The organism is Nostoc sp. FACHB-110 (assembly GCF_014697425.1).
Taxonomy (GTDB): domain Bacteria; phylum Cyanobacteriota; class Cyanobacteriia; order Cyanobacteriales; family Nostocaceae; genus Nostoc_B.
Genome location: NZ_JACJRU010000025.1, coordinates 1 through 57,671, shown reverse-complemented (window position 1 = coordinate 57,671; position 57,671 = coordinate 1). Strand labels below are relative to the sequence as shown.

General features: G+C 41.9%; 41 protein-coding genes and 1 pseudogene (1 of these 42 running past the window's edge). 17 read left to right on the top strand and 25 right to left on the bottom strand.

Features of this window, described 5'->3' with window-relative positions:
• Nucleotides 1-788, top strand: the 3' portion of a protein-coding gene (locus H6G69_RS21075) for an SDR family oxidoreductase (RefSeq protein ID WP_190691070.1). It extends 4 nt beyond the left edge of the window; only the last 788 of its 792 coding nucleotides appear in the window; its start codon lies beyond the left edge, outside the window; its stop codon occupies nucleotides 786-788.
• Nucleotides 789-1,431: 643 nt separating this feature from the next.
• Here H6G69_RS21075 and H6G69_RS21070 read toward each other — a convergent pair.
• The gene (locus H6G69_RS21070; protein WP_190691069.1) at nucleotides 1,432-3,018 is read right to left on the bottom strand and encodes a hypothetical protein; all 1,587 of its coding nucleotides are present in this window, start codon (nucleotides 3,016-3,018) and stop codon (nucleotides 1,432-1,434) included.
• Between the two features lie 153 nt (nucleotides 3,019-3,171).
• Nucleotides 3,172-3,386: pseudogene (locus H6G69_RS21065) on the bottom strand (transposase); the annotation flags it as partial.
• 122 nt (nucleotides 3,387-3,508) lie between these two features.
• On the opposite strand from H6G69_RS21065, the gene H6G69_RS21060 reads away from it, so the two are divergent.
• Nucleotides 3,509-4,618: a precorrin-8X methylmutase gene (locus H6G69_RS21060; protein ID WP_190691068.1), complete on the top strand. Its 1,110-nt coding sequence runs from the start codon at nucleotides 3,509-3,511 to the stop codon at nucleotides 4,616-4,618.
• A gap of 591 nt (nucleotides 4,619-5,209) precedes the next feature.
• Here H6G69_RS21060 and H6G69_RS21055 read toward each other — a convergent pair.
• Both H6G69_RS21055 and H6G69_RS21050 read right to left on the bottom strand, forming a co-directional pair.
• Nucleotides 5,210-5,923 (bottom strand): hypothetical protein, encoded by a 714-nt coding sequence (locus H6G69_RS21055; RefSeq protein ID WP_242072130.1) that lies wholly within the window; start codon nucleotides 5,921-5,923, stop codon nucleotides 5,210-5,212.
• 69 nt (nucleotides 5,924-5,992) lie between these two features.
• Nucleotides 5,993-9,412: a pentapeptide repeat-containing protein gene (locus tag H6G69_RS21050; protein ID WP_199336202.1), complete on the bottom strand. Its 3,420-nt coding sequence runs from the start codon at nucleotides 9,410-9,412 to the stop codon at nucleotides 5,993-5,995.
• A gap of 703 nt (nucleotides 9,413-10,115) precedes the next feature.
• Between H6G69_RS21050 and H6G69_RS34015 the strand changes: the two genes are divergently transcribed.
• Nucleotides 10,116-13,454 (top strand): DUF4912 domain-containing protein, encoded by a 3,339-nt coding sequence (locus tag H6G69_RS34015; protein ID WP_242072129.1) that lies wholly within the window; start codon nucleotides 10,116-10,118, stop codon nucleotides 13,452-13,454.
• Between the two features lie 133 nt (nucleotides 13,455-13,587).
• On the opposite strand, the gene H6G69_RS21025 is transcribed toward H6G69_RS34015, so the two are convergent.
• The 4 genes from H6G69_RS21025 to H6G69_RS21010 form a co-directional block, all read right to left on the bottom strand.
• Nucleotides 13,588-13,881, bottom strand: a complete 294-nt coding sequence (locus H6G69_RS21025) for a hypothetical protein (protein WP_190691067.1) — start codon at nucleotides 13,879-13,881, stop codon at nucleotides 13,588-13,590.
• Between the two features lie 66 nt (nucleotides 13,882-13,947).
• Nucleotides 13,948-14,841, bottom strand: a complete 894-nt coding sequence (locus H6G69_RS21020; RefSeq protein ID WP_190691066.1) for an ABC transporter ATP-binding protein — start codon at nucleotides 14,839-14,841, stop codon at nucleotides 13,948-13,950.
• 3 nt (nucleotides 14,842-14,844) lie between these two features.
• Entirely contained in the window at nucleotides 14,845-15,618 is a 774-nt protein-coding gene (locus tag H6G69_RS21015; protein ID WP_190691065.1) for an ABC transporter permease, read from the bottom strand.
• A 143-nt stretch (nucleotides 15,619-15,761) separates the two neighbouring features.
• On the bottom strand, nucleotides 15,762-16,538 hold the full coding sequence (locus H6G69_RS21010) for an ABC transporter permease (RefSeq protein ID WP_190691064.1): 777 nt from the start codon (nucleotides 16,536-16,538) through the stop codon (nucleotides 15,762-15,764).
• Nucleotides 16,539-16,919: 381 nt separating this feature from the next.
• On the opposite strand from H6G69_RS21010, the gene H6G69_RS21005 reads away from it, so the two are divergent.
• A complete protein-coding gene (locus tag H6G69_RS21005) occupies nucleotides 16,920-18,068 on the top strand; it encodes a DegT/DnrJ/EryC1/StrS aminotransferase family protein (protein WP_190691063.1) in 1,149 nt (382 codons plus the stop codon).
• A gap of 75 nt (nucleotides 18,069-18,143) precedes the next feature.
• Here the strand turns inward: H6G69_RS21005 and H6G69_RS21000 are convergent, their stop codons facing one another.
• The 3 genes from H6G69_RS21000 to H6G69_RS20990 all read right to left on the bottom strand — a co-directional run bounded on the left by H6G69_RS21000 (nucleotide 18,144) and on the right by H6G69_RS20990 (nucleotide 19,877).
• A complete protein-coding gene (locus H6G69_RS21000; protein ID WP_190691062.1) occupies nucleotides 18,144-18,890 on the bottom strand; it encodes a DUF561 domain-containing protein in 747 nt (248 codons plus the stop codon).
• A gap of 109 nt (nucleotides 18,891-18,999) precedes the next feature.
• Nucleotides 19,000-19,323, bottom strand: a complete 324-nt coding sequence (locus H6G69_RS20995; RefSeq protein ID WP_190691120.1) for a XisI protein — start codon at nucleotides 19,321-19,323, stop codon at nucleotides 19,000-19,002.
• An 11-nt stretch (nucleotides 19,324-19,334) separates the two neighbouring features.
• Nucleotides 19,335-19,877 carry a Uma2 family endonuclease gene (locus H6G69_RS20990; RefSeq protein ID WP_190691061.1) on the bottom strand — a complete coding sequence of 181 codons (543 nt, stop codon included), beginning with the start codon at nucleotides 19,875-19,877 and terminating at the stop codon, nucleotides 19,335-19,337.
• A gap of 259 nt (nucleotides 19,878-20,136) precedes the next feature.
• Between H6G69_RS20990 and H6G69_RS20985 the strand changes: the two genes are divergently transcribed.
• From H6G69_RS20985 to H6G69_RS20975, 3 genes are all read left to right on the top strand, one after another.
• Complete coding sequence (locus tag H6G69_RS20985) at nucleotides 20,137-21,000, top strand: Tab2/Atab2 family RNA-binding protein (protein WP_190691060.1); 864 nt, start codon at nucleotides 20,137-20,139, stop codon at nucleotides 20,998-21,000.
• A gap of 256 nt (nucleotides 21,001-21,256) precedes the next feature.
• The gene (locus H6G69_RS20980; RefSeq protein ID WP_190691059.1) at nucleotides 21,257-22,570 is read left to right on the top strand and encodes a TldD/PmbA family protein; all 1,314 of its coding nucleotides are present in this window, start codon (nucleotides 21,257-21,259) and stop codon (nucleotides 22,568-22,570) included.
• A gap of 122 nt (nucleotides 22,571-22,692) precedes the next feature.
• Nucleotides 22,693-23,409 (top strand): class I SAM-dependent methyltransferase, encoded by a 717-nt coding sequence (locus tag H6G69_RS20975; protein ID WP_242072128.1) that lies wholly within the window; start codon nucleotides 22,693-22,695, stop codon nucleotides 23,407-23,409.
• 64 nt (nucleotides 23,410-23,473) lie between these two features.
• Here the strand turns inward: H6G69_RS20975 and H6G69_RS20970 are convergent, their stop codons facing one another.
• The 3 genes from H6G69_RS20970 to petH form a co-directional block, all read right to left on the bottom strand.
• Nucleotides 23,474-24,508, bottom strand: coding sequence for an S-layer homology domain-containing protein (locus H6G69_RS20970; protein WP_190691058.1), 1,035 nt, complete (start codon nucleotides 24,506-24,508; stop codon nucleotides 23,474-23,476).
• A 364-nt stretch (nucleotides 24,509-24,872) separates the two neighbouring features.
• Complete coding sequence (locus H6G69_RS20965; RefSeq protein WP_190691118.1) at nucleotides 24,873-26,162, bottom strand: homoserine dehydrogenase; 1,290 nt, start codon at nucleotides 26,160-26,162, stop codon at nucleotides 24,873-24,875.
• Nucleotides 26,163-26,367: 205 nt separating this feature from the next.
• Nucleotides 26,368-27,693, bottom strand: coding sequence for a ferredoxin--NADP reductase (gene petH / locus H6G69_RS20960; RefSeq protein ID WP_190691057.1), 1,326 nt, complete (start codon nucleotides 27,691-27,693; stop codon nucleotides 26,368-26,370).
• Between the two features lie 1,393 nt (nucleotides 27,694-29,086).
• Here petH and H6G69_RS20955 point away from each other — a divergent pair.
• Nucleotides 29,087-30,091: a phosphoribulokinase gene (locus H6G69_RS20955; protein WP_190691056.1), complete on the top strand. Its 1,005-nt coding sequence runs from the start codon at nucleotides 29,087-29,089 to the stop codon at nucleotides 30,089-30,091.
• 203 nt (nucleotides 30,092-30,294) lie between these two features.
• On the opposite strand, the gene H6G69_RS20950 is transcribed toward H6G69_RS20955, so the two are convergent.
• The 3 genes from H6G69_RS20950 to H6G69_RS20940 form a co-directional block, all read right to left on the bottom strand.
• Nucleotides 30,295-30,732 (bottom strand): CAAD domain-containing protein, encoded by a 438-nt coding sequence (locus H6G69_RS20950; protein ID WP_190691055.1) that lies wholly within the window; start codon nucleotides 30,730-30,732, stop codon nucleotides 30,295-30,297.
• Nucleotides 30,733-31,424: 692 nt separating this feature from the next.
• Nucleotides 31,425-31,883 (bottom strand): pentapeptide repeat-containing protein, encoded by a 459-nt coding sequence (locus tag H6G69_RS20945; protein WP_190691054.1) that lies wholly within the window; start codon nucleotides 31,881-31,883, stop codon nucleotides 31,425-31,427.
• 309 nt (nucleotides 31,884-32,192) lie between these two features.
• Nucleotides 32,193-33,053, bottom strand: coding sequence for an alpha/beta fold hydrolase (locus tag H6G69_RS20940; protein WP_190691053.1), 861 nt, complete (start codon nucleotides 33,051-33,053; stop codon nucleotides 32,193-32,195).
• A gap of 242 nt (nucleotides 33,054-33,295) precedes the next feature.
• Between H6G69_RS20940 and H6G69_RS20935 the strand changes: the two genes are divergently transcribed.
• Genes H6G69_RS20935 through H6G69_RS20925 form a run of 3 tightly spaced genes read left to right on the top strand, consistent with a single transcriptional unit; the run spans nucleotide 33,296 to nucleotide 35,777 of the window.
• Nucleotides 33,296-34,453 (top strand): glycoside hydrolase family 10 protein, encoded by a 1,158-nt coding sequence (locus tag H6G69_RS20935; RefSeq protein WP_190691052.1) that lies wholly within the window; start codon nucleotides 33,296-33,298, stop codon nucleotides 34,451-34,453.
• Nucleotides 34,450-34,875 (top strand): DUF2358 domain-containing protein, encoded by a 426-nt coding sequence (locus H6G69_RS20930; RefSeq protein WP_190691051.1) that lies wholly within the window; start codon nucleotides 34,450-34,452, stop codon nucleotides 34,873-34,875. Before H6G69_RS20935 ends, H6G69_RS20930 begins: the two co-directional genes overlap by 4 nt.
• Nucleotides 34,875-35,777, top strand: a complete 903-nt coding sequence (locus H6G69_RS20925) for a M48 family metallopeptidase (RefSeq protein WP_190691050.1) — start codon at nucleotides 34,875-34,877, stop codon at nucleotides 35,775-35,777. The genes H6G69_RS20930 and H6G69_RS20925 overlap by 1 nt, the downstream gene beginning before the upstream one ends.
• 269 nt (nucleotides 35,778-36,046) lie before the next feature.
• On the opposite strand, the gene H6G69_RS20920 is transcribed toward H6G69_RS20925, so the two are convergent.
• Both H6G69_RS20920 and H6G69_RS20915 read right to left on the bottom strand, forming a co-directional pair.
• Nucleotides 36,047-36,241, bottom strand: coding sequence for a hypothetical protein (locus tag H6G69_RS20920; protein WP_199336196.1), 195 nt, complete (start codon nucleotides 36,239-36,241; stop codon nucleotides 36,047-36,049).
• A gap of 29 nt (nucleotides 36,242-36,270) precedes the next feature.
• Nucleotides 36,271-36,894 (bottom strand): TetR/AcrR family transcriptional regulator, encoded by a 624-nt coding sequence (locus H6G69_RS20915; RefSeq protein WP_190691049.1) that lies wholly within the window; start codon nucleotides 36,892-36,894, stop codon nucleotides 36,271-36,273.
• A 92-nt stretch (nucleotides 36,895-36,986) separates the two neighbouring features.
• Between H6G69_RS20915 and H6G69_RS20910 the strand changes: the two genes are divergently transcribed.
• The 4 genes from H6G69_RS20910 to H6G69_RS20895 all read left to right on the top strand — a co-directional run bounded on the left by H6G69_RS20910 (nucleotide 36,987) and on the right by H6G69_RS20895 (nucleotide 42,897).
• Nucleotides 36,987-38,360, top strand: a complete 1,374-nt coding sequence (locus tag H6G69_RS20910) for an HlyD family secretion protein (RefSeq protein ID WP_190691048.1) — start codon at nucleotides 36,987-36,989, stop codon at nucleotides 38,358-38,360.
• A gap of 168 nt (nucleotides 38,361-38,528) precedes the next feature.
• On the top strand, nucleotides 38,529-40,556 hold the full coding sequence (locus H6G69_RS20905) for an ATP-binding cassette domain-containing protein (RefSeq protein ID WP_190691047.1): 2,028 nt from the start codon (nucleotides 38,529-38,531) through the stop codon (nucleotides 40,554-40,556).
• Nucleotides 40,557-40,585: 29 nt separating this feature from the next.
• Complete coding sequence (locus H6G69_RS20900) at nucleotides 40,586-41,692, top strand: ABC transporter permease (RefSeq protein WP_190691046.1); 1,107 nt, start codon at nucleotides 40,586-40,588, stop codon at nucleotides 41,690-41,692.
• An 83-nt stretch (nucleotides 41,693-41,775) separates the two neighbouring features.
• A complete protein-coding gene (locus H6G69_RS20895; RefSeq protein WP_190691117.1) occupies nucleotides 41,776-42,897 on the top strand; it encodes an ABC transporter permease in 1,122 nt (373 codons plus the stop codon).
• Here H6G69_RS20895 and H6G69_RS20890 read toward each other — a convergent pair.
• Complete coding sequence (locus H6G69_RS20890; protein WP_190691045.1) at nucleotides 42,889-44,190, bottom strand: ATP-binding protein; 1,302 nt, start codon at nucleotides 44,188-44,190, stop codon at nucleotides 42,889-42,891. The two genes, H6G69_RS20895 and H6G69_RS20890, sit on opposite strands and share 9 nt — an antisense overlap.
• Before the next feature lie 583 nt (nucleotides 44,191-44,773).
• Here H6G69_RS20890 and H6G69_RS20885 point away from each other — a divergent pair.
• Together H6G69_RS20885 and H6G69_RS20880 are read left to right on the top strand one after the other, a co-directional pair.
• The gene (locus H6G69_RS20885; RefSeq protein ID WP_190691116.1) at nucleotides 44,774-49,069 is read left to right on the top strand and encodes an ATP-binding protein; all 4,296 of its coding nucleotides are present in this window, start codon (nucleotides 44,774-44,776) and stop codon (nucleotides 49,067-49,069) included.
• Nucleotides 49,070-49,479: 410 nt separating this feature from the next.
• The gene (locus tag H6G69_RS20880; RefSeq protein WP_190691044.1) at nucleotides 49,480-51,558 is read left to right on the top strand and encodes a hypothetical protein; all 2,079 of its coding nucleotides are present in this window, start codon (nucleotides 49,480-49,482) and stop codon (nucleotides 51,556-51,558) included.
• A gap of 211 nt (nucleotides 51,559-51,769) precedes the next feature.
• On the opposite strand, the gene H6G69_RS20875 is transcribed toward H6G69_RS20880, so the two are convergent.
• From H6G69_RS20875 to H6G69_RS34440, 5 genes are all read right to left on the bottom strand, one after another.
• Nucleotides 51,770-52,321: a PEP-CTERM sorting domain-containing protein gene (locus H6G69_RS20875; protein ID WP_190691043.1), complete on the bottom strand. Its 552-nt coding sequence runs from the start codon at nucleotides 52,319-52,321 to the stop codon at nucleotides 51,770-51,772.
• 577 nt (nucleotides 52,322-52,898) lie between these two features.
• Nucleotides 52,899-53,906, bottom strand: a complete 1,008-nt coding sequence (locus tag H6G69_RS20870; protein WP_190691042.1) for a hypothetical protein — start codon at nucleotides 53,904-53,906, stop codon at nucleotides 52,899-52,901.
• 256 nt (nucleotides 53,907-54,162) lie between these two features.
• Complete coding sequence (locus H6G69_RS20865) at nucleotides 54,163-55,383, bottom strand: MFS transporter (protein WP_190691041.1); 1,221 nt, start codon at nucleotides 55,381-55,383, stop codon at nucleotides 54,163-54,165.
• A 494-nt stretch (nucleotides 55,384-55,877) separates the two neighbouring features.
• Entirely contained in the window at nucleotides 55,878-56,690 is an 813-nt protein-coding gene (locus H6G69_RS20860) for a hypothetical protein (RefSeq protein ID WP_199336192.1), read from the bottom strand.
• A gap of 354 nt (nucleotides 56,691-57,044) precedes the next feature.
• On the bottom strand, nucleotides 57,045-57,671 hold a 627-nt coding region (locus H6G69_RS34440), incomplete at its 5' end, for a calcium-binding protein (RefSeq protein WP_397326959.1).

The following is a 57,671-nucleotide window of genomic DNA, read 5'->3' as shown; positions in this document are numbered from 1 at the left end:
AAAATAATCGCAAACAAACTGCACTAATTACAGGTGCATCTGGCGGGATTGGCTATGAATTTGTCAAGTTATTTGCTCAAGATAAATACAATTTAGTATTAGTAGCGAGAAATGAGCAAAAACTGAATCAAATTGCGAAGGAATTAAGCAGCAAATTTGGTATTGATGTTAAAGTGATTGCCAAAGATTTAGCTAATCCATCTGCACCAGAAGAAATTTTTGCCGAGTTACAACAAGCATCAATAAAAGTTGACATTCTAATCAACAATGCGGGGTTTGCTAGCTACGGTTTATTTAACGAAACAGATTTGACTGCTGAATTGCAAATGCTACAAGTAAATGTGGTGTGTCTCACCCATTTAACTAAGTTGTTCCTCAAAGATATGGTGAAGCAAGGTTACGGCAAAATCTTAAACTTGGCTTCCACCGCAGCCTTTCAACCTGGCCCGTTGATGGCAGTTTATTTTGCTAGTAAAGCTTATGTCTTATCATTGTCAGAAGCTCTCGCTAACGAATTAGAAGGTACAGGTGTTTCTGTAACCGCACTGTGTCCAGGGCCTACAGAATCAAACTTCCAAAAACGCGCCGCAATGGAAGACTCAAAACTGGTTAGCGGTCAAAAAATTATGGATGCCGAAACTGTCGCCAAAATTGGTTACGACGCTTTATTTGATAACAAAACTGTAGTTGTTCCTGGCTTGAAAAATAAACTCATGACTGAATCTGTCAGATTCACGCCTAGAAAGCTTGTGACCAAAATTGTCAGAAGTATGCAAGAAAGTAAATAAGTAAGTCGATGCAATAAAACCAAACTATGTGAAGAAAAGTAGGCATTGCTGATTAGTGGGATGTTTTTTGTTTCGCGCAAAGGCAAGGCAGCGCGTTGGGCGGCTCTGCCGACTTGAAGCGACTGCCGCGCAAAGGCGCGAAGAATCAATATTTTATTTTTGTTAAACATCTCAATTCATCCCGCATTTATGCAACGCCGAAAAGTAAATAAGGCTCAAACGCTTTTTCCCCCTGCTCCCTGCCCCCTGCTCCCTGCCCCCTGCCCCCTGCCTTATTCCAACAATAATTATTTACACCGACTTACTTAGTTAGATTATTTTCATCTACCTATTTTCTATTCTCCGTAAACAACAAAATCCTCGACTTATCTAACAAGTCGGGGATTTTTGCATAACTATCATACTTTAAAGCCACTTATTACTCTATTCTACAAAACAATACCTTAGCCAATTTACGAGGGTTCAATGCAGGGCAAACGCATCTAAATATAGTACGAGTATACTAAAAAGCCAGAAGAGTAGCGATCGCGGCGCTGCATAAATGCACAATGAATCAGTATCTTCAGTCAATTCATTCTACGCATCAGCAACACAGCGATCGCCACTTCAACTATTTAGAGTCGATACTTCACCTGCTTGAGCATCAAGCAGGAGGGGCGCTCAATCGCCAATATTGATGAAAAGTTGGCTTACCCCAAGTGCGACCGGTAATTATATGCGCGCCGTCCTTACAAAAACTTTCTAGAAGACTCAGGGCGTAGTCGGGGAATGCCTTTGATTGGATGGCATACGTGTTGGGATCACCACTGACCGGAATCAAAACCCAAGACTGCGAATCAACGTTTTTGCGCCGTTGGAGCCTTGGGTATTGGTCTTGTCTGTTAGTGGTTGCTGCTGCTTCAAGATACAACTCCTCTTTGAGGCTAGGATTTTGCTGCCAGGTGCGGATGAGGTAACTTCCATCAGTCTGCTTAATCAGAGTCCAGAGGTGTCCTTGATTCCATGTCGTATTTACAAGCGGATCTTGTCGCCAGATATGAACGTGGTAGTTTACAGTAGCCTGGTAGCCAGCCGATATCATATAAACACCAGTTACTTGGTGAATCAACATCCAGTTACCGGAAGCATCTTCTGGGTGTGGCATAGAATTTTCGTCCTCGGGAAAAATTGGGGGTAGTGGTGGAAAAGAAAGTGGTACAGTAATCTTGACTGGTTTGCCGCCTACGACTTGTCCATCAGCGATCACATCGAGAGAACCATTAAATATCTGGGGGAAAGGTTGGCCAGCTACGGCTCCCACCCAGGAAACGGTAAAGGCTATCTCATGATCTTCGTCTCTGCTGAGTGGCCCGTAACCAGTTGCAGGTGCGATCGCCGTGACAAACTGTGCTATGTCGCCGCTTGGTACAAGGCGTACATTGGCGATCGAAGTAATCTGTGCTGCCAATTCAGCATTGATCGTCTCGATAATTGTACTCGGACTAATACCTGGCAACAGCTTGCCACCAGTCGCATTGGCAATTCTTGTGCCTTGTCCACGAGTTCCACCAGGCTCTCCGCAATAAGGCTGATAACCAATTGCCGTGGTTTTTGGATCGTCGTCCAGCCCTGCTGGGGAACGAGGATCGGTATTCATGCTCATTGCCAGGATGGTAATCTTCTCGGCTACTAGTTTAGCTGTTACCGATTCTTCGGTGATGTCGTAGGGCAGGTTGCTGATTGCTTGGCAGACTGCATCGTGACCGGCTGCATCACCAATCCAGACAATGATTCGCTGGGAATCCGCACGCCAGCCAATTTTGCCACTTGGTGGTTCAGCTACCTGATCGAGTGCATAGAACTGAGCCTCTGGAATGTCTTTCCCACCAGTAGTTGTCCAGGTATTAACCGCCGCTTGAATGTCTGCAAGGTTGCTACTCAAACTATGCTGGTGAGCGAAAGCATAAGGGTGTTCGCCAGTAACAGGAGCCGGAAAGTCCTTGTATTCGCCAATCCCGACTTTAACATCAGATCCTAGCTTCCCAATTTCCGTCAAAACAATCGAGATGTCTCTCTTGACGACATCGATCGCTGGCTTCATACTAGCGGTCGTGTCAACCAGAAAATAGACATCGACTTTCGGAACCACCCCAGACTTTGGGATGGTAACTTTCACCACTTCGTCGAGCGTCTGGTTCTGCGACAGAACCAGATCGTTCGTCGGTGGTGAAACTTGGATGGTAAAACTCATAACCCTGGGTTAAAAAAAGGGGAAATCGGATGTCGAAGATAATGCCAAAATTTCCCTACATTGAGCAAAAATCATGACAATATCAAGCTAATCCGATGATTCATAAGCTTATCATGAAGAAGCTCAAATTTGCTTAGTTAAATAAATCAATAACAGCCAAAACAATGTTGCCCACGGTGTCACTGTCCTTGAAAAATCTCCCCATTGTCCGATAGCTACCGCGTTCCCCTGTCCAACGGGCAATTTCCAACATGGTGACTCGCCCGCTCCGAAGCTAACATTGCAATGATTATCTGGTTCAACTGACGCATTGTCGTAGCGTTTATCTGCGTCAGGAGGCATTGCAGGAGTGATAAGATATCGGGCATGGGTTGATTGTGGGTTTTAAGTTGTCGTTTGGGAAGACAATAACTCTACTAAATCAGCCCTCTCTCTTCACCCTCTGATTTTGGCTAAGGTATTGACAAAAGAAAGGTTGCATGGGACTCTCATGAAAACTGGTGGCTTAACAATTAAAGAACTGACTCAAGTTGTCGGCGGCGGCATTACACCCCGGATGGTCAGACATTATCATCAATTGGGATTGTTGCCACAACCAGGGCGATCGCCTAGCAACTATCGTCTGTATACTGAACAAGATGTCATTCGGTTGCAAAGAATTGTCGCTTTGAAGCATCAGGGATTTCAACTCAATCATATCCGCAACATTCTCGAACTAGAACCAGAAACTCAAACCCTCACAGCACAATTACAACAGCAATATCGCGCAGTCATGCAGCAAATTGCCCAACTGCGACAAACCGCCTCAGCATTAGAAGGATTATTAGGACGCGATCGCCATTGTCAAATTATGCAGGCAGAAGTCCTCGCGCAACTCAAATTATTAGAAGTAGAAACTCAAGTTAGTTTAGGTGGGCTAGAACAATTGTGGAGTGGTTTAGATGCAGAGGTGCATACTCATTTTGAAAGTTTTGCCGAATCGTTGCAATGCTTATTACCCGATTTATCAAACCGCTCCGAAATTGAACAACATCTAATCGCTCAATTAGTGTTAGCTTGTGGTGATGTGAGTTTAACATCCTTTGTGAGGGTAAGTGCTGGAGCGATCGCCGCTAGTCGTCACGCACTCAAATCTAGTTGTCACATTTTTGTAGATATTCCCACCATCGCCGCAGCTTTAGACCAAACTAGATTAGCTCACTTAGGTTGCCAAGTCAGAACTTTCATTGCCAATCCCCACATTACCACCGCTCCAGAAGCCGAACAAGAGTTTTGGCAACATCAACAATGGCGCGAAAAATTATTCCAAGTTCCTCAAGGTAGCATTTTAGTTATTGGTTATGCACCTTCTGTTTTATTAGCAACTTGCACCGCTATTCAAGCCCAAAAAATTCAACCCGCCCTCATTATTGGAATGCCCATTGGTTTTAGCCACTCTCCCGCAGCCAAACGCCAACTGATGCAGCAAGATATTCCGCATATTACAGTTGAAGGCACTTTAGGCGGTGGTTTATTGGCGGCCACGGCTTTGAACGCTTTAGTAGAGTCATTAATTAGCAAGCCAGATTGTCATTGTTATTTACGTGATAGGAAAAAATAGCCAACTATTATAGCAAAAAATATTTATGCAAGAGTTCTAAGCTGAAGATTTGAGTCTTTAAATGGTTTGACAACTGTGTCTGCATTCCACGAAATAGCCCAGTTGTGTAATTCTGCAAGAATTATGAGCCTTGACAATCAGCTAATTCAAGATTTTCTTCATTAATTTCGTAATTTAGCACAAAAACCATGTGGTAATCATAAAATATGATACCGCGCTTAAGAGGCAATAGATGGAGCCATTAACTGCTGGTGCGATCTCTATCGGTGGGCGTTCCGTGCCATTGCCTAAACTGATATCTCCGAACAGGAAGGATCACCAAAAGTTGCCAAAACCTAAATTATCACATATCTTGCACCAAGCGACTGAAGTCGCGGCTACACAGACAAAACCCGCCTGCGCGGGTTCCAAACCCTTGATATTGCGTTAGTCCGCGTAGGCGGACTTCGTTTGTATAGCCGAGCCAGTGCGTTGGGCGGGCAATGCCCGACTTGAAGCATCTGGCGTGCGAATTCTATTCGCTGGGGCTAGGTGCAAGATGTGAATTATGATTCAAAGGACACTTGCTCCCGTCGCGGCTCAACTATTTGCTTAATACAATCTTTCGTACTCTAAATTAAAACACTGCTTGAGCCATTGCTTAATTTCATTATGAGATGGACTGACTCTTGAGTTTAATGTATCAATAGGTAATATCTTTCGTAACTGTTCCATCTGCGATGAAAGGTCATGTTCTTCTATAAGTTTCCCATTATCAAAGATTAGCTCATAGACAGTTCTGAACTCGTATGCAGGGGGAAATTTCATCCCATAATACATCTGGCAGATGGAGTCGTTTCCCAGCAACAAACCACCAGTAAAGGGAATCAACTTCCGTATAGCATCTATTTTACAGTCCGATGACTCCCAATCCCAAGACTTTGTATATTCAGTAGTTGTTTTACCAAACAGCTTCAATAATCGCTTCAAATGATCTGCTTCACTTAGCCCAATATTAAGTTTTGTAAGAAACAGAGATGTATCAGTGACCTCATAAGTGCAGTAATAACCTCGCCAGCAAGCAGTAGAAAATAGAGCTAGCTCGATACCATACTTTACTGGATTAAATAACCTATAACCATTGATACTAGCAAGGGTAAAAGACTTTTTATGATATAAGACTGTATCGTAAATTTGTTCAGTCATTGACTTAATTTTTGGTTGCAGTTTAGTTCTAAATGCTAGTGTAAAGAATAGCTTTGCTCCATCCGCAATTTTATTTAAAGATTGGTAGGAGACTTTTGTTGAAATACTTTTAAATGTCAAAAATTTAGTTTGCGGCTCATCAATTCCAAGCGCGTAAGTTTTTGTTCGATTGCTCTTTTACCTCCAATCTTAAGTGAGAGGTTCTCCAACAAAGATTGCACCTCGTTGAATTAGGTCTTCTTTTATCTCTTTTGAAATTCCTTGATTGTTTCCAAATCGGGCTTTTTCTACATTTGCACCACTCAGATTGGCAGCAATCAGATTGGCAGCAATCAGATTGGCATCCTTTAGGTTGCTACCAATTAGATTGGCATTTGTCAAGTTAGCATTTCTCAAGTTAGTACCACTCAGGTTGGACTGAACCAGCCTTGTATTGCTCAAATCAGCATGGTTTAGGAAAGCACGACTCAGGTTGGCTTTATTCAAGTTTGCTCCTTTCAAATTGCCATACCTCAAGTCGGATTGATTGAGCTTGGCTTCAGTCAAGATTGAATGATTGAGATTTGCACAATTTGCACTACCATTGCTCAGGCTAGGATTATGTAATGACATTTTCTCTGCTAAGGCAATCAGAGCATCGGCGCGATTTGACTCAGACTGAATTTCCCTGATGGCGGCGAGTGCTTCACTTAACAAATTAGGTGGCAGTTTCTGTGCTAACGCGCTCAGGGTAGAGGCGCGATATGACTCAGGCCGAATTACCGTGGCGGCGGCGAGTGCTTCTGGTAACACAGACGGCAGTTTCTGTGCTAACGCAATCAGGGCAGGGGCGCGATAATACTCATCATGAATTTCCCTGATAGCGGTGAGTGCTTCACTTAACAAATCAGGTGGCAGTTTCTCGACTAACTCTGTCAGGGCATGGGCGCGATTTGACTCAGACTGAATTTCCCTGGCGGCGGCGAGTGCTTCACTTAACACAGACGGCAGTTTCTCTGCTAACTCTATCAGGGCATAGGTGCGATTTGACTTAGACCGAATTACTGTGGCGGCGGCGAGTGCTTCACTTAACACAGATGGCAGTTTCTGTGCTAAGGCAATTAGGGCATCGGCGCGACAATACTCATCCTGAATTTCCCTGGCGGCGGCGAGTGCTTCACTTAACAAATCAGGTGGCAGTTTCTCGACTAACTCTGTCAGGGCATGGACGCGATTTGACTCAGACTGAATTTCCCTGGCGGCGGCGAGTGCTTCACTTAACACAGACGGCAGTTTCTGTGCTAACGCTATCAGAGCATGGACGCGACAATACTCAGACTGAATTTCCCTGGCGGCGGCGAGTGCTTCACTTAACACAGATGGCAGTTTCTGTGCTAACGCTATCAGAGCATGGACGCGACAATACTCAGACTGAATTTCCCTGGCGGCGGCGAGTGCTTCACTTAACAAATCAGGTGGCAATTTCTCTACTAACTCTCTCAGGGCAGAGGTGCGACGATACTCAGACCGAATTACCGTGGCGGCGGCGAGTGCTTCACTTAACACAGACGGCAGTTTCTGTGCTAACGCAATCAGGGCATCGGCGCGACAATACTCATCCTGAATTTTCCTGGCGGCGGTGAGTGCTTCACTTAACAAATCAGGTGGCAGTTTCTCTACTAACGCTATCAGAGCATGGACACGATTTGACTCAGACTGAATTTTTCTGGCGGCGGCGAGTGCTTCACTTAACAAATCAGGTGGCAATTTCTCTACTAACTCTCTCAGGGCAGAGGTGCGACGATACTCAGACCGAATTACCGTGGCGGCGGCGAGTGCTTCACTTAACACAGACGGCAGTTTCTGTGCTAACGCAATCAGGGCATCGGCGCGACAATACTCATCCTGAATTTTCCTGGCGGCGGTGAGTGCTTCACTTAACAAATCAGGTGGCAGTTTCTCTACTAACTTTCTCAGAGCATAGGCGCGATTTGACTCATCCTGAATTCCCCTGATGGTGGCAAGTGCTTCTGGTAACACAGAAGGCAGTTTCCCCGCTAAGGCAATTAGGACATCGGCGCGACAATACTCATCCTGAATTCCCCTGATGGCGGCGAGTGCTTCACTTAACAAATCAGGTGGCAGTTTCTCTACTAACTCTCTCAGCTCACGGGCGCGATTTGACTCAGGCTGAATTCCCCTGATGGCGGCAAGTGCTTCTGGTAAGACAGATGGCAGTTTCCCCGCTAAGGCAATTAGGGCATGAAAGCGATTTGACTCAGGCTGAATTCCCCTGATGGCGGCAAGTGCTTCTGGTAAGACAGATGGCAGTTTCCCCGCTAAGGCAATCAGGGCATGAAAGCGATTTGACTCAGGCTGAATTCCCCTGATGGCGGCAAGTGCTTCACTTAACAAATCAGATGGCAGTTTCTCTACTAACTCTCTCAGGGCATGGACGCGAAGATACTCAGGCTGAATTTCCGTGGCGGCGGCGAGTGCTTCACTTAACAAATCAGGTGGCAGTTTCTCTGCTAACGCTTTCAGGGCATCGGCGCATTTTGACTCAGGCTGAATTTCCCTGATGGTGGCGAGTGCTTCACTTAACAAATCAGGTGGTAGTTTCTCTGCTAACGCTTTCAGGACAGAGGCGCGAAGATACTCAGGCTGAATTTCCATAGCGGCGGCGAGTGCTTTTGGTAACACAGAAGGCAGTTTCTCTGCTAACGCTTTCAGGGCATTGGCGCATTTTGACTCAGGCTGAATTCCCCTGATGGCGGCAAGTGCTTCTGGTAAGACAGATGGCAGTTTCTCTGCTAATTCTCTCAGAGCATCGGCACGAAGATACTGATCCTGAATTTCCCTGGTGGCGGCGAGTGCTTCTGGTAACACAAAAGGCAGTTTCTCCACTAAGGCAATCAGGGCATCGGCACGAAGATACTCAGGCTGAATTTCCCTGATGGCGGCGAGTGCTTCACTTAACAAATCAGGTGGCAGTTTCTGTGCTAACTCTCTCAGGACATCGGCGCAAAGATACTGATCCTGAATTTCTCTGGCGGCGGCGAGTGCTTCTGGTAACACAAAAGGCAGTTTCTCTGCTAACGCAATCAGGGTAGAGGCGCGAAAATACCCATCCTCAATTTCCCTGGCGGCGGTGAGTGCTTCTGGTAACACAGAAGGCAGTTTCTCTGCTAACGCTTTCAGGGTAGAGGCGCGAAAATACTCATCCTGAATTTCCCTGGCGGCGGTGAGTGCTTCTCTTAACAAATCAGGTGGCAGTTTCTCTGCTAACGCAATCAGGGCATCGGCGCAAAGATACTCATCCTGAATTTCCCTGGCGGTGGTGAGTGCTTCACTTAACAAATCAGGTGGCAGTTTCTCTGCTAACGCTCTCAGGGCATCGGCGCGATAATACTCATCCTGCATTTCCCTGATGGTGGTGAGTGCTTCTTTTAAATTAATCCAGTCTGTGTTGCTCAGAATGGTGCTTTTTAAATCAGCACCACTCAAATTAGCACCACTCAGATTAATGCCAGATAAGTCAACTTCGCTTAGGATTGCGCCACTAAGATCGACACCTGAAAAATTATTTTCACCTGCATCTAAACGACTCAAAAACTCTTCAACATCCATACTGAATTTTGTACTGGAGGGCTGGAGTTAGTGTTCCCAAAAAAGATTGAGCCATTGATACGCAATAGAAATGCGAGACAGTTGCTTTTAAACCATTGCTACTCCCTTACCCTGAAATGAAGGATCGATACACAGATGAGTGATAATAAACCAATCCCGTGAATGTCGATAAATTCATCATCTTATGAATGCGGTAAACTGCCTGTACTATGCAGTCTGGTAAGCTTGCGTTCAATCCAGGCGAAACGCACCTTATTTCCTAACAAAAAATATATACTTAAACTCTCAGCCAAGACAAAATTTTGGCTGTGCATATTAATTTTCGTAAAGATTACAGGTGAACGAGCCAATAAAATTTTGCACTGCTGTACAAGCCAAAATTTAAGTATTATTACGTATTTATCAGCAGTTTTAACTATCAGTAAATCAACCTAAAAACAGCAATCAAAACAGTAGAGATACTGACAAAAGTCGAATTTAAGTAAGACTAAGCATAATATAGATATGCGTATATTCCTTGATTTAACTAATCAGTGGGGAAGTAAAGATCAGGAAAATTCAGGAGGGATTTTCAACTGTTTGGGCTAAATGGAGAAGAAGATACTTGACAGCAGATGTATAATAAGCGCGTCTCCTCCTGGATAATAAAATCACATTGAGGATGGGCCGGTTTGCTGTTTTCTGTACCTTGGATTAGGAGCATATGTGGCAACAACAAAAAAAAGATAGTGCGATCGCCAACTTGGCATTATCGCTCGCCTTAGCTACCACGCCGATGGCATTGAATTTTATGGTGTCAACACCAGTGTTGGCCCAATCTGCCACGGATAATCCCACTTTTCCCCTGCCGCAAACAGTGGAAAATGGGGCAACAGTGCGTGTTGATGGTTCAAGTACCTTGGCTCTCATCAACCAAAACCTCAAGCAAGGTTTTGAGCAACAATTTGCTGGTACAAAGGTAGAAGTTGCTAACAATGGTACAGATGCAGCGATTAAAGCAGTAGTAGACGGACAAATTGATATAGCTGCGATCGGCCGTGGTTTGACTCCTGAAGAAAAAGCCCAAGGTTTAGAGCAAGTCCGGTTGCACCGCGAGAAAATTGCGATTATTGTGGGTGCAGACAATCCTTTTAATGGCAGCTTAACCGATAGACAGTTTGCCAGAATTTTTCGGGGTAAAAGTGTAACTGACTGGTCGCAGTTAGGCGGGTCGCCAGGCAAAATTCGGGTAATCGATCGCCCAGATTATAGTGATACCCGCCAAGCCCTCAACAACTACCCAGTTTTTAAAGCGGCAAAATTCGCTACAGGCTCGACTGCTACCCAATTAACTGAAGACAGTACCGCCGAAATCGTCAAACAACTAGGCAAAGATGGCATCAGCTATGCCAGAGTCAATCAAATATCCAAGTTACCTGGGGTGAAGGTTCTCCAGTTACATCAAGCCTTACCAGACGACCCCAAATATCCCTTTTCGCAGCCTTTGGTTTACGTTTATAAAAAAAATCCTAGCCCAGCTGTAGCAGGTTTTCTTGGTTTTGCTTTGGCAGCACCAGGACAACAAGCCATAGAAAATGCCAGAACCGCAGAAGCCGATGCGATCGCCAAAGGAGATTCACCTACTATCCAGCTAGTTGCTAATCCCACATCGACAATAGAAGCAACACCAGCAGCAACCGTCAGCCCCAATACAGAAACTGTAGTAGCTGCCACCCCCAGCCCGGCGGCGACCACCTTAGCACCGATTATCAACCCTGCCCCTACTCCTGAGGCAACTGCCACCACCGCAGCTACACCCACTCAACAACCTGCTACTGCTACCTCAGGCAATAATTCCATCGCTCAAGGACAAATCCCTCTGTGGTGGTTAGTTTTACCATTAGGTGTCATTGCCGGGTTGTTATTGTGGATAGTCAGAACTAGCCCATCGGAGGCGGAAGTTACAGAAAATCAACCACCGACTAATCCCTTACCCCCAGCATCAGAAGCAGCAGTAGTCAATAATACTAACGCTGTTGTCAGTGAAGCACAAATTCCCTTAACGAGTGCAACTAACGGTAGCAATCCGCAAAATAATGGCGCAAATTATCTAGAAGGCACTACCCCAGCCACAACAGCAGATACAGGTTTAGCCGTTGGTGCAGGTGCTGTCATTGGCTCAATGATTGTGGGCAAAGAATCAGATCATCAAAAAGCCGAAGATAACGGTTACGATCTGGGCATTTCCCCGTGGGATATGGAAGCACCAGCGGCCGTGGTCAGCACGACATATCCCCCAATCTTAGATGTATCAAAATCCACATCAAATCCAGAATATTCTCCGATTGAAACTACCCAAAATACACAGCCACCAGCAGCAGAAATTGAAACAGTTCAGCCAGTGACCCCAACACAGGCACAAGCGGATATTGACTTACCTGGAATTAGTCAAGAATCGATTAACGATAACGAAGAAGATTGGGGTTTTGAGCTTGTAGATGATGTCACACCAACAGATTCTCAAGCAGAGATCACTTCCGATTTAGATCCAGAAATAGAAAAATTAAATTATGTGGCAGATGCAGCAGAACCAGAGCCAGAGGAAACAGAAGATTTACTGCATAATGCTGGTGTTGGTGCGGTAGTCGCTGGAGTTGCTGGAGTCGCAGCCGCATCTAGTATTAATGCTATGAACCAACCAGAAGTTAACGAGCCAGTATCAGCTAATACCAGTGACGAAATTTTAGCGATCGCTGACCCCCAAAGCAAAGTTGTCCTCACACCTAGCAGTGACCATTCGGCTGATGTGAGTTGGGAAATTTCTCCTACTGGTCAACAAATCCTGCAAAATTCGGGTATATCTCAATTAGGTCTGCGGGTTTATGATGTCACAAATATTGACCTGAGTTATCAGCAACCTCAGTTAGTGCAGCAGTACGAATCCGAACTCAGCACTTCACAAACTACCATAGAAATTCCCCAAACCGAGCGTGATTACATAGCCACCATTGGTTATACGATAGGCGATCGCTGGATCACAATTGGACGTTCTGAAGTGGTGCGTGTATTTGGCAATCTGCAAACTAATCATACAGTAGCCAATGTTGTGTTAGTAGACGAGACTAGCCGGATTGTCTTGACAGCCCGCACTCACCAATTGGCGGATATTTATTGGGAAATGTCAGACACTAGCAAACAAATGCTGAGAAATGCTGGTCTGTTCCAATTAGGTTTGCGGTTGTATGATGTGACACATATCGACTTAAGTTATCAGCAGCCACAATTAGTCCAGGAGTATCAACTAGATTTAGAGACATCCGATAGCACTGTAGGGATACCAGAAGCAGATCATGATTACATTGCCGAAATTGGCTATCCCATTGTAGGCGATCGCTGGGTAAGCATTGCTCGTTCGGAAATTGTGCGCGTCTTTAGTCCGTTGTATGTAGAAGATGAAAATGTTCCCACACCAGCAGCAGAAGCATCTTTGCCATCACCCGAAGATGGTAGCAGCATTACTTTGACACCACGCACTCCTAAATGGGCTTACGCGGCTTGGAATCTTTCACAAACCCGTAAACAAGCACTACATCAAGCTGGAGTTACTCAATTAGCTTTGCGGCTTTATGATGCTACTGATATCGATCTCAGTTATCAGCCGCCCCAATTTGTCCAGCAATATGAATGCGAAGAAATCACCCATGACCGCTACGTAGCAATTCCCACAAGCGATCGCGATTATATGATTGAACTTGGCTATAGCACCGAAGGCGATGGTTGGGTAGCAATTGTCCGTTCTAGTGCGGTTCGCATTTTCAGCCGTCCCCAACCAGATTTTTGGTTTGTAGCAGATGCAGAGTTAATTATCCACGGTGCAACCGAACCCAACGCCAGCGTCAATATTGGCGGTAATCCCATCTCCCTCAAACCAGATGGAACCTTCCACCTCCGCGTTCCTTTCTCCGAAAACTTAATTGACTATCTGATGACAGCAGTTGCAGCTGACGGCGAAAACTCAAAAATAATTCATAAAAAGTTTTCCCAAGAAGTTCCCGAAGCTTAATCTGCACTGACAGAAAATACTTAAACACAGATAGCCGACTTTTTCACAAAGTCGGCTATCTGTGTTCTATTTGTATAAGTCATACATTGCGCTAATAATACTGATGGTTTTTGTTATTTTTCTGGTTGACTTACTAAAGTGAATCATGTTTATATTGTTCACCAACATCTAAATGATGTGGTGTTTCACATTCCATCTCGTTATTGATGTAGTAGTAGCTATTTTGAGTTAATTGTGGCGGATAGAAATTAGCAGGAATTTGGGGAATTTCCACTACATGGGAAATAGAATGGAGATTATTGTCTGGTTCTACCCAAGCTTCGTCTTCTAACCGCCGCTTTTTATTCATTTGTCTGAGCATAACTGTTACTACCAGCCCAAAAGGACTTAAAGATAGTAATAATCCGGCGAGTGCTAGAATTTCCATTGCTGTGTACTGGTGTGATGTTCCTGGTATTGACAACAATAACTGCAATGGCGATTCCCGAGAGAGTTAATTTTTTTGTGTGACTTCCAAATAAATATGCTCTAAACGTACATTTTGGCGAGCGATCGCATCTATTTTAATCCCGGCAAACCTGGCAATAATTTCTGGCAATTCTAAAGGTTCTGGTAGCCAAAATGCTAATTCATTAGCATAACGCTTGGGGGTAAAACCATGAGCTTGAGCGCAGGCGATTGCTTCTGCTTCTTGTGTCGTTTGGATAACTAAAATTTCCGCAGCTGGAATAATATTACGTAGTGCAGCTAAACTACCCTCAGCCAACATTTTACCATGCTTAAGAATGCCAATTTTATTACACAGACGTTCTGCTTCATCTAACAAGTGAGTCGTCAATAAAACTGTAATTCCCTGCTTTTTGAGTTGCCAAATCAACTCCCAAATTTCATATCTGGCTTCAATATCTAAACCCGCCGTAGGCTCATCTAAAATAACTAACTTTGGCTGATGTACTAAAGCCACAGCAATATTCAACCGTCTCTGCATTCCTCCACTTAATGTTTCCACCGGGCTTTTAGCTCTATCTAATAAGTTAACCGCAGCTAAAGTAGATTGTATTTGTTGCTGGCGTGTTTTCTTATCCAACCCATAGATAGTGGCAAAAAAATTTAAATTTTCTGCACAAGTCAAAGTTTTATATAGGAGATTTTCTTGAGGTGCAATACCAATTAGCTTTTTTGTAGCTGCCGAAATAGGTTGGTTATTAATTTTAATCTGACCACTGTCAGCTTTAATTAAATTACAAATCATATTAATGGTAGTTGTTTTACCAGCCCCATTCGCCCCTAATAAACCGTAAATTTCCCCTGCGTCAATCTGCAAACTTAAATCATTAACAACTTTTACCTTACCGTAAGATTTATTTAAATTGATAATTGATAGCATATTTTATAATTTTCTTTCTCGCACTAACATTCGTCGATAAGATAACCATCCACCAATCACCATTATTAAGGCAAATACCACTAAAAACCAAAAATGTAATTTAATATCCCCAAGCTGTTCACCCTTGGCAGATACTCCCACAAAAGCCTCATTCATATGATAAATCGGATTATATTGCGCTATGTGAATTAAAGTTTTAGGAAACAATGAACTCGGTAAAAATGCGCCACCTAAAATTAATAACGGAACCCCAAAAGCTGCCACTAAAGCATTCACATCTTCAATCCGACGCGCCAATTGTGTACCCAAAATAAACCCCAAGCCCACATAAGCCACAATACTCAAGATAATGATTAATATTCCTAAAATAATCAAGCCTTTAAAACTAGCACCCCAAAAAGCAGCCGTAGTATAAATTAATAATGCTTGCCCTAAACCAATGCAACTATGAGCTAAAAAAATTCCGAAAAAATAAGACGTGCCACTTAAAGGCGAAAGAAACAAGCGTTTGAGAGTTTGTTGTTCTCTTTCTGCAACTACCGTGGCGACACTTCCACCCAAACAGCTAAAAAACAATGCCGCACCGACTAAAGTTGAAGGTGCAGTATATGTAAAAGCATCAGCAATGGGTAATTTTGCTCGTTCTGCCAGAATATACCCACCAAGCATCAGCACAGATATGGGAAAAATTGCCCAAAAAATTAGGCTGCGTCTGCGGCGTAACAATTCAATTAAGATGCGTTGTGCCACAGCTATAGTTTCACGCCAATACTTCATATCAAAAAGTTGCGTAAACTTAAAGTACCAAATTTTTCTATTTTATAGGCATCTCATTTTTTGAGATTATTTTTCCTTGATTATAAGTGGTTTATGATAACCGGATTTAGTATAAATTCTCATTGCCAAGAGTTTTCGCAATCTTACCGAATTAACTGCGCGGCTGAATTAAAAAACTGACGACACAATCCTCTAGTGACTAAAATCGTTGTCAGCAGGTTAGCAACAGCAACCATAAATAAAATTAAAATCTCGTAAGAAACAGCATCTAAAGGGTTAACACCGCCTAATAACTGTCCTGTGGTGATGCTGGGGAGGGTAGCCATACCAATGAGCATCATTTGGTTGAGGGTGGGAAGTATGGCGGCGCGAATGGCTTCTCGGCGGTATTGAGTTACGGCTTGTTGGGGGGTTGCGCCTAAACTCAAGTGGGTTTCAATTTCTCCTGAGGAATTATTCATTGTACTAACTAATCGTTCCCCAGCGATCGCAGCTGCATTCATGCCATTGCCAATGATGATTCCCGCTAGCGGAATTAAATAGCGTGCTTCAAACCATCTATCTGGTTGCAGAATTAATAAATAAGTGTAAAAAAGCGTCAAAGCAGTACTAACTAAAATTGCTCCCCAAACTACAGGTAATACTAAAGGAATTTTCTGGCTGATGCGATTTCTGGCAACAATAGCCGTAACTGTCAGCATAATTGCCAAAATTACCAAAACTGCCCAAGGATTATTTATCGCAAAGATAAAATCGAAAACATATCCTAATACCAGCAGTTGTAAGATGGTTCGGCCAGTCGCAATTGCTAAGTTTAATTCTAAACCCAACTTTTCCCAAGCAGATAAACCAATTGCGATCGCCATTAGCCCCACAGCAAAGGTCAAATCAACTAAGTCTAACTTGATGATATCCTGCATGGTTTCTCTACCTCCGGGAATTGTCTGATTAGCACAACCTATATCCTTGGAACTTTAATTTTAATTGTTAAATCTTGGTGAATACTCCAGTTTTTGCTGCCCAATCATCCCCAATAGGGATAATGGGTTTTGGGTTAATTTCCTAAATGACTGAGCAAAAGCTTTCGTATTGACAATTTCTCAGAGTGTCCTAACAACCAATTAAAAATTACGAATTACGAATTATGATGATATCTTTAACCATACAATAATTTCAGTAATAACCCTCTTTGATGCGTATCCAGGGCGACAGTCTATTGAGCAGCTTTTTGACCAAAAATCAATCAGCCAAAATCGACTGTCGAAGTGCATCCTTTGTATCTTCAGATCAAATAAAAACTCATGTTCCAAAGCGTAAATTCTGTTCCTGCCTTTGATATCAAGCAGCAATACGCCACTATCGAAGCAGAAGTGAGTGCAGCAGTATTAGAAGTTTTAGCTTCTGGGCGTTATATTGGCGGCCCCATCATTGAAAGTTTTGAGCAACAATTTGCTGCCTATCATGGTGTTAATAATTGTATAGCTTGTAACTCTGGAACTGATGCGCTCTACTTAGCACTGCGGGCTTTAGAAATTGGCGCAGGTGATGAGGTAATTACGACACCATTTACCTTTATTGCTACGGCAGAGACAATCAGTGCTGTAGGAGCCAAGCCTGTTTTTGTTGATATAGACATTAATACATTTAATCTAGATGTGCAGCAAGTAGCTGCGGCAATCACACCTAAAACTAAGGCGATAATTCCTGTTCATTTATTTGGCCAGCCTGTAGATATGACAAGGCTGATGGCAGTCGCCCAGGCTCATAATTTAGCAGTTATTGAAGATTGCGCGCAATCTACAGGCGCAATCTGGGAAGGTCAAACAGTCGGTAGCATTGGGCATATTGGCTGCTTTAGTTTTTACCCGACAAAAAATCTGGGTGGTTGTGGCGATGGTGGCGCAATTACAACTAACGATGCAGAACTAGCCGCCAAGATGCGAGTTATTAAAGAGCATGGGCAGAAAAATCGTTATTACTACGAAGAAATCGGGATAAATAGCCGTTTGGATGCCCTTCAAGCAGTGATTTTGCAAATTAAGCTGCGTTATCTCGATGATTGGAATCAAAAACGGCAGGCGATCGCATTATATTACACCCAATCGCTAAATCAAATTCCGGGAATTGCTGCACCCGAAGAACTCGCGCCAGGGGTGAGCGTCTGGAATCAATACACAATTCGCGTCTTGAGTGAAGGGCGAAATGGTGCAAGTGCTTCTCATCGAGACTGGGTACGCAGTCAATTACAAGAACGGGGTGTAAATTCAATGGTTTATTATCCCCACCCCTTACATTTGCAGCCTGTTTATCAAGATTTAGGCTACAAACCAGGACAATTACCAGTAGCAGAGCAAAGCTGCCATGAGGTTTTATCTTTGCCTATGTTCCCAGAGTTGACAACCCAACAGCAAGACCAAGTGATTTACGCGCTGAAAGATTGTTTGGTTTAGAAGTATGAAGGATGAAGTATGAAGTATGAAAAATATATGTTTTAAGTGCTTCAATCTTCATCCTTCGCTTAAAGATTAGATTAGCGCGTCGCTTTTTGCAGTTGCCAAAGCTTCTACTAAGCCACGTACCGCAGCAATCATGGCTACTTCGCTGTTGAGTTGGTTAATAGCAGAACCAACACCAACACCAGCCGCGCCAGCTGCGATGGCTAACGGTGCGGTAACGTTAGAAATACCAGAAGCGCACAATACTGGAACTGATACAGCGCGAGAAATTTCATAAGCTGCTGCTAATGTAGGCGCAGCTTTTTCAATTAATCCCAAAGTGCCAGAGTGCGCAGGTTGGCTGCTAGTACCGCCTTCAGTTTGGATAATATCAGCACCAGCTTTCACTAGTTCTTCTGCTAGTTGTACTTGTTGATCAAGCTCCAGAATATGGGGAACAGTGACAGATAGAGTAATTTGGGGTAAAAGGGCGCGGGTTTGCTGAGTTAGTGCCAGCACTTCAGGAGCTTCAAACCTGCGTCCTTGAGCATAAAAAGAATCAAAATTACCAATTTCAATCAAATCTGCACCAGCGGCCACAGCTTGGACAAACTTTTCTGGCTCGACTGCTGATACACAAACTGGTAAATTAATCAAGCTTTTTGCCATTGCGACTAAAGCAGGATCGGCGGCGATATCAACAAAGGTAGCACCACCAAGTTCAGCAGCTTTAATAGTAGCAGCCACGCGATCGCGGTCAAAATTATTCAAACCGCTAATAACTTTTAGAACACGGCGGTTGGTAAATGCACGTTGCAGTGCTGGATGTATGGTCATAATTCGTCTTTTGTAGCTACGAAGGTAGGAATATTTTTACACTACTAAGCTTTGACGGCTAGGGGGGTAATATAATTTTGGATTATAAAACTAGGTCTTACGCATTGATTTAAGAAACTGCAAAATCTGTTAGCTTGCGCCGTTCCAGTGATTTGAACGCTAGGATAATATGCTCTTTGGGAATTCCAGCTGCAACTAACTCTAAAGCAATTCCTTCCTCTGTACCATCATGCTGAATCCAGAGCTTATCGTTAATAATATCGATGTGTAACAAGCTTCCGTAAATGCGGTAATCGTTTTGCCAACCCGCTTCCACTAAAATATAACGATTACGCTCCCGATCAAATACTAGCTCTATTTGAACTTGGTCATCGTTACCAAGAAACTCAGCGTAGTCTCGCAGAATTTTTTCCACAATATCACGATATCGAATTTATTTAGGCATTAATCAAATTCAAGTGGCCATAAATCAGAAATTTGTACTTCCCAGCCTGGCAGCAAATCAGGAACCGTTAACACATCACCATCACGTAAAATCACTGGCTCTTTGCCTGAGTAAAGCACCTCAACTGTTCGTTCATCTGGGTTAATCAAAATTCCTACCCGCGTCCCCAAAGACAAAAACTCTCGAATTTTTACGCGCAATTCTTCTAGATCATCACTGGGAGATTTGACTTCTACTGTCAAATCAGGGGCTAACTGAGCAAAAGACTTAGGGCTGCGACGCAAACGTTCTGCTATGACAAATGAGGCATCAGGCGCTCTTAAATTAGAATTAGGCAATCTAAAACCAGCACTAGAAGCTGCAACCCGTCCAAGTTTTCGAGGTTTAACCCAGTTACGTATTTGGGAAATCATTTCGGCTGCGACTTCATCTGACTCATAGCCTGATGGACTCATAACAACAATATCCCCTTGCACCAATTCCATGCGATAGTCAGGAAACTGTCGCTGCATTTTTTCCAAGTCTTGAACTGTCAGGGACATAAAACCTCCTGAAACAGGCAATCAATAGATTAATTTTAATGCTTGTTGTCTATAGGCTTTATTTTCCCAATTGAACTGACACCAATTCACTAAAATAATGAAACAGATATAAACCCCTAAAGCCTTAATTAATCAGTCTTTCTTAATTGCGAATTGCGAATTGCGAATTGCGAATTGCGAATTGGTATGACACTGCCCGTAGACTCGTATGATCAAAATATAAGCAAAATATCAAATCGCCAGATTTCTACGGCATAACATGGGCAGTATTTGGGAAATCGATTTTTACTCGCGTCCAATTTTGGATGAAAATCAAAAAAAAGTTTGGGAAGTTTTAGTCTGCGAAAGTCCTTCGGATATTCGGGCGCAAACAGATGCAGTATTTCGCTATGCTCAATATTGTCCCAGTACCCAGGTCAATTCGGGCTGGTTGCGGACGGCGTTGCAGGAAGCCATTGACAAAGCAGGGGAAGCACCAATTAAAATTCGCTTTTTCCGCCGCCAAATGAATAATATGATTACCAAAGCTTGCCAGGATTTGGGCATTCCGGCTCAACCTAGTCGGCGGACTTTGGTACTCAACCAATGGCTGCAACAGCGAATGGAGGAAGTTTATCCTCAAGAACCAGGGTATCAAGGGGGGACTAATCCTTCGGTGCGCTTAGAAAGTCCTTTACCTCAGCGTTTACCTGATGCCTTAGAAGGGCAGCAATGGGTGTTTGTCAGTTTGTCAGCCGCTGATTTGGCAGAAATGCCGGAGTGGGATATTGGTTTTGGCGAAGCTTTCCCGATAGAAATGGCAAAATTATCGCCGGAATCTCGCATTCCGGGAGTTTTGATTTTCTCACCTAGGGCTTTGCCGCTTGCAGGTTGGATGTCTGGGTTAGAGTTAGCTTTTTTGCGAGTTGATACTAGTGCAGGCACAAGGTTAATTCTGGAAACTGGTGCTACAGAAAGTTGGATTTTGGCAAATATCAAAAATCCTCAAACAGTAGTAGAGGCCAAAGGTTTTGCCGAAGCTAAAGAAAAAGCCAACGGAGTGCATTTTGTTGGCATTCAGTCAAGCCCCCAAGCCGAATCTTTTGCTGGGTTTTGGCTGTTGCAAGAGGTAGCTTTGCCTTAAAAGAGGAAACGGAGCAGGGGGCAGGGGGCAAGGGGAAAATTAATTACTTTTCTTCTATTCCCTACTCCCCACTTCCTATTCCCCATACTAATGATTTTTGGGAATTCTCTGCACTGATCAAACGCTGATAGATACCCATGATTTGGGATAATTATCTGCGTCTGTCTGGATTAACGCAGATAGGCTCCAATGATTTGGGATAATTATCTGCGTTGTTTGCAGTTCAAAATCCGAAATCCACAATTCACCAAGGGTCATGGGTTCTGAAAATTTGTCACAAGATACACTAGCAGAAGCGCTGCTGGAATTAGCAATTAAATCGGGAGCCGAAGCTGCTGAGGTGTATCAGTCGCGCTCGCTTTCTCGTCCTGTCTTTTTTGAGGCTAACCGACTCAAGCAGCTAGAAACCAGTCAGTCTGAAGGCACAACGCTGCGGTTGTGGCGCAATGGTCGTCCAGGACTCACGGTAGCTTATGGTGCGGTTCCAGCCGCAGCTATGGTGGAACGGGCTTTGGCTTTGAGTGAGTTAAATCAACCTGAACCTGTTGAGTTAGTTAGTAACTTCAAGCCTGCTTACCCAAATTTAGGGGAAAGTGTACCCATAGAAGTTTTAGTTAACTGGGGCAAAGAAGCGATCGCTATTATCCGCGATACTTATCCTGATGTGCTATGCAATAGTGATTGGGAGTGCGATGTGGAAAATACTAGGCTTGTCAATAGTCAAGGTCTAGATTGTTACTACACTGACACTACACTTAGTTGCTATATGTCAGCCGAATGGGTTAGAGGCGATGATTTTTTAAGTGTTTCGGATGGTCAAACTCAACGTGATACTTTAGACCCAGAGAAATTAGCATATCAAATTTTACAAAGGATAGTCTGGGCGAAAGAAAATGTTTCACCGCCAGCAGGACGCGTCCCGGTTTTATTTACTTCTAAAGCGGCAGATATGCTGTGGGGAACAGCCCAAGCAGCTTTAAATGGAAAACGTGTTTTAGAGGCGGCTTCTCCTTGGGCAGAACGCTTAGGTAAACAAGTCATTTCTCCCAGTCTGACTCTTTTTCAAGACCCCCAAGCAGGCCCTTATAGTTGCCCTTTTGATGATGAAGGTACGCCAACTACATCTTTAGTATTTGTTAAAGATGGAATATTACAGCATTTTTATTGCGATCGCACTACAGGCCGTCAATTAGGTATCGGTACGACAGGTAATGGTTTCCGTCCTGGTTTAGGTAGCTATCCCACCCCGGGTTTGTTTAATTTTCTAATTCAACCTGGTTCGGCATCATTATCAAAATTAATTAAACAGTTGGATAATGGCTTAATTGTCGATCAAATGTTGGGTGGTGGCGGTGGGATCTCTGGTGACTTTTCGATCAATATTGATTTGGGTTATCGGGTGAAAAATGGTGAGGTAATTGGCCGGGTTAAAGATACGATGGTCGCAGGTAATATTTACACAGCCCTGAAACAAGTCGTGCAATTAGGTGCTGATGCTGATTGGAATGGTTCTTGTTATACACCTTCTTTAATAGTTGAAGGTTTATCCACGACTGGCAGAAGTAATTAATACTAAGTTGCAGTCAAAGATATTAACTTAGGCTGGGAGTAGAGGCTAGGGGTTAAGTTCAGTTTTTTCCCTTAGCACTTTACTGTATTTTGGTTTTTTGCCACTCATTTACTTAAACAAGCATGATGAATTTTGCTCACAGCACAAATGATGCTATCCAACTTGATAGGGTCGTATTTATTGGCAGAACTTTATCAGAATATGTGAAATTGTTTGACTTGGATTTATCACAGTGGCAAAAATCCCAGATTTTAGATTGTCCGGCTGGAGCGGCTTCTTTTGTGGCAGAAGCCCAGGAAATGGGCATTGATGCTTTAGCTGGTGATATTTTGTTTAACTTAGATGAAGGCACGTTAAGAGCAAAAGGGCAAGCAGATTTAGTTCATATGCTGGAAAGGCTTGCTGAAGTTACCCATAACTATAATTGGGATTGTTATCAAAATATTGCACAATTAAATGAATATCGCCAAACAGCCTTAGAACGCTTTTTGGCAGATTATCCAGATGGCCGTCAAGCAGGACGTTACGTTCAAACTACATTACCAAAATTACCTTTTAGCGATCGCAGCTTTGATTTAGTTTTAAGCGGACATTTTTTGTTTCTCTATGGCGACTGCTTTGATTATGCTTTTCATTGGCAAACAATTTTAGAACTATATCGCGTCTGTTCTCAAGAAGTCAGAATCTACCCAATCCAAGGTAAAGATGCTCAACCATATCCTTTTTTGAACAATTTAATCAATGATTTAAATCATGCTGAAATTTCCGTAGAAATTGTGAATGTGCCGTGGGAATTCCTCAAAGGAAGTAACCAAATTCTGCGGTTATGGCGAGCGTGAAACAGAGTAATTAACTTTTCTTCCCCTACACCCCACACCCTGCCTAAACCGATAACTTTGTAATCTACTGATATTTATTCACCACTTTATCCGAAGAGATATTATCTAGCCTTCCTAACTTGACCAAAGCTTGATGCACCATCGCTGCAACTTCAGCACGGGTAGCTGCTTGATTAGGAGCTAAAACTTTTTGATTAGCACTAGTAATCACTAAACCATTTGCTGTTGCTGCCGCTACCTTACCAACAGCATATTTAGGAATGTCCTGGCTATCTTTGTAGATACTTAACACCTGTGACGGTTTTGCTGGTTGTTTGAGATTCAACCCACTCACAAGTGCCACCAAAACTTGGACGCGCGAAATTTTTTGTTGTGGCTTAAAGGTTTTGTTCGGGAAACCTCTTAAAAATCCTGTACCAACAGCACGGTCAATTGCTGGTGTTGCCCAATATTTATCTGATACATCTTTAAAAGGTATAGAATTCTTACTCAAATCAGTGTCAAATGCTTGCTGAAGAATAGCCGCAAATTCAGCGCGGTTTACAGGCTGATTTGGTCTAAAAGTATAATCGGGAAAACCCTTGATAATGCCGCGAGCCGAAAGACTATTAATAAACCGAGTTGCCCAAAAATTAGTCGGGACATCGTTAAATGCAATTGGTGGCGGAATTACTGTTTTCTGTTCTGCCGGGGTAACTAAAGGTAAAGATGATGGTTGAGTGGATGTAGAGAAAGGAACCGACTTTGGTGATGAATTAATCGGCGCGACTGGAACAGATGGAAGGATGAAAGGAAGGGTGGGACTTGCTTGCGGAAGCACTTCGTTTGGCGGTGATGGTGTAACCTCTGGTTGAGTATTGATATTTGGTTGCTCCTGCACAGATGGAGAAGTGGCTGTGGGAGTTGGCTGAGTTGTCACAGTGGCACTGGGAGTAGGCAACAAAACTGTCTTCCAATTCCAGCCAGCATCCCGCCGCGAAAATGACCACAAAAGAATTCCCCCAATAGCACCGAAGGCAACCAAAATGGCAATAAACTCATCAAAGCCAAGGGCTGTTTTTTCAGATGACTTTGGATTGGAAGGCGGTAGATTTGTCATCGTATTGACCCTGAAACCGTAAAGTTCTTTTGGAAAAATTAACCCACAAAATGAAGTGTAAAGGATAAAAATTTCTGTAGATTACAATGTTCTTTGTTGCGGCTAGGTGTGAGATATGGGGTGAATAACACCAAAAACTCTCTATTCACATCTTGCACCTAGCCCCAGCGAATAGAATTCGCGGCTATACAAACGAAGTCCGCCTATCGCGCTTGCGCTGCGCTTGGCGCACCACGCGGACTAACGCAATATCAAGGGTTTGGAACCCGCGCAGGCGGGTTTTGTCTGTGTAGCCGCGACTTCAGTCGCTTGGTGCAAGATATGTGTCTATCCCCAACACCCCACACGCTATACTTCATACTTTTCAAAGCACTCTCAAAATACTAGGAATGCTATCAATTGCTTCCAAACTTTGAATTTCATCTAAGGCTTTGCGGAAGTCGCCTTCTTTGACATCGTGGGTAACAACGACAATCTCGGCTAAGGCTCCTTGAAAGCCAGTTTGGACAACGGACTCTAAACTCACGTCATGATTGCCAAAGCAAGTACCTAGTTTACCGATGACACCAGGGTGGTCTTTGGTCAGGAATCGGGCGTAAAATCTTGTGACTAGTTCACTGATAGGTGCAACTTCGCAGTAATCTTCATGTCTACAAGTTAGTAGGGGATTGGGAACTGCGGTATTACTTTTGAGGGCAGCCGTTAAACTGAGAATGTCTGAGGTGACTGCGCTGGCTGTTGCACCTGCACCTGCACCTGGGCCAAAAAACATGACTTGACCGATGGGTTCTCCTTCTACCAAGATGGCGTTATAAACGCCGTTAATGCTTGCTAATGGGTGCGCTTTGGGTACAAAGGTAGGATGGACTCGCACAGATAAGTTTGAGTTGGCGTTGTTTTGGTATTTGGCGATCGCTAATAATTTAATTACAAAACCTAGCTTTTCGGCGTAGGCTATATCTGTCTTGCTAACTTGGCGAATTCCTTCACTATACACATCGTTTAAGCGGATGCGTCCCCCAAAACCCAAGGATGCCAAAATCGCAATTTTATCGGCGGCATCTAAGCCATCCACATCAGCCGTGGGGTCAGCTTCAGCATAGCCGAGGCGTTGAGCATCAGCCAAAACATCCCCAAAATCACTACCTTCAGTTTGCATCCTGGTAAGGATGTAGTTAGTTGTACCGTTAACGATGCCAGTGACAGTATGAATCCGGTTAACGCTTAAAGCTTGCTTTAAAGGTTGAATTACAGGAATCCCGCCACCCACAGCCGCTTCTAACATGACATAGACACCAGCTTCATTAGCGGCGTTAAAAATTTCCGCCCCAAAACGGGCGATGGCCGCTTTATTAGCTGTAACTACGTGTTTACCATTTTTGATCGCTTGCAGAATCAGCGAGCGTGCTGGTTCCAGTCCACCCATCACCTCAACCACTATATCCACCGCCGGGTCGTTGACAATTGCGGCTAAATCTGTGGTTACTACTGATGTTGGTAATTCTACAGCACGGGGTTTGTCAGGCGATCTTACACCCACGCGATATATTTCTATCTCCTCCAACAACGGATGACGGCCAACCGTATCTTGTAGTAGTTGCACCGTACCCGTACCTACTGTACCTAATCCTAATAATCCTAGCTTTACACCCACAAGCTTTTCACCCAATATATTTAGTGCTGAGTGCTGTTAGCGGTAGCGGGGCGTTTAGCCCGTGCTGAGTGCTGAGTAGTTAGTATTTTAACTACTAGAACCCTTGCTTCAGCAAATATATATACAAAACAATTGTAGGGTGAGCATTGCCCACCCTACAGATTATCTTGTTTTAGTTGTCTTAATCTATTGACTAATGACTAACTTAATAAGTCTCTACGTGCCAGCGACCAGCTTTTTTGATTTCCTTCTGGTAATCACTCCAGGTTACACCTTCTTTGGCAGCAGCAGCAGTTAAAGCCGCATCAATACCATCTTCCATACCGCGCAAACCGCAGATGTATGTATGGGTTTTTTCGTTTTTAATCAACTGCCACAGTTCATCAGCGTGTTCTGCTACGCGGTCTTGAATATACATTCTGCCGCCTTGAGGGTTCTTTTGTTCGCGGCTAATAGCATAAGTCAAGCGGAAGTTATCAGGATACTTCTGCTGCATTTCTTCCAATTCTTCTTTATAGAGAATATTGGGAGAGGTTGGTACACCAAAAATCAGCCAAGAGAAACCTTTAAATTGATATTCTGGGTTAGCGGCTCTTTCTGCATCCTTAAACATCCGCCACAGATAAGCACGCATAGGTGCGATACCTGTACCAGTTGCCATCATAATCACATTGGCTTCGGGGTCATCGGGTAACAACATTTCTTTACCCACTGGCCCGGTGATTTTTACTTCTTCGCCTGGCTTGAGGAAACACAGGTGTGTTGAGCAAACACCGTAGACTGTTTCACCTGATTCTGGATGCTTGTACTCCAACTGACGAACGCACAATGAAACTGTTTTATCGTCTACATCATCACCATGACGAGTTGAGGCAATAGAGTACAGTCTAAGTTTTTCTGGCTTACCATTTTTGTCTACGCCAGGGGGAATAATCCCAATACTTTGACCTTCAATGTACTTTAAATCGCTACCAGACAGGTCAAATTTGATGTGCTGAACAATACCAATACCGCCTTCCCCAACTAACGGGTCATTGGATATACACTTACCGATAAATGGTGCATTAGGACGATAAGTATTTACAGGAACGTCAGCGTGGGCTTTTTTGGCTTTCGCTTGAGTCATGGTGTTGCCTTTGGTATCTTTATTTTTTGGCTGTTCTTCAGCTTGCGCTTTAGCAAAGCCTTTCGCTTCACTTTTTGCTTTCACAGGTGTGGCTTGACCATTACCCTCACTGCTAGCAGTCTCCACTTCAGGTGCAGCATTCGCAACTGGGGCTTGCCCATTCACTTGCTCTAAAATGCTTGCTGGATGAATGCTAACAATTTTGCCGCCTAGGCGAGTGATCCGTCGCATTTCTTGATTCATGCGGTTGTAAGGCACTCTGATGAACACACTGCCACTTTTACGAATTGGGTAGTTCGTTTGATCAGTTTCTTCGCTCTGACGCAGACCCACCACTTCGTAAACGAAGATGCGGCTACCTGATTCTGTGTTGGCAGCACCCTCAACAGCACCTTGATTGTACATTCGTTCTATCACTCCGATATTTACTTAACCGTTTGTCAAAAAAAAACTATTCCCATCACTAGCCAGCTTTTAGTTTATCGGATTTGTGGCACCCAAAACTAGCTCTTTCAGGAAAGCGGCATTCCCGAAAAATGCCTTGCGAAGTACACTCAACCCCAGACTAGCAGGCGCAGTAATAAACACACCTGTTCACCTTCTAAAGTAGAGGATAAGTCTCTGGGAGAATGTTAATCATGAGTCAATTTAATCTTTTTTTAGTAAATTGCTACTCCTATTAAGGAGATATAAAATCATTTCTAGCCATAAAAAGCAACTTTTTTAATAACAACAGGCATAAACTCTTTGTTGACACAAGCTATTGAGAGTCGCCGATTTTTGTTTAGAAGTAAAATTTGAGATTTTAGATGCTCAATTTTTTGGTTTATGCCCTGTACCTGATAGGCAGAACAAATCCAAAAATTGCCATTTAAAATCTTTAAATCCTATTTCAAGCAGTTAATGTCAATCTACAAGATACTCATAAAATGACCAACCTCAGCCATAAAAAAACTCAATTAGTTGACTTTTTTTATTTTATGTGTGTACCAAGAAAATGCCTAACTGTATTTTGATGGTTCACTTAAATATATTTAACTATATATCTGGGACAAATGCACCTGTGAAATGCCAAAAATGTGCTATGAACAGCTAAAATTAGTTTCACTTGAGGTGAAACATCTGTCAAGTTCTAGGACAAACTTTAGCCTAGGTGCAGATTTATACTTTTATAATTGCGAGACAGGGGGTATTGGGTGATTAATTCGCCCAATTTTGTTTTCTTTCTGCAGATAGATTTTAACAGGACTTACGCACAAGCTACGGAAAATCGAACCACAGAGGCGCAGAGTTCACGGAGAAATGAGAGTTTGAGAGATATTTTGCGTAAGTCCTATTTAACTTTGAATGTGTAGAGCTATCAGTCAATAGTAGTAAATCAGCCACATTTTACGCAAGTACTGTCTTGAATCCAAACCACACCTGATAAACTTGAGATGATACAAACTTCCACTAGGAATATATCTAAAGTTAATAGTTGTGCTTGGGGGAAAGATTCACCATTCAACCATGAATGCAACTGTGAAAGCACGATATCCTTCCTGGCATTAAACCTTGTATAGGATAACCCCTTCTGTTAAAATTAAATATACCACTAGGATTAAATACTTACCAGCTGCCGAATAAAGCAATCTCAGACGAGTAACAGCCGTTAACTTGGTTGGTCGCGCGTCTGATAAATCATTATGTGGCTGAGTAGCAAGAACACAGGAAAAACCAATGGGGTAAACTCCTGGCTTCAAAAATCTGCTGTGTGAAAAATTTATTGATTGACACATTTAGTATTTAGAGGAGATTTATGACAAGTAAGCCGGAACGCGTGGTACTAATTGGAGTAGCCGGAGACTCCGGGTGCGGCAAATCTACTTTCTTGCGTCGTTTGATCGATTTGTTTGGTGAAGAGTTTATGACAGTTATCTGTTTAGATGACTATCATTGCTTAGACCGCAAACAACGCAAAGAAACTGGGATAACTGCACTTGACCCCAGGGCCAACAATTTTGACTTAATGTATGAGCAAATTAAAGCTCTCAAAGAAGGTCAAACCATTAATAAGCCGATTTATAACCACGAAACCGGCCTGATCGATCCACCAGAAATAGTAGAACCAAATCACATTGTTGTGGTTGAAGGTCTACATCCTTTATATGATGAACGGGTGCGATCGCTGCTCGATTTCAGCGTTTATTTTGACATCAGCGATGAAGTTAAAATTGCCTGGAAAATTCAACGCGACATGGCAGAAAGAGGTCATCGTTACGAAGATGTCTTAGCGGCTATCAATTCTCGTAAACCTGACTTCACAAAATACATCGAACCTCAAAGAGAATTCGCTGATGTAGTTCTCCAAGTACTGCCCACAAACCTCATTAAGAACGATACAGAACGCAAAGTTTTGCGAGTGCGGATGCTGCAACGCGAAGGTAAAGAAGGATTTGAGCCAGTTTATCTGTTTGATGAAGGTTCTACCATTCACTGGACTCCTTGCGGACGCAAGCTTACCTGTTCTTATCCAGGTATGCAGCTGTATTATGGCTCCGATGTTTACTACGGCCGCTACGTTTCTGTATTAGAAGTAGATGGTCAATTTGACAACCTAGAAGAAGTTATCTACATCGAAAACCACCTCAGCAACACATCCACCAAATACGAAGGTGAAATGACTCACTTGTTACTCCAACACCGTGAGTACCCAGGTTCTAATAATGGTACTGGTTTGTTCCAGGTGCTGACAGGTCTAAAAATGCGTTCTGCCTACGAGCGTTTAACATCAAAGGAAGCAAAACTAGCGGTTCAAGTCTAAAACAAAACAGCAGTGTTTGTGTCAAAGATTTTAGGGGGTGCTACCGGGGAGACCCCCTTTTTATTTGGAGTTATGTGGTTTTATCTTTGGCAAAGTAGAGGCAAACAGTAATTTTGTATCCAAAAAGCAAACTAAAAAAATTTGAGCGGCGCAAATGGCCGCTCAAACTTGTGTGTTTTAAATTGCAGTGAGGAGGTTAGTTATTAAGCGCCCGGAGCGTTTTTGCCAACAACTTGTGATTTTAGAGTTGTAATTTCGTTAGTTAGCTCTTTTCTGGTTGAAGCTTTGAGTAAATAGCGATAAACAAACCAAGCAGAGTAACCAATACCAATCAACTCAAAGGTAGGTGCTACCAAAGGAATATCATTCAAAGAATCTAATATTGCCAAAAGTACCTTAACGGCGACAAGTGCTGTCACAATTGCGCCAACAACAACCAAGGGTTGCTTATATTTGCTGAACAAGCTACCCAGGTATTCAGGCAGTGTTCCTAAAAAGCCAGAGATTTGTTCACCATATTTTATCCATTCCTCTTGAGGTTGAGCAGGAGGCTGGAGTTTGGTAATGGTTCCTGTTTGGCTGTTGATATCTGTCAGGGTTGCTTCTGTGGATTTTGTTTCTGCGAATTCCGGTTCTTGCATTTTAACTTCCATAAATTTGACAGTTGGGTTTTTTAATCCGGACAATTACAACCAAAAGGCTGTGATTAGGCAAGACACAAGTTTATCAGACTTGGCTTGGTAAGAGGTTGGGTTTCCTATAACCTTAAATGCCTCTAACCTTTACTGCATCAACTTCAAGGTAGACAGTCAAGCGATAGGATGTGTGACTCTTATCTGCCTGATTTTTGTGCTTGTCAATCAACTGGAACCCTCAGGATGAGATTATCCCACACTGTAACAGCTTGCTGATAATCGTACTCATTCAAGTACAAATCATGCAAAAATCAGACTACCTCTCATTTATACAAGGTTAATCGCCGATTTTACCTGAATATTAAAGCTATCTTCAGCCGGATTCGTCAATGAATCTAATGCTCATTGATATTAATACTTAATAAAAGTTCTTCTGTATTCATCTTGACTAGATTTTATTAAATATTTTGTGGTAAGCAGGCAACAGTGTTAAAAGTTGCTTATTGTCGTTGTTTGCTGATTAAGCATAGAAAAATGCTTATCTGCTGGCTGCCTTGAATAATAAGACAAGATCCCCAATTTTTCAAAAAAGTTGGGGATCTTAAGCCTTTGCTTATACCTCAAGCAAATAAGGAAAAGTAATTTTTACCTTTTGCCTTCTTACTTTTGCCTTATTCCACTAGCCTACTTAGTTCAGCCTAGTCCCAATCTGGCATTTGCGCGCCTTCTTCACCGCCAACACCGATGCCTGTGTTAAAAATTTCTGCATCGGTAATATTCATATTTTCCATTGACGCGCCGTATACATTGGAGTCGTAAATATGAGCGCGGGTAAGATTCACACCGTTAAGATTGGCTTTTTTGAAGTTAACATTGGTGAGAAAAGCTGAAGATAAGTTAGCTCCTTGTAAGTTAGCGTTGGTGAGGTCTGCACCTTCAAGGTTTGCGCCTGAAAGATTAGCACCTTTGAGGTTTGCACCACGTAAATCAGCGCCGATTAAATGAGCGCCACTGAGGTCAACTCCTGGTAGTCTGCACCGTTGACAATCCCCAGTAGATAACAGCTTTTGTAAATCTTGTGAATTTCCTGCGTTAACAGCATTTACAAAAAAGAGGGGAGTTGCTAAGGCTAGAGCCGCAAATAGCTTGAGTTTCATAATTTTTCCCCTTTGTGATTAGGTTCATCCGTTCTTTTCCTCACGACTCTATTATCTCACTAAATTTCTGCACGATGTTGATTTAACTAACAAAATGATGTTGATGTTTATCTATTTATTTGATGATAGGCAAGACTAATCACAAGGGTTTTGGGGTCTGAATCAGAGAAAGCTGATAGATGCATTAACCTATGAGAAATTTGTTAAATATTTTTACAAAATGCCCTTATCTATGTTGCTTTTTTATGAGTTGTTAAGGGCAAGTTTTCTGTGAATAAATATTACTCAGTAATCGCAGTATTTAGTATTTTAAACTACCAGAAATTTCCTCATATACTGGTTAACTAACTGCGGTTCTTCTTGCTGTACCCAATGTCCGCAATTGGGAATATACTGAATTTGCAAGTTGCTAACATAGGCATCAGTCCCATAAGTAAGCTCCTTCCCAAGGGCTGTATCATTTTCTCCCCAAATCATCAGTGTATGGACTGGTAAAATTTCCCAATTCTTGTTGGTTAAAAATTGCGGTAAACTATTGCGGTAATAGTTCAACATAGCTGTTAAAGCACCGGGTTTAGCTGCTGCTTTTTTATAAGCTTCTAGGTCAGAATCAGTGAAAGTATTTTTATTAAATGCTGTGCCTTGAAATGTATGGGCAATTATTTGATAATCAAAAGATTGTAGGATGAATTCGGGAATTACAGGCAGTTGAAATAAGAATATATAGGAACTACGTAGTAATTGCTGAGGCGTGAATAATCCTTGAGAAAACTTGGCTGGATGGGGTAGATTAAGTATGATTAATTTCTCTATCATTTCTGGGTGAGCGTAGGCAAAAAACCAGGCGATCGCACCACCCCAATCATGCCCAACTAAAACGCATTTTTCGTGACCTAAACCTTTAATTACTCCCTCAATATCTTTAACAAATTCATCCATGACATAAGCTGATTGTGCTGTTGGTTTGTCGCTGTCGTTATAGCCCCGCAAATCTAACGCCACTACTTGGAAATGTTGGGCGAATTCAGGTATTTGATGCCGCCAGGAATACCAAAATTCAGGAAACCCGTGTAACATCAACATTAAAGGGCCTGTGCCTTGGGTGACATAGTGCAGTTTCACGCCATTGGTAGTTATATATTTGTGTTGCCAAGTTTCTGTTGCTGACATTATGTTGTATTTTATCTACGAGCAATCTAAGTTTTGTTGAATTATGTACCGTCATCCTAGAGCAAACATCTGTTAAAAGGCAGTGTTTGAGGTGGTGGTAATGTCAGAGAATTCTTATATGAAGTGTGAAGTATGAAGTGTGAAGTGTGAAGTATGAAGGGTGAAGTATGAAGTATGAAGTATGAAGTATGAAGTATGAAGTATGAAGTATGAAATTTTCACTTTATGCTTTCTTATAACTTATGAAAAAAACAGAAATTCGCGGTGTTTGGCTGACAACTACTGACAGTAAGGTTTTCCGCTCACAGGAACGCATTGCCCAAGCGATGGATTTGTTGGCGGAGACTGGGTTTAACGTGGTGTTTCCCGTTGTGTGGAATAAGGGTGTGACTATGTACCCCAGTCCAACTATGCGACAAACTTTTGGGGTGGAGATTGACCCAATGTCTGTTGGGCGTGATCCTTTAGCAGAGGTGATAACCCAGGCGCGACGCGTGGGGTTAAAGGTTATTCCTTGGTTTGAATACGGTTTTGCCAGTTCCTACAACTTGAATGGTGGAATGCTGTTACAGCAAAAACCTGAATGGGCGGCGCGGGACTGTAACGGAAATCTATTACAAAAAAATGGTTTTGAGTGGATGAATGCTTTTCATCCCCAAGTGCAAGAGTTTATGTTGAACTTGGTTTTGGAGGTGGCAAGCAATTATGATGTCGATGGGATTCAAGGAGACGATCGCTTTCCGGCTTTACCATGCGAAGGTGGTTATGATCCCCTGACAATTGCCCGTTATCAACAGCAATTTGGCAGTCGTCCACCAAACAACCCCCAAGATAAACAATGGTTACAGTGGCGTGCTGATATTTTGACTGATTTTTTGGCACGACTTTATGGCGAAGTGAAAAGGATTAACCCTAATTTGCTGGTGTCGATGTCGCCAAATATTTATGATTGGGGATTTCGAGAATATCTGCAAGACTATCCCACCTGGCTAAGGTTGGGAATTGTTGATATGATTCATCCCCAGATTTATCGCCGTGATTTTAATAGTTATAAAGCGATCGCTAATCAATTGCTCAGTCAGTTTACAGATGCAACTCTCCCCAAGGTAGCACCGGGAATTTTGATGAAGTTGGGGAATTACTGCATTAGTCCAGAATATCTGGTGCAGGCGATCGCATTCAACCGCCGACTCGGAATTTCTGGAGAAGTCTTCTTTTTTTACGAAGGTTTGCGAGAGAATAACAATGCTCTTGCTTCTGTCTTGCGAAATGGCCCCTACGCTCAACCTGCTATATTCCCGACTTTGGCTGATTTACAGCGTTCTAGCGATAGAGATGATTTATCGTTATGGCAGAAAATACAGAGATTCTTAAAAAATCTGATTTTAACAGGTGTATGACAGATAAATTCCCGATAGAACAAGTAATTCAAACTCTCAAAGATGATTTACCGACTTTATTTGAAAAAGATATTTCTTACGACATTTATACACAAAATATTTATTTTCAAGACCCAGTAAATAAATTTAAATATAAATTTAACTATCGCATTATTTTTTGGACATTGCGATTTCACGCCAAATTATTTTTTACGCAAATTGCCTTTGATGTGCATGAAGTTTATCAGGCAGCAGAAGATACAATTATAGCCAAGTGGACAGTTCGTGGTGTGTTACGTGTACCTTGGCAGGCAAAGATATTTTTTAATGGCTATTCCACTTATAAACTGAATGCAAATAATTTGATATATGAGCATATTGATACTTGGGATAGAAAGCCAGGAGAGATTTTAAGGCAGTTTGTTCAAAAAGGTGATAAATGATGGAAAGAAAAATACTATTTGGGCTAAATACAGTTACATTTCAGCATCCTTTTGACCAAAAAGCTTTGACAGCTTTAAATAAAACTCCTGGCTTATCTTTATTGTTAAACAAGGTGAATGAATATGGAATTGACCGCTTGCTGAGAATGCAAATTCTTGGTGGGGAATTTCGCGTCACACCTCGGAATTTTCCACAGTTACATGATGCGTTTGCTGAAAGTTGTGAGATTCTTGATTTGAGTCCACAGCCAGAATTATATTTATTTCGTGGTACAGGACACATTCATACTAATGCTGTTGGTGTAGAAAAGCCAATGGTGAGTGTGAATTTAGAAGCGATGGAATGGTATTCTTATGAGGAATTGCTATTTGCTTTTGGGTACGAAATTGCCCGAGTGAAGGGTAAATATATTGCTTATCAGCAAATTGCAAATGTTATGCCAATGTTAAAAAACCTGGTGAATGGTACAACGTTTGGCTTAGGAGGTTTAGCTGCTGGGGGGATAGAACTCGGGCTTTATAACTGGATTATAATGTCAAAATTTACTTGCGATCGCGCGGGTTTATTAGCTTGTCAAGATATCAATGTCGCTATTACTGCACTGATGAAGTTAGCTGGCTTACCTAGTGACTATTTAAATGCCGATACTATCGCTGATTTTACAGCCCAAGCGCGTGAATTTGGCAGCATTAGTCTTGATAACTTGGATCAAGTAACTAAGATATTCAGCTTTATGGAATATCAAGTTCCTTGGTCTGTGATGCGCGCTTCTGAGTTGTTGAAGTGGGTTGATTCCGGTGAATATGATAAATTACTGCAAGCAGAAAATCTAGAGCAACCAGAAGTTACATCAGAAAATACAGAAGATTCAGAAGATTGGCAATTTATGTCTTCTTGGTAACTAGAGTCTGTTTAATTAATCTTTAAATAAATACGCCAGGGTCAACTTTAAAAAAGTTTGCTAAACTCTTAACTTGCACATTTTAAAACCCTTATACAGTAAAGCTTTAGCTAGGACTTACGCAAAATATCTCTCAAACTCTCATTTCTCCGTGAACTCTGCGCCTCTGTGGTTCGATTTTCAGTAGCTTGTGCGTAAGTCCTGTTTAGCTTGGAATTTAGTAATATCTTCAGAACCTAAAATATCTTAATAAGTCTGGCTGTTGAATATTACTGCTCACATTTTTCAATTAAAGTAATGAACAGTTCATAAATTTCAGTTTCTTCAGGGGTAAGATTTGAACGATGCGTCAATTCTTCAATTATAGCCAAGGCTCTCTCATTCTCTTCTTCAGTTTTAATTAACTTTGGTTGGTACTTAACTAATAATTCTTTATATTTATCTTGGTTAAAAACAATGGTCATATTTCCAAGTCTCCTGATGGCAAATATATTTATTTTGACTGACTCATGATGATATTCATCAAACTATCTAACAGGCGATCGCGTGACAAAGAGCATAGTTCTTTACCATACAAAATATCCTGTACAATGACATAAGAAACCAGCGAACCCATAAATATATGTGCCATTGCTTCTGGGTCAGCAATATTTAATTCTGGATGAGATACAAAATATTGACTGAGTAAAAATCGACCACGTTGCACTACAGTTTGATTATATAATTTTGCCAGTTCAGGAAAGTTTTGCGACTCAGTAATAATCAACCGCAACAGTGCCAAATAATCTGGATTATCTGCTACTTTGGTTAAATAAGTTTCGGCTATCTGGCGCAAGAAAATTTTCGGTTCGCCGTGCAATTTTGTGCCAGAAAATATACTTTGCAAACACGCCAGCGTTAACCGTTCCATCAACGCCTTGAAGAGTCCTTCTTTATCTTGAAAGTGACTGTATATTGTTTGTTTGGCTACTCCTGCTTCTGCACTCACCCTATCCATACTGGTTTTAGCGTAACCCTCGCACAAAAATACTCGAATTGCTCCTTGTAAGATTTGCTCCTGTTTTGGAGTAATTGCAGGTAAAACAGATTCCAGTTGGGAAGCAGGAGTTTTAGGCATGAATGGTAAATTTTTTTGCAGTTTTCTTGCTATATCATACTGGACAGTCTAGTATGATGGCCAAAATATTTGTTTTCATCTAGGGTGCTAATATGACTCAGACTGCCCCAGTACCGGAAAGTCTTACGAATGCGCCAGTATCCAAGCAGCAGAAACGTCAGAAACCAATTCCTTTATTGATATTAGGGTTAGTGGCGGTGGGTGGTATTGGCTACGCAGTGTGGCGTAGTCAGCCACAAGCATCAGTAAATATACTCAAGGTCAGTGGTCGAATTGAAGGTTATGAAACTGAGATTGGGGTGAAGCGCTCGGGAAGAATCATGTCAATTGCTGTGCGGGAAGGAGCAGCAGTTAAGAAGGGGCAAGAGTTAATTACACTAGATGATAGTAACGACCAACTTCTACAAGACCAGTTGCGTGGTGCTGAGGCGAGAATTGCATCAGCGCAATCAGATGAACAGCAAGCAGTCTCTGATGTTGAGCAAGTAGAAAGACAGATTCAAGAAATCACCAGCCAAATTAACGAAGCCAAACTCAATTGGCAGCAGTCTCAAGGTGACACCACAGGCAGAATTGAGCAAGCACAATCAAACGTCGCCGCAGCCAGAGCTACATTAGTGCAAGCCCAAGCCCAAGTTAAACAAGCCGTAGCAGAAGTAAATTTAGCAAAAATCAACCGCGATCGCTACGATAAATTAGTTAAAGAAGGTGCTATAAATCAGCAACAATTTGACCAAGCACAAACCACCTTAGACACCGCAATAGCCACCCTCGAAGCCCGGGAAGCCGCCGTTAATGCTGCACGCCAACAATTAAGTGCCTCCTCAGGGGCATTAACTCAAGCCCAAACCACAAGTTTCAACCCTGACATTCGCAACGCCCAAGTCACATCATTAGTCAGAAAACAACAGCAAAGTGTTGCACAGTTGAAGTCTGCACAAGCAAAAGTCAAATCCGCCCGTGCCAAAGTCAAAGATGCCCAAGCCGCAAAACAGCAAATTCTGACCCAAATTGCCGACTCGAAAAAAGATTTAAATGTAGTTAGCCCCTTAGATGGCGTAGTCACAGCCCGTAGTGTCGAACCAGGCGCAGTAGTTAGCAGCCAAACAAATATTTTGACAATTGTCGACCCCAAAACAGTCTATTTTAGAGGTTTTATTCCCGAAGGCGACATTGGCAGAGTGCGTCTAGGACAAACCACAAAAATCTTGATTGATTCTGCACCAGATAAACCTCTAGAAGGTAAAGTAATTGCCATAGATCCGCAAGCTTCTTTTACACCAGAAAATATTTACTTTCAAAAAGATAGAGTCAGACAAGTAGTAGGAATTCGCATTGAAGTGCAAAATCCTGATAGCTGCTTTAACCCCGAAAATCCCTACAATCAATCAGATTTACCCTGCGCCAAAATGGGAATGCCAGCCGATGCAGAGATTGATTTGAAGGGAGCGGGGACTAGGGAATAGGGAGTAGGAAAAAACGAACCACATAGACGCGTAAGCGGCTTCCCGCAGGGTAGAACGCAAAGAACACAAAGGAATAAGAGTCTTTGCGTAAGTCCTGATGACCCATGAATAGATAAATCTCTCATAACTGCCTTTGCGTCTTTGCGCCTTTGCGTGAGACATAAAACTATGAAACAGCTACTCACCACCTCACCCCCATCATCAACTTCTCCCACCACTGCAATTAAAGTACATGGTTTACACAAGCACTACGGCAACTTAGCAGCAGTGCGAGGAATTGATTTCACTGTCCACAAAGGCGAAATGTTTGGTTTAATCGGCCCTGATGGCGCAGGTAAAACTAGCACCTTTCACATCTTGGGCGGAGTGATGGAAGCGACAGCAGGGGAAGTGGAGATATTTGGACACCCTGCGCGAGATGCACGGTTAATGACTGGCTATCTTACTCAACAGTTTTCGCTGTATTTAGATTTGAGTATTGATGAAAACTTGCGTTACGCGGGGGGTTTGCGACAAGTAGCGGATGATTTGCTTTTGCAACGTCGCAATAAATATCTAAGTTTAATGGATTTAGATAGATTTGGCGATCGCTTGGCGGGGCAACTTTCGGGGGGAATGAAACAAAAGCTGGCGTTATGTTGTGCTTTAGTCTCCCAACCAGAAGTATTGTTACTAGATGAACCTACCACAGGTGTTGACCCCGTTTCGCGGCGAGAATTTTGGGATGTCCTAGCCGAACTCTCAGCCGAGGGGATGACAATTGTTGTAGCGACACCATACCTCGACGAAGCCGAACGCTGTCACCGGGTGGCTTTGATGTATAGTGGACAAATTCATGAAATTGGCACACCCGGCGAATTACGAGATAACTTAGGCTTGCATCGCTTGGAAGTACGAACAACCAATTTAGAAGCCACAGAAGAGATACTTTCTCAAACTGCACAGACAAATATTATAGATGTGCAAATTTTTGGCGATCGCTTGGATGTCCTCGTGCAAGATTTAGATAGGGGAGAAACCGAAGTCCGCCAACTATTACAACAACATCAGCTACCACCTCCCACCATCGAACATGGCGAACCCACATTAGAAAACGTCTTTGTCACCCGACTACGCCAACAAGGTTCCGCACCGCAGTTTTTCCCTTTTCCCCGTTCTCGAAAAAGGGGAGTAGGGAGTGGGGAGTGGGGAGTAGGGGTGCAAGGGTATAGGGGAAGTAATCAAAACTCAGCACGGGCTGAACGCCCCGCTACCGCTAACAGCACACAGCACTCAGCACTAGCAATATACGCCCACAACCTGAGTCGTGTGTTTGGTAAATTCCAAGCCGTGAAAGATGTCAACGTTGAGGTGCGTTACGGCGAAATTTTTGGGTTGTTGGGTGCTAACGGTGCGGGAAAAACCACCACAATTAAAATGCTGTGTGGACTTTTAGAAGCCAGTGGCGGCGAAGTTTCTTTGGGTGGTGAAACTGGAAATCTGCGGAGTGCAGACTTAAGACGACGCATTGGTTATATGAGTCAGAAATTCACCCTCTACGACGACTTAACCATCCTGCAAAACCTGGAATTTTATAGCGGAGTGTACGGCGTACCGCGCAAACTCCGGCGAGAAAAAATTGATTGGGTAATTGCTACCTGCGGCTTAGAAGGACAAGAAAACCTCGTCACCGGACAGTTACCCGGAGGCTGGAAACAGCGCGTAGCTTTTGGTGCTTCTGTGATGCACGAACCAGATATTTTATTTTTAGACGAACCAACATCAGGAGTAGATCCCTTAGCGCGTCGCCAATTTTGGAAGCTAATTAATGACTTCGCCCGTAACGGTACAGCCATCTTAGTCACAACTCACTATTTAGAAGAAGCAGAACAATGTAACCGCATGAGTTTTATGGTTGCAGGTGAAACCGTCGCCGAAGGTTCACCCAGTTCCATCAAAGCATCACAACCAGGAAAATTAATCGAAATCATCGTCAATCAAAACCAAGCCGCCTCTAAACTACTCAAACAACACTTCGACTCATGGCGAGTTTCGATTTTTGCCGATAGTTTACACATTGTTCTCGACAACCCCGAACAAGAAATCAACCAAATTACTCAACTTTTAAAAGCCAATCAAATTACCGTCAATTCCCTGCGTCCTATTCCCTTCTCCTTAGAAGATGCCTTTATAGGAATAGTACAGCGTGTGCAATAAACTCCGCGCCCCTCTGCGTTTAAACTCCTATGAAAAGAATCATCACCCAATGTATTAAAGAAATAGCACAATTTCGCCGCGATCGCCTGACCTTAGCTTTAGCATTTCTCTTACCATTTATCACTCTAATCATCTTCGGTTTTGCGATTCGCCTAGAAAGTAAAGATATCCCCTTAATCGTGCAAGACTTTAACCGCACAAACCTTAGCCAAAGTTATATTGAAAGACTATACGCCACCAATCAATTTATTCCTAAACAATGGTCAGGCAGTAACCCCACCCGCGACGCAATAGATAAAGGAATTGCCAAAGTTGCCGTCATTATTCCGCCTGAATTTAGCCGCGATATTCAAGCAGGTAAACATACAACAGTACAAGTTTTAATTGATGCAACAGACGTAAACAATGCCCGGGTAATTAGAAATAGTATTCAAAGAGTCACAACCTTTTTCATGCAGGAGCATGGACTAATACCACCTATTAATACTATTACAGCCCGAATGCGTTTATGGTTTAATCCCGGCAGATTAGAATCACTTTACATTGTGCCAGGAGTATATGGCGTTGTGTTGTGGATTTTCCCTTCATTGCTAGCTGCGATCGCAATGGTCAGAGAAAAAGAAAAAGGTACAATTTTACAAGTCTATGCTTCTAGTATTAGTGCGACAGAACTATTACTCGGTAAAGGATTAGCCTACTTATTAATTGCCCTAACCGAGACACTAATAGTCATGGGATGTGGCTCAATTATTTTCCATATTGGTATAGTAGGCAACCCCATCACACTATTACTTGGCACTTTACTATTTCTGGCAGATAGCGTTTTTTTCGGCTTACTTTTAGGAGTACGTAGTAGTAACCAAAATGCTGCTGTGCAAGGCGTTTCTCTCGTTGGTTTTATCACATCATTATTATTATCTGGATTCATCTATCCACTCAACAATATTCCCTTTCCCCTCTCCTTAGCACCTAATATAATTCCTGCACGTTACTACATTGATATTACCCGTGATGCCTTCGTGCGTGGTACAGGCTTTGCCGGAGTTTGGTTTGATTTAGTCATGCTGACAATCTTAGGCTTGCTATTTTTCAACGTATCACGCCGAGTTTTAAGCCGAATGCAACTACCAAATTAATATTCTCTGTGTCACGCCAGTTGCTTCAAGTCGGCAAAGCCGCCCAACGCACTGGCTTCTCTGCGCCTCTGTGGTTCGTTATTATGAAACTTATCCAAAGATTATTTGACAGCCCCTTTTGGGCATTAGTCCGAAAAGAAATCAATCAAATCTTACGCAATAGACAACTAATTATCTTACTCATTGTTCCACCAACAATCCAACTCTTACTATACGGATTCATCCTCAACCCTGACGTACATAACTTACGCTTAGGTGTCATCGACTATGCCAACATCAGCGCCAGTCGTGAATTAGTTTCAGCCATGACATCAAATCGAATTTTTACACTCGAATCTGTACCAACCAGCGAACAACAGTTAAGCCGACAAGTAGAAGAAGGTAAACTAGATGTCGGAGTCATCATTCCCCCTGATTTTTCTCGTCAACTCACCCAAAAATCAGCCGAAATTCAAGTATTTATTGATGCTGTCAATGCCAATACAGCCGGGATTGCTGGTAATTATATGAATCAAATTATTCAGCAATATAACTTGCGCTTAACCCAAAATCAAGCAACCCCGCCAATTTCACCCCAAGTTGTGTTTCTTTATAACCCTGGACTTACTAGTAGCTGGTTTTTTGTCCCGGGAGTTATGGGTTTAGTGCTGACATTAATCGGCACATTAGTCTCAGCCATTACAGTTGTCCGCGAAAAAGATACAGGCACATTAGAACAATTATTGATGACTCCGGCGGCTAACTGGCAAATTTTGTTATCAAAAATTGTGCCTTTAGCAGTTTTATTATTAGGTGATGTATTTCTAGCCTTGACCTTAGCAACGGTAGTATTTAATGTCCCATTTCGTGGCAATTTCTTGCTATTTCTTTGCTTATCTAGTATGTACTTATTTGTAGGAATTAGTTTAGGAATTATGTTAGCTACAGTTTGTAAATCGCAACAGCAAGTAGTATTGACATCCTTCTTTATTAATTTACCAATGGTACAGACATCCGGTGCGATCGCACCCATTGAAGCCATGCCTCCCTTATTTCAAACTCTATCACTACTCAATCCCCTACGGCATTACATTGCTATTGTTAGAGGCATCTTACTCAAAGGCGTAGGCTTAGATGTACTATGGGTTAATGTTTTAGCTTTAGTGGCCTTTGCTGTTGTTTTATTAACTATTAGTATTAATAAATTTCGCAGTCAGTTAAGCTAAACCTAAATTTAATAATTGCGTCACCGATGATTGACTGGGCAATTCTTTTTTTATTTTAAAATAAAACGTACTTCCCTGACCAACTTCCGATTCTACCCAAGTTTCGCCCCCATAAATTTCGACAATTTTTTTGACTATAGATAACCCAATCCCTGTACTTTCTGTATCATCTGTATTCGAGAGTTTTTGAAAGATTTGAAATATTCGGGTAAAATGTTGTTCTTCAATCCCAGGGCCATTATCACTAATACTAAATTGCCAAAAATCATCCAATTCTGAGCAAGCAACTGTAATTTTTCCTTGGGGTTTATCTAAAAATTTAATGGCATTACTTAATAAATTTTGAAACACCTGGGAAATTTTGGTCTTTTCACAATAAACTATAGGTAAATTATTAGCAACTTCTATCTCAATATTTTCATTATATTTCAGAAGTTCAATTACATCATTAACTACATTATTTAAATCTACTTCGATTTTTTCACCTTGAAAACGGCCAATCCGAGAATATTCTAAAATACTATCAATTAGGTTTTGTAATTTCTTGACTCGACTCATCAATCTGTTAACCAAGCCTTTACCATCATCATCAAACTTGTCTGCATAATCAGTTAATAGCCATTCAGCTAATAAACCTATTCCTCGTAACGGAGCTTTTAAATCATGAGAAACAATATAAGCAAAATCATTCAATTCCCGATTTGTAGTTTCTACTTCTTTCAATAGTTCCGCCATCTGTTCTTGAGAATGCTGACGCTGCACAATTTCTTGCTGTAGGTGCTGATTGACAGTTGCTAATTCTTTAGTACGTTGTTCTACTAGTTCTTCTAGCCCTTCTTTGTACTGACGTAACTCAGCTTCTATAAGTTTGCGTTCCGCAATTTCTGTTTGTAAAGCTTTATTTGCTGCCTCAAGTTGTGCCGGACTAGGAAGAGCAAGAGCTTGCGGAATTAAAGGTATTAATAGTAAAGCAGTATAAAAAGAAATCAAAGCGGTAACTGCCTTCATTGCTCCCGCTAACCAATAATAAGGATGCCACAGTGTCACTACTTCCATGACATGAGTTGTGCCACAAGAAATAATGAAAGCACCGAATAAAAAAAAGATATTTTTAAACGGAATATCTTGTCTTTTACGGACAAAATAAATTAAAGTTAGCGGAATCGAATAATAAGAAAAAGCAATTATACAATCTGATAAAACATGCAGCCATACTAACCCTGGCTGCCACAAATAACAATGTCCATGCGGAATAAAGTTTTCTGATATAAAAGAACTGAAAAATTCTTCCACGCGAACACTCCCTGCTATACTCAAACTCTTGATACCTTTATTAGATTAAAACATTACTTCTTGGTAAAGTCATTATGGCAAAAAGATGATTATGCTTATCTCTTGGTACAAGTGACTATAAATACTATCGCCAGCTTATTGTCAAGATAAAGAACAGGGAATAGATTTGTAATTCCCAAAGTACAACAAAAATTTATCCTTGAGACAGAGGATAAAATGCCAATACTTCTGGTTGAAAATTCCCTATTAATCGTCTAATAACTGGATAAATTATAGAGAATTAAGGCACTACACATCGTTAATCTTTGACAATTAAACTTGTTGCCATATTTCTCGGCAAAATTCCAGATAATCCTTAAAATTCCTTCCAAAGATAGATAAATTGCCAAAACCTAATAACCGAAAATCAAACTGTGGTATACCCTTTGGACTGATTTTTTACATCAGCTTCCTAATCATAGCTACAACGAAAAATGATCGCTTTAGTTTCACCAATGTTTTGTAACTTGATTCGGGGGCCTAGACTGTGACCAATGAGATTAACTCTCAGTTTTCATCCAATTTGTTTATCGGCGACAGTGAGATGGCGGCACTCATGCGAATGTACGACTGGTCACAAACGCCCCTTGGAGCAGTTGAAACTTGGTCACAGAGCTTAAAAACAGCAGTCAGAATTATGTTGACTTCTCGCCAAGCAATGTTTGTTTGGTGGGGTGAGGATTTGATCAATTTGTATAACGATGCCTATCGCGCCATTTTAGGTGGCAAGCATCCACAGGCATTAGGTCAAAAAGCAGCCATTGTTTGGCAAGAGATTTGGGAGCAAGTAGGGCCGCGCGCCCAGACTGCACTCGTGCAGAATCAGGGTACTTATGATGAATCCTTACTACTGATTATGGAGCGCAATGGCTACCCAGAGGAAACTTATTACACTTTTTCCTACAGCCCAGTGCCTAATGATGATGGTAGTACTGGCGGAATTATCTGTGCCAACACAGATGATACCCCACGGATTATTGGGGAGCGACAATTGGCATTGTTAAAAGAATTAGCAGCCACAACAGCAGACGCTCGTACATTTGCAGAAGCCTGTACTTTGAGCATTAACTGTTTAGCAACTAACCCTTACGACCTGCCATTTGCCATGATTTATTTGGTAGATTCTCAAAGGCAGTGCTTGACTTTAGCCGGATGTTGTGGAATTGAGCCAGAACACTTAGCTGCTGCTGAAACGATCGCCTTTAATGATGATTCACCTTGGCAGTTTACCAAAGTATTGACGAATCATCAACCCTATGTATTGACTAATTTAGAACAAAAATGGAGTGACTTACCCACCGGAGCTTGGCATCGCTCACCTCATCAAGCTGCTGTGGTGCAAATATCGCCATCAGGCAGAACAGGTAAAGCGGGTGTTTTAGTCGCAGCTTTGAACCCCTTTCGGCTATTTGACGATAACTACCAAGTATTCCTCAACTTAGTTGCTTCTCAAATTGCGGCTAGCATTAGTAATGCTCAAGCCTATGAAGAAGAACGCCAACGTGCTGAAGCTTTAGCAGAATTAGATCGGGCAAAAACGACGTTTTTTAGTAATGTGTCTCACGAATTTCGGACTCCCTTAACTTTAATGTTGAGTCCGTTAGAGGATTTATTAGCCACAGATGAGTTGTTAGCAAAACAAAGGCAAGAGCTTGACTTAATCCATCGTAATGGTTTGCGTCTGTTGAAGTTAGTCAATACATTACTAGATTTTTCCCGCATCGAAGCAGGCAGGGTACAAGCAGTTTATGAACCCACAGACTTAGCAACTTTTACCGCCGAATTAGCCAGCATTTTTCGTTCGGCCATTGAGCAAGCCGGCTTAGAGTTGACAATTTCCTGCCAAGAGTTCAGCGCACCCGTTTATATCGATCGCTCAATGTGGGAAAAAATTGTCCTCAATCTGCTATCAAATGCCTTTAAATTTACCTTTAGTGGGTCAATTAAGGTTATCTTACATCAGGTACAGCAGCAAGCCCAATTAATCGTTCAAGATACAGGTATTGGCATTCCTGCTGCCGAATTACCGCAACTATTCGAGCGGTTTCATCGGGTGGAAGGCGCGCGGGGAAGAACTCAAGAAGGTACGGGGATTGGCCTAGCATTAGTTCAAGAGTTAGTGCGCTTACATGGTGGTCAGGTGCAGGTTGAAAGTATTGAGGGCGCAGGAACTACCTTTAGCATTACTATTCCGATTGGTACTGCCCATTTACCACCAGAGCAAATTCAAGCAACCCAAACCTTAGTCTCCACTGCCATCGGTGCGGCTCCTTTTATTGAAGAAGCCTTACGCTGGCTACCAGAACCAGAAAACAGGAATGAGTCTTATCTGTCTTCTCTTACCCCTCATCTGTCAGCTTCCTCGGCGCGCATTCTCCTAGTCGATGACAACGCTGATATGCGCGATTATGTCAAGCGATTGCTGAGTCAACATTATATAGTCGAGACGGCTACTGATGGAATTGCGGCCCTAGAAGCGATCGCAAATCATCTACCAGATTTGCTGCTGACAGATGTGATGATGCCTCGTTTAGATGGCTTTGGGCTGTTAAATACATTACGCACGAATAATCTGACCCGCGACATTCCGATTATTTTACTGTCAGCCAGAGCCGGCGAAGAAGCAAAAGTAGAGGGATTAGCCGCCGGAGCCGATGATTATTTAATTAAGCCATTTTCTGCCCGCGAATTGTTAGCCCGCGTAGAAGCGACTTTAAAACTATCCCAATTACGGCGAGATGCAATGCAGCAAGAGCAGGTTCTCAGGCAAGCAGCCGAAACCGCCCAGCAAAATGTAGAAAATATCTTGTCAAGTATTAATGATGGATTTTATGTCTTAGATCGCAATTGGTGTTACACCTATGTCAACGGACGCTTGTGCGAGATTATTGGCATGAAGCGCGAACAGATTCTCAATCGCAGCATTTGGGAAGTGTTTGCTGACACCATTGGGACTGAGATTTACACTAATTTTCAACAAGCCTTAAGGGAACAAAAGCCGATTCAATTTGAGTATTTTTATCCTACTTGGAATCGTTGGTATGAAAACCGGGTTTATCCTTCACCTGAGGGACTGACAGTTTTTGCAGCTGACATCACCGAACGCAAACAAGCTGAACTGCAACGTGAACAACTGCTAGGGCGCGAACTGCAATATGTGAACCAATTGCAAGGATTGACAACAGCCGCACTCGCAATTAACTCTGCCCTTTCAGTCGAAGAAGTTTTGCAGTTGATTACAGAACAAACCGCATCAATTATTGGTTCCCATCAGTCGGTTACAAGTATGACAATTAACCAAGACTGGACGCAGGCAATCACCGCTATTTACCTATCTGACAAGTATGCCGCTTGGCGAAATTATGAGGAACCACCTGATGGTTCTGGTATTTATGCTTACGTTTGCCAGATCAATCAACCCATACGAATGACTCAAGCCGAACTAGAAGCCCATCCTTTCTGGCGGGGCTTTGGCAAAGAAGCCAAAAATCATCCGCCTATGCGTGGTTGGCTGGCGGCTCCCTTGGTGGGGCGAGATGGCAAAAATATCGGCTTAGTTCAGCTTTCCGACAAATATGAAGGGGAATTTACGGCTACTGACTTAGCCATCTTAGTTCAACTAGCACAGATGGCTTCTGTCGCCCTAGAAAATGCCCGATTATACCAAGCCGAACAGCAAGCACGCACAGTAGCTGAAGCCGCCAGAGAACAAGCACAAGCAGCAAACCGAATTAAAGATGAATTTTTAGCTGTGCTATCCCATGAATTAAGATCCCCCCTGAATCCCATCTTAGGCTGGGCAAAGTTGTTACAAACCACCAAACTCGACCAAACAAAAATCAAACAAGCTCTATCCACTATTGAGCGCAATGCCAAATTACAAGCTGAACTCATTGAAGACCTTTTAGATGTCTCACGCATTTTGCAAGGTAAGCTAACTCTGACAAGTAATCCAATTGATTTAACTTCAATTATTCAAGCTGCACTCGAAACAGTACAGCTGGCGGCTCAAGCCAAATCCATTCAGATAGAAGTTGATTTTGATACTGATATAGTAGTGGTTTTAGGTGATTCCACTCGCTTGCAACAAGTAATTTGGAACTTATTGTCTAATGCAGTGAAATTTACGCCTACAGGAGGACACATTCGTGTAAATTTGACACAACTTGACTATCAAGCTCAAATTTCTGTAAGTGATAACGGAAAAGGTATTTCTCCTGATTTCTTACCTTATGTATTCGATTATTTTCGGCAAGCTGATAGTGCTACTACGCGCAAATTTGGTGGACTAGGCTTGGGTTTAGCAATTGTGCGTCATTTAGTCGAGCTTCATGGTGGGACGATTACAGCCCAAAGCCCAGGTGAAGGTATGGGAGCTACTTTCATTGTCAAGTTACCATTGATGTCTAATCAGTCGATGGTCAATCCTACTGCTCAATTACCTGCATCTTCTTTGAGTTTGCAAGATATCCGCGTTTTAGTAGTGGATGATGATACTGACACCCGCGAGTTTATTGCTTTTTTACTAGAACAAGCCAACGCCACAGTTTTCACAGCTGCTTCTGCTTATGCAGCATTGCAACTGTTAACTCAAGTCCAGCCGGATGTGATGTTGAGTGATATTGGAATGCCAGAAATGGATGGCTATATGCTAATGCGGCAGATCCGGCAATTTCCTCCTTCTCAAGGCGGACAAGTCAAAGCGATCGCACTTTCGGCTTATGCTGGTGAATTAGATAAAAACCAAGCTCTCCAAGTTGGTTTTCAAACGCACCTTTCTAAACCTATTGAGCCTGAGAACTTAATCAGAGCTATTGTTAATTTAATTACTACTTCATAAACGTCAAAACCCTCTCCCTTGCTCCCTACGGACTTAATGATAAGTCTTTAACAAGACACGATATCAATCAGCATCACCAGTACTGATATTTGTTAATGTCCAATTGACGTTTCTAGTACTATATATTTCTTAATATATTGCCGGGTTAATTAAATAAATATAAAATATCTCCGTCAGCAAGCTGGCTCATAATTAATTGTAGAGCGATCGCCTACTCAAATCGAATAATCATAACGCTCGTCAAATAAAAAACTAGCTCAAGAGTCTGGCTGAAATCATCCCTTCATTTTCTGTAGGATATTTTTTTATCGTCAAGGAATATAAGAAAAATTTCTAGTGTTCTGATAATCCTGATAAGTATGTATGAGCATGGTATATCTACTTAGAGTTTTTTAGCGATATTCGGCTCAATGAAACAAAAAAAAAGTAATTCTAAAGATGGTGTGAGTAAATGGGTATTTGCATGGAAAACTAGGATTTTCTTCTTAGCCTGCATTTTTATCACTACTATTTTTGGTATTGTCTTATCAAACTCGTTGATAGCAAATCAGCCAGCTTTTGCCAAAATTGACATACTACAACCAGCCCCAACTCAACCAGTAGGTTATTACGATTATTTCGGTAAACTCCTCAGCCCGCAAGAAGCATCACAACTAGTTTCTAGTAAAGGGCTTGATCCTCAAAACCCTACTTCTTATGAAAAGATAGGTGCTGTTCAGATTACTAAAGAATTGATTGCCCAAGGAGAAGACATATTTTTCAATCGGGCTTTAGGCGATTTATTTGGCTTGCAAGGTGTATTTGGCGTTGGACAAGGTTCAGCCATTATTTTGGATGAAATTACCGCAGCAATTGTTAATTTGCAAGGTCAGCCAACCAATAACTTAAAAATTACCTTACAAAAAGATGTCCCTATAGGTAGTCGGATTTTAAAAAAAGGTACATCTATAAATACAGGCTTAAAGCTAGAAAAAGGCTCTACTGTTCCGATAGGAACAGCAGCAAATGGGCAAATTACCTGTGCATTTTGCCACGTTAATCTTTCTAAAGAAGGTAAACGTCTTCCAGGTGTAGCCAACGGTGAAATCGCGTTTCCCTTATTTTTGGGTTTAGCACCAAATTCATCTGCGGCTTTCTCTCGCACCAAACTTGATCCCTTAGATCCAAAATATCAAGGTGATGGTAAAACCATTATTGATAGTAAGGGTAATTTAGTAAAACTGCCCGATCCGCAAAAGTTTGAGAAGGCTTTTGATGATATTTTGTGGGAATTACCTTTTGGTAATTTTGAAAGTTCCACAGATGGCATTAAAAATACCACTCAAATTCCTAACAATTTCACCTTTAAAACGGCTCCTTATACCGCCTCTGGAGAAGCCGCTGTCGGCCCGTTTGCCGGATTGAGTGCTTTCAATAGTGCCGTTCACTCTTCCGAAACAAACATCCTAGGAGCATACGAACTGATTGCCAAAAGTCTCAAGATTGATCCAGAAGTTTATCTTGGTACGATTCTTCAAAATGCTGCTGATGCCAGAATACGTTTACCAGAAGGATTTACTGTCAAACCCTCAGATTGGCTAAGAACTATCGCGCCAGACCCAAATCAAGCAGAGTTACAAGATCAAATTGTGGCTCCTGGTGTCGGCAATTATCCAGACTTGAAAGCTAATTTGCTGACAGCCAATGGACTCATTTTTAGTCCTCCTACTGCCAACAGTTTAGATAATGCCAGTGGCAAGTTCATGTTTGCCAATAACGCCATGTCTGCTTTCCAAAACAGCTTGATTCCACCGGCAAACCAAACTCCCGAAAACTGGCAAGCCCTAAATAGTAATTCCGTCAAACGTGGAGCCAAAGTCTTTGAAAAGGCTAATTGTGCAACCTGCCATATTCCTCCTTTCTTCACCGACAACACAGTTCACCCAGTTGAAGAAATTGGTACTAATCCCGCCCGTGCAAAATCTCGTTTGGCATTAGCTAATTTCTTAGTACCTCCTAAGCTATACAGTTTCAATAATCCAGTTCCCATCCCAGCTGATGCAGACGTGCTGGATGTTCCAACCCCAGGCACTTCTACTAACCCCAATACTCAACTACCAAATGGTGGCTATAAGACTACTCCCTTGCGAGGCCTTTATTTAAATCCACCCTATTTACATGATGGTGGTGTAGCCGTACGTGCTGGTAGTTTAAAATTTGACTCTAATGGCAACTTTTCTGTTGTTGATCCTACCGGATTAGGCCTACCTGGCACTTTACGCCAAAGCATACCAGCTGATGCTGCCAGCAGTTTACGGGCTTTAGTTGATCGTAAACTTCGTGCCAAAGTCATCCGAGCTAACAAAGCTGATGCAGATTTAGTAAGTAGTAATCTTGATGGTACAGGTCATGAATTTTATGTAGACAGTCAAGCTGGATTTAATTCTCAACAACAAACAGACCTAGTTAATTTCCTACTCGCACTTGATGATAACCCTGGTAAGTTCTAATAGGGTTTACACCAATTGAATGTGAAGTTGCACATATTTCGATCCCCCTAAATCCCCCTTAAATGATATGTATTTTTCCAGTTCCCTTTTGAAGGGGGGCTAGGGGGGATCTGATTCTATGCAGCTTCATAAAAAATTGGTATAAGAAGGTTAATAGTCAATAGTTATTAGTTCTAACTATCAACTATTGACTATTAATTATCTTGTATGATTATGCAGATTCTTTGCGCTTCATCAGACTACCAAAACCAAGTGTTACCAATAAACCAACGACAGTATAAGGTTCAGGAACAGAATAGGGAGTGATGGTGAAACTACCAAAATCTACATCACTAGACAGTTCTGAATAGCCTTCAGATAAAGCACTATAAAAGACATTGACATTACCTTTTCCATCTTCACCACTACCAGCAACTAAATAAGAAAAACCCTTAATAGTTAGTAGTGGTTGACTCGCGTTCAAAAAATTATCGTTATTTCCATATGTACCTGGCGGTAACAATCCAATGATTTGCTCTGTAATTCCTTTCACTGTTCTAGTACCGCTGATTCCTGTAATCGTATAGTTGTTGTTGATAGGATCTAAATCGGTGGTAAAAAGTGTGCCGCTAGCTGAAATTGATGTCCCATCTGACTCATAACTAGGAAAAGAATATTGAAAATTAAATAGTTGTGCGGCTTGTGCTGTCGAGGCTATGCAAATACTTGTGTAACCCACAAAGGTAGTGATAGTTGCAATACTCAATTGTTTGATTAATTGCATAAGATAATTCTCCAGTCAAGAAATTTACGGAATATACTGATTACACTTACTACGTAAATACTGTTAATCAGGCTAACTTTTTCCTGTATTTTAAGTACATGCTGGAGTTTAACTAAACGGAGTGCTATGTATGGTCTTATCAGGGCGATCGCACCTCAATATAGTACATAAATACTAAAAAAATCAAGGTAGCGATGCCTACGGCGGGATAGAAGCCCACCTTACAAGATTGGATAATTTATTTCTTGGAAATCCCTAAAAAGGCGTTTGTGTTGGTATCCGTCTGAATCCTCTTCCAACACTGTCTTCCCCACACCCTGTTCAATACCTTGGATATTAGATGTCGCATTAAACAAGAATTATCTCTACCAGTTGTTCTTTTGATCACTGGTTCAAGCTTTCTCGGTCTAATTCTTAAAGCAAGTTTTGGTTTAAGTAAGTCGATGCAATAAAACCAAACTATGTGAAGAAAAGTAAATAAGGCTCAAACGCTTTTTCCCCCTGCTCCCTGCCCCCTGCCCCCTGCCTTATTCCAACAATAATTATTTACACCGACTTACTTATATTTGTGATACTCCTACTCATGCATCCCCTTAGTCAATACTCTGCCACCTAAATCCTTACAATGAGAAAACGTCCACAGGATGAGCATGAATACTAAGTAAATCATCCCGACCAAACCAAATTCAATCAAAGGGATATAGGTTACTTCATAAATTCTACCCAAGCCACGTTCCGTTAATCCGTAAACTGCTATTACGCTAACTAAGAAAATTCCGTAAATACTGCTTTTAGTTAAGCTACTCACTGGTAAACCGTGGAGTTGGGTAAGCAAAAGAATGCCAAGAAAACCAAAGAGAAAAGTAGGCCATTTAGTCTGACCTAGCATCCAGGACACAACTACACTATGTACAAGCACTGTAATTTCTAAAGTAAATGTCCACCAACGATTTGTATGAGCGCGGTTAAAAATTAACGATGATTGGAGCAGTAGCAGGAACATATAGAGGAAACCAATTAAGTGTCCTGCAGTCGCTTCCATTGGATGATACCAGAAGGTGTAGATAGCAGCGAAAGAGAAGAAATAGCCGTGGTACACCTTGATAATTCGCAAAAACTCTTGGTGGAAAGGTACAGTATGTCCAAAAAACAACCCACGTCGAGGTGTTTCCAAAATGAGTACGAAGACTAGTAGAAGTATAACCGCGCCTTGAGAAGCCCAAATGGAGGTATCTTGAGCTAGTGCATCGTACCAAATGTAGGTTTGGAGGAAATGTAAAGCGATAAATAGACCATTAAGGGCAAGCATTAGATAATTAATGGGATGCAACACTGTTTTGTATTTCAACTGTGTTTGCTGCGTCCACCAGATACACGCCCAGATACTAAACTGATGTCCAAGATACAAACTCCAAGCCGTGACTCGGCTCCAAAAAGTCGGGTTAGGAAGTTTCCAGTAGTACCAGCTTAATCCTTGGTCAGGAAGTTTAATAATACTTGCAGGAATATCCCTACCCAGCCAAATTGTATAGGTGAGCAGGATGCTGATAAAAATGCCGAGAAATAATACTTGGCGACCTGTCATATTAATTCGTCATTAGTAATTCAAAAGAGGTAGGAAAAATGAAAGGGGTGTAGGGTGTGGGGTGTGGGGTGTAGGGGAAGAAAAGTTAATTAGCGTGAGTAAATTCAATCTCTCATCATCAAAAAGCCATGATTGATTCACATCTTGCACCTAGCGACTTCAGTCGCTAGGTGCAAGATATGTGTACACCCTGTCTTCACGAAACAGTTTTCGGTCTACTGTACTTGGTTTATTAACGCTGCACGGTCATGAATTTTCAGACAACACGTTCGGCTTTTGATTCAAGCGTATTTTTAGTCATTCGCAAACTGATTATCAAAGCTAGCAGCACTACTAAAGAACTACTCAAAAAAGGTGCAGAACTCCCAAATTTGACAAAGCTAGCTCCTCCCCAAGTTGGCCCCACAATGCGTGCTAAGGCAGAGCAAGAACTGGCAGTTCCTAATATTTGTCCTTGGTCTTCTGTTGCTGTTATTTGAGAAATCAGGCTATTTAATATTGGTTGAGTAATACTAATTCCCCCTGCCACAAGTGTGATAGAAACTAATAATAAAATCAAGTTTTTTGAAAATCCAATTAGTAATAATCCTAAGCCTAATCCTAATATTCCCAATATAAGTAACTTGATTTCACCCAAGAGTTTCTTGAAAAATCCGACGAGTCCTCCTTGAACAATTGTGCAGACAAGTCCCATGAAGGCAAAAAGATAACTAGTTTGTTGAGCGTTCCAGTTTAATTCCTGCTTAGACCATAAAGCAAATGTTGAGTCCATAGCGGCAACAGCAAAGGTAACTAAAAAATAGATACCAATGAGCATAAACAACTGAAGACGCTGTAAAAGATGTCGCCAATTTATTCGGCGTTGACGGTAGCGATGAGCCTGAATTTTAGCTTTAGTCTCAGTATTGAGAGATTCAGGAAGTAATATCAAAGCACAAAGCAATGCTAATAAAGATAATCCAGCTGAGAACAATGATGGTAGATGAAAGTTAGCATTGTCCGAGTCAGTCCCTATGAGAATACCTCCAATAGCTGGGCCAAGAATAAATCCAAGACCAAAAGCTGCACCGATGATGCCCATACCACGCGAGCGATTCGCTGGTGTTGTAATATCTGCTATGTATGCCTGTGCAGTGGCGATATTGCCTGCCATCATCCCCGCAAAACCACGAGCAATAAACAAAATTCCCAAGGATGTGGCAAAGCCTAAACCTGTGTATGCAATTACAGAACCGAACAGGGTTAGTAGTAGAATAGGACGACGACCATAGCGATCGCTCAAGCTACCCCACAATGGCGCAAATAAGAACTGCATTAAAGAATAAATAGCTACAAGCAAAGTAGCTTCATTCGCTTCTGCACCAAATTGTTCAGCATACAAAGGTAGTATCGGCAAGATAATTCCAAAGCCAAGCAAATCTATAAATACAATCAAAAATAAGACGAATATAGGTCTGCTATTATTTTTATGATCCATTGATGAAATTTTCTTTGATAGATAGGATAAAACACTTGATGATAGAAAAAATTGGCTAAAAAGCAAAGTAATTAATTCAAGCAATATGTCTGAATTTGACTGTGATTCAGCAAAATTGCGTGAAACAAACCTGCTATAAAAATCAACCCGATAATCATACTAATACAAGCAACAACCATCTCATGCTTTCGTATAGCTCTTTTGATCTTCGCGTCTACGATCGTTTCTAATTCTGTGTACGGCATTTAGTTTAATTTAGCTAAATACAAAAACTGTGAAATTTACGCTAATACGTAAGTTTGAAAATGTCCTTTTTTCTGTTATTCAGACTAAATAGCAATACATTTAGTCTAAAAAATTATGCTTAAAATTCACCTAAAAAATAGATTTTTTAATATTTCTATTACCCCATTTCAAGGGGATACAATTCCCGGATTTCTCAGAGTTATATTTAGAAACTATAGCAATTGTATTTGAATTACCATAAGTGATTCTTAGCTTACTAGCTTAATTTTGCTTTGGCGCAGTTTCCAAATAACACCTGAAACACCAAAAGCTAATATTCCTAAGGTATAACTCCCTTCAGGAACTGGAAGCACAATACTGACATGATTAATAGCCAAGCCAAATTGTGGAGCCGAACTGCTAAAAATAATTCGTGAGATATTAGGACTATCACTACGAATTCCCAAAAATACTGCCGAGTTATCTAAGGCTAGGGATGAAGTACTGAAAACAGAGACAGTACCCAACAGTTTATCGGCTTTATCAAAAGCGGTGATAAAAGTTTCAACTTGCTCATTACTAATATCTACAGCTATCTGAGTCCCAACGCCAAAAACAGGCTTGTCAAAACTAATCGTAAAAGGGCCACCATTTCCTAGAGTGCGAGGATCAGGTGAACCAGGAGGAAGAGGAATAAAACCTGATGGGTCTATGCCTCCAAAGAGAATAAAATCACCAATAGCAAAGTTAGTGCGAATGCCAGGAGATGGTAGAGTTTGAAAGACAAACGGTGGAGTAAATCGAGGATTATTAGCTGGAGCTATATCGACATTTAAACTTAACCCTTTTTGAGATGTAGCTGAAAAAGAGTTAGGTAAAAAATCAGAAAAATTAGGAGCAGATGGATTAAACACTTTACCTAAACTTCTCCAATCAACTTCATCATTACTAGTTAAAGCCGCGCGTTCAGTAACTAAAAATGTGGCTGCTTGAACTGGTAACGGTATAACAGTGATTAGAGATGTAATTGCTGGTAAATATTTAATGAAATAACTTGTTAATTGGTTGCTTAAATATGTCACTATTCTTAATCCCTTAATTTTTTATTCAGTAAAAAGTAAGTCGATATTAAAAATTGTCGTTATGACAAGGCAGGAAGCAGAGGGCAGACGGCAGAAGGAAACAGGGTTTTAGGCAACTTTACTCTTCGTCATACCAATTTTTTATAAAGCTGCATAGAATTCGATCCCCCCTAGCCCCCTTTTTAAGGGGAGCCACTGCGTTGCAGAAGGAACCTCCGTTGTAGCAAGTGGCCTGGATAATGGGGGATCAGGATATGTGCAAGTTCACATTAAATTGGTATTACATACTTCGGTTTATTTGCACTGTTCTACTTAAAAAAGACTAGATGTCAAGGTTTTGAATTTGCTCATCTCTTAAATCAACTGAATGCTAACGTCAGCAGAGAGGTTGCTAAGAACAGCAAATTGAGTTCCTAAGAAAGATAAACTACCTTCAGTGGAATTGTAGACGAATTGGCTGATATCTGTAGCACCAAATCCTACTTGAGAAATTTGAATTACATCCTGTTGAGTAAAGCTGTAATCTGTAATAGTGTCAAAAGCTTCAGCTAGGCTGTTGAAAATAAATTGATCCGCGCCAGTACCACCTGTTAGCAAATCGTTACCTAATCCACCGATAATGGTGTCATCGCCAGCACCACCAATAATGGTGTCATTCCCTCCTAAACCAGTGAATTGATTATTTTGGCTATCACCAGTTAGGGTGTCGCTTTCATTTGTGCCAATAACATTATCAAAGTTGATGACATTGAATGTGATTGTCCCTAAGCTAGGAACATTAACAGCCGAGATAGTTTGATTTTCTAAGTCAGCAACAACAGATACCCCAGACAAAGAGGCGGAGGTATCTATTGTATTGTTGGCAACGCTAGCGTCAGCAATTACTGTTTCTACTTTCAACAGGGTGTCTTGCCCTAAGTCGCCAGCTTTAGTAATTGTTCCTACTCCTGAGAGTGTAATCGTGTTGCCGAGTTGACTATA

What these genes read in the sequence shown, in the direction of transcription:
- H6G69_RS21070 (WP_190691069.1), bottom strand. Translation starts at nt 3,018, where the DNA reads ATGAGTTTTACCATCCAAGTTTCACCACCGACGAACGATCTGGTTCTG.
- H6G69_RS20905 (WP_190691047.1), top strand. Translation starts at nt 38,529, where the DNA reads ATGAAACAGCTACTCACCACCTCACCCCCATCATCAACTTCTCCCACC.
- H6G69_RS20970 (WP_190691058.1), bottom strand. Translation starts at nt 24,508, where the DNA reads ATGACAAATCTACCGCCTTCCAATCCAAAGTCATCTGAAAAAACAGCC.
- H6G69_RS20865 (WP_190691041.1), bottom strand. Translation starts at nt 55,383, where the DNA reads ATGGATCATAAAAATAATAGCAGACCTATATTCGTCTTATTTTTGATT.
- H6G69_RS21025 (WP_190691067.1), bottom strand. Translation starts at nt 13,881, where the DNA reads ATGGAAATTCTAGCACTCGCCGGATTATTACTATCTTTAAGTCCTTTT.
- H6G69_RS20870 (WP_190691042.1), bottom strand. Translation starts at nt 53,906, where the DNA reads ATGACAGGTCGCCAAGTATTATTTCTCGGCATTTTTATCAGCATCCTG.
- petH (WP_190691057.1), bottom strand. Translation starts at nt 27,693, where the DNA reads ATGTACAATCAAGGTGCTGTTGAGGGTGCTGCCAACACAGAATCAGGT.
- H6G69_RS20940 (WP_190691053.1), bottom strand. Translation starts at nt 33,053, where the DNA reads ATGTCAGCAACAGAAACTTGGCAACACAAATATATAACTACCAATGGC.
- H6G69_RS21050 (WP_199336202.1), bottom strand. Translation starts at nt 9,412, where the DNA reads ATGGATGTTGAAGAGTTTTTGAGTCGTTTAGATGCAGGTGAAAATAAT.
- H6G69_RS20910 (WP_190691048.1), top strand. Translation starts at nt 36,987, where the DNA reads ATGACTCAGACTGCCCCAGTACCGGAAAGTCTTACGAATGCGCCAGTA.
- H6G69_RS20885 (WP_190691116.1), top strand. Translation starts at nt 44,774, where the DNA reads ATGGCGGCACTCATGCGAATGTACGACTGGTCACAAACGCCCCTTGGA.
- H6G69_RS20880 (WP_190691044.1), top strand. Translation starts at nt 49,480, where the DNA reads ATGAAACAAAAAAAAAGTAATTCTAAAGATGGTGTGAGTAAATGGGTA.
- H6G69_RS21020 (WP_190691066.1), bottom strand. Translation starts at nt 14,841, where the DNA reads ATGCTATCAATTATCAATTTAAATAAATCTTACGGTAAGGTAAAAGTT.
- H6G69_RS20930 (WP_190691051.1), top strand. Translation starts at nt 34,450, where the DNA reads ATGACAGATAAATTCCCGATAGAACAAGTAATTCAAACTCTCAAAGAT.
- H6G69_RS34015 (WP_242072129.1), top strand. Translation starts at nt 10,116, where the DNA reads ATGTGGCAACAACAAAAAAAAGATAGTGCGATCGCCAACTTGGCATTA.
- H6G69_RS21005 (WP_190691063.1), top strand. Translation starts at nt 16,920, where the DNA reads ATGTTCCAAAGCGTAAATTCTGTTCCTGCCTTTGATATCAAGCAGCAA.
- H6G69_RS20925 (WP_190691050.1), top strand. Translation starts at nt 34,875, where the DNA reads ATGGAAAGAAAAATACTATTTGGGCTAAATACAGTTACATTTCAGCAT.
- H6G69_RS20920 (WP_199336196.1), bottom strand. Translation starts at nt 36,241, where the DNA reads ATGACCATTGTTTTTAACCAAGATAAATATAAAGAATTATTAGTTAAG.
- H6G69_RS20875 (WP_190691043.1), bottom strand. Translation starts at nt 52,321, where the DNA reads ATGCAATTAATCAAACAATTGAGTATTGCAACTATCACTACCTTTGTG.
- H6G69_RS20990 (WP_190691061.1), bottom strand. Translation starts at nt 19,877, where the DNA reads ATGTCCCTGACAGTTCAAGACTTGGAAAAAATGCAGCGACAGTTTCCT.
- H6G69_RS21000 (WP_190691062.1), bottom strand. Translation starts at nt 18,890, where the DNA reads ATGACCATACATCCAGCACTGCAACGTGCATTTACCAACCGCCGTGTT.
- H6G69_RS20975 (WP_242072128.1), top strand. Translation starts at nt 22,693, where the DNA reads ATGATGAATTTTGCTCACAGCACAAATGATGCTATCCAACTTGATAGG.
- H6G69_RS20945 (WP_190691054.1), bottom strand. Translation starts at nt 31,883, where the DNA reads ATGAAACTCAAGCTATTTGCGGCTCTAGCCTTAGCAACTCCCCTCTTT.
- H6G69_RS21060 (WP_190691068.1), top strand. Translation starts at nt 3,509, where the DNA reads ATGAAAACTGGTGGCTTAACAATTAAAGAACTGACTCAAGTTGTCGGC.
- H6G69_RS21010 (WP_190691064.1), bottom strand. Translation starts at nt 16,538, where the DNA reads ATGCAGGATATCATCAAGTTAGACTTAGTTGATTTGACCTTTGCTGTG.
- H6G69_RS21015 (WP_190691065.1), bottom strand. Translation starts at nt 15,618, where the DNA reads ATGAAGTATTGGCGTGAAACTATAGCTGTGGCACAACGCATCTTAATT.
- H6G69_RS20935 (WP_190691052.1), top strand. Translation starts at nt 33,296, where the DNA reads ATGAAAAAAACAGAAATTCGCGGTGTTTGGCTGACAACTACTGACAGT.
- H6G69_RS20900 (WP_190691046.1), top strand. Translation starts at nt 40,586, where the DNA reads ATGAAAAGAATCATCACCCAATGTATTAAAGAAATAGCACAATTTCGC.
- H6G69_RS20915 (WP_190691049.1), bottom strand. Translation starts at nt 36,894, where the DNA reads ATGCCTAAAACTCCTGCTTCCCAACTGGAATCTGTTTTACCTGCAATT.
- H6G69_RS20985 (WP_190691060.1), top strand. Translation starts at nt 20,137, where the DNA reads ATGGGCAGTATTTGGGAAATCGATTTTTACTCGCGTCCAATTTTGGAT.
- H6G69_RS20895 (WP_190691117.1), top strand. Translation starts at nt 41,776, where the DNA reads ATGAAACTTATCCAAAGATTATTTGACAGCCCCTTTTGGGCATTAGTC.
- H6G69_RS20950 (WP_190691055.1), bottom strand. Translation starts at nt 30,732, where the DNA reads ATGCAAGAACCGGAATTCGCAGAAACAAAATCCACAGAAGCAACCCTG.
- H6G69_RS20955 (WP_190691056.1), top strand. Translation starts at nt 29,087, where the DNA reads ATGACAAGTAAGCCGGAACGCGTGGTACTAATTGGAGTAGCCGGAGAC.
- H6G69_RS20980 (WP_190691059.1), top strand. Translation starts at nt 21,257, where the DNA reads ATGGGTTCTGAAAATTTGTCACAAGATACACTAGCAGAAGCGCTGCTG.